Consider the following 57671-nt stretch of genomic DNA (forward strand, 5'->3'; position numbering starts at 1 on the left):
CAGTGTGCCGACGTTGGAGGACTTCCCGAGGATGCCGGTGGTGGTGTACGGCATGGTGCCGTGGTTCCAGGCGTCGCCGACGGTCACCCCTCCCATGTTGATCGAGCCTGGAACCTGAAGCACCTCATCGGGATTAGTGAGGCCCAGTTCGATGGCGGTGGACATGGTGATGATCTTGTTGACCGAGCCCGGTTCGAACGGGGACGACACCGCGAGGTTGCCCATCTGCCGGTCGCCCTGGCGCCCGAGGTCCTGGGACGGGTCGAAGGTTCCGTCGTTGGCCATGGCCAGCACCTCGCCGGTGTGCGAATCGAGCACCACCGCCGAGACGGTCTTGGCACCCGAGAGATCCTTGGCCTGCTGAACCTGCTGTTGCACGTAGTACTGAATGTCGTTGTCCAGCGTCAATTGTACGGTCGAACCGTTCACCGCGCTGTGCTTGTTGCGGTAGCTGCCGGGGATCACCACACCGTCGGAGCCGCGGTCGTAGGTGATGGAACCGTCGGTGCCGGCCAGCACCGAGTCCATCGAATCCTCCAGGCCCAGCAGGCCGTGGCCGTCCCAGTCGATGCCGCCGACAATGTTGGCGGCCAGTGCGCCGCCGGGATACTGGCGCAGGTCCTGGCGTTCGGTTCCGACCTCCGGGAAATCCTTGACGATGGCGGTGGCGACGGCCGGGTCGACGGCCCGGGCCAGATAGACGAACGTCTCATCGCTGCGCAACTTCTTCAGCAGGGTCGCGGCGTCCGGGGTGTTGTCGAGCTTGGCCGCAACACCTTTGGCGATCTCGTTGAGCCGCTGGTCGACCTCGGGTGCGGCCGGCGATTTGGCGCGGGCCTGCTCGAGTTGCTTGCGGATCCGGGGCGGCTGGAAGGTCAGCGCCCGGGCCTCGACGGTGAAGGCGAGTTTGGCGTTGTTGCGGTCGACGATACTGCCGCGCACGGCCTGCTCGACGTCGGTGACCTTGAGCTGGCTGGCGGCCTGGGCCCGCAGCTTCGGTGCGCCGGGGACCTGCAGGTAGAACAGCTGGCCGCCGGCGACCAGCAGCGCCCCCACCATCACGATGTTGCCGACCCGGCTACGGAAGGCGAAACCCGCTGTCCGACCCATGGTTTCGGTGACCGCCCGGGTACGACGGGCCGCGGCCGGGCGCTCCTGGCTCATCGACCCACTCCCGGCGCCGTCGGGACACCCGGTTGCGGGATGACCGGCGCGGCGGGCACGGCCACCGGTGCCGGTGCGATAACCGGCGCGACGGCCTCGGCCGCCGGTCCGGGGGCGGCGCCGGTGGCCGCGTGTTCCTGGGGCACCGCAGCCGTCGGCGCAGCGGGTGCGACCGGCACCGGCACCTCGGCGGCCGAGGCGGCCGGGGCGGCGGCTTCCGGAGCTCCGGCCACCGCGGCGGCCGGAGCCGGCGTCGGTACCGGTGTGGGAGCGGGCGCGGTCGTCGGCGCGATGACGACGGGGACCGGGCGCTCCGGCGAGGCGACTGGACCGGGAGCCGGGGCGCGCACCGGTGCCGGATTCTCGTCGGGCAGTTTCACGTTCAGCGGCGGCGGAGCGGCACCGTCGGCCGGCTTCGGGGTGCCGACGACGACCCAGTTGCCGTTGTCGTCCTGCACCAGGTGGGCGGTGTTGTTCGACGGCACCATGCCCAGCCCGCGGGCGGCCTCGGCCAGCGCCGGAGCGGCTTGGGCCTCCAACACATCACGCTCCAGCGCGTCCTTCTGCTGCTGCAGCGCCTGATTGACCTGCCGCGCATTGCCCAGCTGGTAGGCCCGCTCGGCGGCGTCGGTGGACAGCCACAGGGTCACCGCCAGCCCGACACCGAGCGCGCCGATGACCAGCACCACGAACGGGACCTTGGCGGCCAGGGCATGCGGACGTAGATCGATCTCGGATAGCCGGTTGGCCAGCCGGACCCGCAGTGGAATGCGAACCAGCTTGGGCGCCTTGGCCTTCCGCGCCTTTGCGCGAGCCTTGGCCTGCCCGGAGCTCTTGGCCCGGGTCGGCGCCGGGTTCGGCGTGGTCCGCGGCCGTCCCGGCTTCCCGCGGTTGTCCCGCGCGGCGTCGGCGCGAGAAGCCTTGGCCCGCACCGGCTTGACCCGCGCGGGTGCCTCGCCACGCCGCCGGGCAGCAGCCGCGCCGGCACCCTCGGCACGCCGCGGGCGTTGCGGTGCAGCGCCTCTGGCTCCGGAACGCCGCGGTGCCCGCTCGCCGGCGACGTCGGCCTCGGCCCGGGGCCCGCGCCTGGTGCTCATGATCGTTCCTCGTCTGTCAGTCTGGCCACCGCTCGCAACCGCACCGGCGCACTGCGCGGGTTGCGTTCGATCTCGGCGGCGTCGGCGCGCTCGGCGCCGCGGGTGAGCGTGGTGAATTCCGGTCCGTATCCGGGCAGTTCCATCGGCAGGCCCTCCGGCGTGCGGTTGGCGGTCGCCGCCGCGAAGGCGTTCTTGACGATCCGGTCCTCCAGCGACTGGTAGGCCATCACCACCACCCGGCCGCCGGGCCTGGTGGCCGCCAGCGCCGCGGGCAGTGCGGCGCGTAGCGAGTCCAGTTCACCGTTCACCGCCACCCGCAGGGCCTGGAAGGTGCGTTTGGCCGGATGGCCCCCGGTGCGCCGGGCCGGCGCCGGGATCGCTTGGTAGAGCAGTTCGACAAGTTCGCCGGTGGTGCGAAACGGTACGGTCCGGCGACGGCGGACCACTGCCGCGGCGATCCGGCCGGCGAACTTCTCTTCGCCGAATTCACGCAGGATCGCGGCGATTTCGCCTTGCTCATAGCTATTCAAGATATCCGCTGCGGTCAGCGAAAGCCGGTAATCCATGCGCATGTCGAGCGGCGCGTCGACCGAATAGGCGAATCCGCGCTCGGTGCGATCCAGTTGCATCGAGGAGACGCCGAGGTCGAACAGTATCCCGTCCACTGAATTCGTTGCCGGATAACCGGATTCGGCCAGTGCGCGGGCGATTTCGTCGTACCGGGCGTAGACCGCCGTGAAGCGGTCGCCGAACGGCGCCAACCGGTCCGAGGCGATCTCCAGGGCGCTGGGGTCGCGGTCGAGGCCGATCACGCGCACCCCGGAAAACCGTTGCAGGATCGCCTCGGAATGGCCCCCGGCGCCCAGGGTGGCGTCGATGACCACCGCGCCGGTGCCGTCGTCGGACACCGCGAGCACCGCCGGCGCCAGCAGATCGATGCACCGGTCCAGCAGCACCGGGATATGACCGAAGCGTCCCGGGTCGTTCGTCACCGTGACTCCTCCGCATCTGATCCGTCGCCGCGCCCGTGCACCGAGGTCCCTGCCCGAATGCGTGGACCTGACGTTGGGGAAGTACGCCAGGGCCGGTTCGGGCAGAGACCGCGACGCGCGGGTCGCGGTGGTCCCTGCCACCGGTGCTTCGACCGGGTCCACCTCCGTCTCGTGTTCGGTGATGCCGCCGCCGATGGCGTCGGCGACATCGTGGGCGATGCGGTCAAATGATGTCGCGGAGTGCTTCATCGCTGGCCGCGGAGTAGTTCTCTTCGTGGGTCTGCTGGTAGTCCGCCCAGGCCTCGGCGTCCCAGATCTCCAGGTAGTCGACCGAGCCGGTGACCACGCATTCCTTCGACAGTCCGGCGTAGCGGCGGTGGTCGGCGGACAGGTTGATCCGGCCCTGGGCGTCGGGCAGCTGCTCGTCGGTGCCGGCGGCCAGGTTGCGCAGGAAGGCGCGGGCCTCGGGGTTGGAGCGCGACGCGGTCGCGGCGCGACGGGCGAGATCGGTGAACGCCTCCCGCGGATACACGGCGAGGCTGTGGTCTTGACCCTTGGTGACCATTACCCCTCCTGCCAGTGTCTCGCGGTACTTCGCGGGCAAGGTCAACCGCCCCTTGTCGTCGAGCTTGGGCGTGTAGGTACCGAGGAACACTCGACACCTCCCCGCTCGTCCTCGGGAGCGCCGGGCCGGGTCCCGTTGGTCCGATCGCTCCGTTGAGCACCACGATACCCCACATTCCCCCACTCCGCTCCATTTGCATCCACCGTTTTGGTGTCACGCCCCACTTTTTGCCCCACGGTCCACCCCCTTCCCCACTGGGGAGCCATCACGCCGGGTGCAGGCATGAAAAAAGCCCAGGTCACAGACCTGGGCTTGATCGAGCTGGAAGGTGGGGGGAGGTGGGAGGCTCAGTCCTCGAACCGCCGGCGGAACCGGTCCTCCATGCGGTTGGAGAACGATCCGCCGTGGCCCTTGCCCCGACGCGCGGAGCCGACCGGGCTGGCTGCCGGCTTGTCGGCCAGCCGCGGACCGGTGATGGCGAACACCACGCCGCCGAACATGACCACGAATCCCAGCACGCTCAGAACCAGAAACGCGGGATTCACGCTCGAGTAGAACGCGACGCCGGAGACCAGCATCGCTATCCCGATCACGAACAGCCCGGCACCCTGCAGCCGGCGTCGCGCCGACGGAGCGCGCAACGTGCGTCCACGGACACTCGATGCGAACTTGGGGTCTTCGGCATAGAGAGCGCTCTCGATCTGATCGAGCATGCGCTGCTCATGCTCGGAGAGTGGCATCTTTCCCCTCCTTGCCGGTGCGGTCGGTCTGGTCAATGATACGAGCAGAATCCGGCCCGTACCACCAACTTCATCGCCCAGTCTAGCCCCCACCGCCAGGTGTGCGGAGCGCGAGTCGGCAGCCGTCGGCGATAATGGTCGGCGATGACTTTCGGCAAGGGTGTTTCGAACGCGACTCGGCTGTACCTGGTCGATCTGACATCCGAGGAACTGCAGGCCCGACTGATCGAGGCCCTCAACGTCTACGTGGAGGCGATGGGGTATCCGCGCGGCACCGAGGAGTTGCGGGCCTGGATGTGGCTGGACCACGCGCGCCGACCCGGCTGGCAGGCCGTCGGCGCCGTCGAACTCGACCCGGCCGGCGCCGATGCGACGCCGTCCCCGGCGCAGATCGCCGCGGGCCGGCTGGTGGGCATCGGCTACGGCTACCGCGGTGCTCCCGATCAGTGGTGGCAGCAGCAGGTGGCCGCCGGTCTGCGCCGCAGCCAGGTGCCCGAGGAGACCGTCGCGGCCCTGCTGAACAGCTATTTCGAGCTCACCGAACTGCACATCAGACCCGGCGCGCAGGGCCGCGGCCTCGGCGAGGCGCTGGCCCGGCGGCTACTGGGCCGGCGGCCGGAGTCCAACGTGCTGCTGTCCACCCCGGAGATCGACGCCGAGGACAACCGGGCCTGGCGGCTGTACCGGCGGCTCGGCTTCACCGACGTCATCCGCGGCTACCGGTTTCCCGGCGATCCGCGCCCGTTCGCCGTCCTCGGCCGGTCCCTGCCGCTTTGACCGCGCTGATCTGGCACCATGACCGGGTGCGCACCCCGAGACGGTTCCGACTGCTGGCGCTGGCGGTGCTGCTGCTGGTGGCCGGGCCGCTGCTGTCGGGGTGCGTCCGGGTGCGGGCCTCCCTCACGGTGGCCGCCGACGACACCGTTTCCGGCTACATCATGGCCGCGGCCAAGCCGCGCGACGGCAACGACCCCGGACCCCAGTTCCAGCGGAACCTGCCGTTCAGCCAGAAGGTGGCTATCAATAAGTACGACCGGGACGGCTACGTCGGCTCCGAGGCCGTCTTCTCACACCTGACCTTCGCCGAGGTCCCGCAACTGGCCAACATGAACAGCGAGGCGGCCGGCGTCGACCTGTCCTTCCGCCGCGCCGGGGACCTGGTGATCCTGGAGGGCCGGGTCGACCTGACCGCACTGTCCGGCGACGACAACGAGGTCAAGCTCAGCGTGGCCTTCCCCGGTGAGATCACCAACAGCAACGGCACCCGGGTCAGCGGAAGCACCGTGGAGTGGCAGCTCAAGCCGGGCATCGTCAACACCATGAGCGCCCAGGCCCGCTACACCGACCCCAGCACCCGCTCGTTCAACACGGCCGCCACCTGGATGGGCCTGTCCGCGCTGGTCGCCGCGGCGGCGGTCGGTGGGCTGGCCTGGTCGCTGCGCGATCGCTCCGCCCGCCCGGGCCGCCCCGAGCCCGTCACCGACTGAGGGCACCGCCCGATAGTCTTCAACCACGGCCCGATCCGGATCCGAGCAGAAGGGGGCGGTGCCCTGAGCGTGCACGCAGCGGTACCGAGCGTCGCCGAGCTGGCCGACGCTGTCACCGACGAGCTACGGAGCTACCTGGCGACCCGGCGCGGCGACGCCGCCCACATGGGCACCGACTACGCCGGGCTGATCGGCGCACTCGAAGAGTTCGTGCTGCGCGGCGGCAAACGCGTGCGCCCGGCATTCGCCTACTGGGGCTGGCGGGCCGTGGTCCCCGAGCGCCCCGACGGCACCGCTCCCCCGTCCGACGACGTCATGCCGCTGTTCGCGGCGCTCGAGCTGCTGCACGGCTGCGCCCTCATCCACGACGACGTCATCGACGCCTCCGACACCCGCCGCGGCATGCCGACCGTGCACGTGCGCTTCGCCGAGCTGCACCGCGCCAACGGCTGGCGGGGATCGCCCGCACAATTCGGGCTGTCGGCCGCGATCCTGCTCGGCGACCTGTCACTGGTCTGGGCCGACGACCTGGTGTCCAACCGGGACTTCGACGCCGACACCCGCCGGCGCATCCAGAGGATCTGGGCCGCCATCCGCACCGAGGTGCTCGGCGGCCAGTACCTCGACATCGTCGCCGAATCGACCCCGGAGCACTGCATCGACGCCGCGATGACGGTCAACACCTACAAGACGGCGTCCTACACCGTGACCCGGCCGCTGCAGCTGGGCGCCGCCGCGGCGGCCGACCGCCCCGATGTGCAGCAGTTGTTCGGCCAGGTCGGCAATGATCTCGGGGTGGTGTTCCAGCTGCGCGACGACGTCCTGGGTGTCTTCGGCGACCCGGCGGTCACCGGCAAGCCGTCGGGCGACGATCTGCGTTCGGGCAAACGCACCGTGCTGCTGGCCGAGGCGATCGACCGGGCCGCGGCCACCGATCCGGCCGCCCAGCGGCTGCTGCAGGACTCCATCGGCACCGATCTCACCGACGGCGACGTCCGGGAACTGTGCGCGGTGATCGAATCCGTCGGCGCGCTGGCGGCCGTCGAGGACCGCATCGACATGCTCACCAACCGCGCCGTGGACCGGCTGGCCGGCGCACCCATCAACCCGGTGGCCGTCGCCGGCCTGACCACGCTGGCCCGGATGGCCGCCAACCGCACCGCCTGATCAGCCATGACACCCCCGGAAACCGGAACCCAGCCCGCCGCACTGCGCACCGCGTGGCGGCGGCTGACCGAATTCGCCCGCTCCGACGACGGCCGGCCCGCCGTGCTCGGCCTGTTCGGCGCGCTGGCGATCACCGCGGGCGGCCTGGGGGCCGGTAGCACCCGCATCCACGATCCCCTGCTGGAACACCTGCACCTGTCCTGGGTGCGCTTCGGCCACGGACTGGTGCTGTCGTCGGTGTTGCTGTGGGGCGGTGTCGCAGTGATGCTCGCCGCCTGGCTGTGGCTGGGCCGGCGCGCCCTGACCGGGACGACCACCGTCACCACCATGATCGCCACCACCGGCTTCTGGCTGGCGCCGATGCTCGCATCGGTTCCGCTGTTCAGCCGGGACACCTACTCCTACCTGGCCCAAGGCGCGTTGCTGCGCGACGGTTTCGATCCCTACGCCGTCGGCCCGATCCACAACACCAACGTGCTGCTGGACAACGTCAGCCCGATCTGGACGACGACGACGGCCCCCTACGGCCCGGCGTTCATCCTGGTGGCCAAGTTCATCACCCAGATCACCGGCGACAACGTGGTGGCCGGGGCGATGCTCCTGCGGCTGTGCATGCTGCCCGGGCTGGCGCTGCTGATCTGGGCCACCATCCGGATCTCCCGGCATCTCAACGCCAACGCCGCGACCGCGCTGTGGGTCTGCGTGCTCAACCCCCTGGTGCTGATCCACCTGATGGGCGGGGTGCACAACGAGATGCTGATGGTCGGCCTGATGACGGCCGGCATCGCGCTGATGTTCGGTGACCGGCCGGTCTCCGGCATGGCGCTGGTAGCGCTGGCCACCGCCGTCAAGGCCACCGCCGGGGTGGCCGCGCCGTTCCTGGTGTGGGTGTGGATGCGCCGGCTGCACCGCAACCGCGGATACGCCGACCCGGTAGCGTTCGTCGTCGCCGGGGTGAGCTCCGTGCTGGTCTTCATCGGTGTATTCGCGGCGGCGTCGCTGGCGGCCGGGGTCGGGCTGGGCTGGCTGACCGCGCTGGCCGGTTCGGTCAAGATCATCAACTGGCTGACCGTCCCGACCGCGGTGGCCAACCTGGCCAATGCGATCGGCGGCCTGTTCACCACGGTGCAGTTCTACGCCGTCCTCGACGTGGCCCGGATCGTCGGCGTGGCGATCATCGCGATGGCGCTACCCCTGCTGTGGTGGCGCTTTCGGCGCACCGATCGGCAGGTGCTGACCGGGATGAGCTGGGCGATGGTGGTGGTGGTGCTGTTCGTCCCCGCGGCGCTGCCCTGGTACTACTCCTGGCCGCTGGCCGTCGCCGCGCCGCTGCTGGCGTCGCGGCCCGCGCTGGCCGCGGTGGCCGGTTTCTCCACCTGGGTGATGGTGATCTTCAAGCCCGACGGCAGCCACGGCATGTATTCCTGGCTGCACGTGGCATTGGCGACGGCCTGCGCGTTGGGTGCCTGGTACTACCTGTCGCGCAGCGACGAGGAACTCGCCGGGCTGCGCGCCTCGGTCCTCGGCGGGACTAGAAGGCGCTCGCCTGCGCCCGGCGCATAACCTCGCGCGCCTGATGTGACCGCAGGGCGTCGACCGGGCGCGAATTGGCCACCTTCTCCGAGAAACCGTCGACGGTGACCGTCAACGACTCGTCCGGGGTGAACAGCCAGCGCAGGATCTCGGTGTCGCTGTAGCCGCCGTCGTAGAGCACGGCCAACAAACCGTTGAGATGCTTGACGACCTGGCCGCCCGGGGAGAAGAACGCCGTCGGGATCACCGGAATTTTGTTGCGCCGCACCGCCACCAGATGGTGTTCCCGCAGCTGCTGATGCACCTTGGTGATCGGGATGCCCAGCAAGTCGGCGACTTCCGGCAGGGTGTACACGGGTTCGTCGGGGTCCAGAACGTCCTCACCGGCGGGAATGCTGCTCACCGGGCCCAGTGTAGGGCGGCGTTGCCGCGTTCGGCGGCTGGTGGGCCCCTACGATGAGCCGGTGGCACCGGACGAGTTGGTAGGCGCGGCCTTCGACGGCCGCTACCGCGTGCACGACGTCATCGCGTCCGGCGGGATGTCGACGGTCTACCGCGGGGTGGACCTGCGGCTGGACCGGCCGGTGGCGATCAAGGTCATGGACTCCCGCTATGCCGGCGACCAGCAGTTCCTCACCCGGTTCCGGCTGGAGGCCACCGCGGTGGCCCGACTGGCCCATCCCGCGCTGGTGGCGGTCTACGACCAGGGCGTGGATCTGCACCGCCCCTTCCTGGTGATGGAGCTGGTCCGCGGCGGAACGCTGCGGGAACTGCTGCGCGAGCGCGGGCCGATGCCACCGCACGCCGTCGCGGCGGTGCTGCGGCCGGTGCTGGCCGGGCTGGCCGTCGCCCACCGGGCCGGGTTGATCCACCGCGACATCAAGCCGGAGAACGTGCTGATCTCCACCGACGGCGAGGTGAAACTGGCTGATTTCGGGCTGGTGCGGGCGCTGGCCCAGGCCGGAATCACCTCCACCAGCGTCATTCTGGGCACTGCGGCCTACCTGTCGCCGGAACAGGTGCAGACCGGCGACGCCGATCCGCGCAGCGATGTCTACGCCCTGGGCGTGCTGACCTTCGAGCTGTTGACCGGCCAGACCCCGTTCGCCGGTGACTCGCCGCTGACGGTGGCCTACCGGCGCGTCGACGACGACGTCCCCCCGCCCAGTTCGGCGATCGACGGGGTCCCGGTGCAGTTCGACGAGTTCGTCGCCCGGGCCACCCGGCGCAACCGCGACGAGCGCTACCGCGACGCCGACGAGATCGGTGCCGACCTGGACCGCATCGCCGACGAGCTGGGACTGCCGGCGTTCCGGGTACCGGCTCCCCGGCGCGGCACCGACGGTGACCACGATCCGGTGGCCACCGAGACCGCCCGGCCACCCGAGCGGCCCCGCGCGGCCACCCGGCAGTTCGTCCGCGACCCGGCGCCGGAGCCGATGACCGACCGGCATTCGCGTCCCCGGCCGCCCGAACCCCGTCTCGACGACGAGAACTGGGACGACGAGGATTGGGACGACGACGAACCCGACGACGATGACGACGATCCGTCGGGCCGGTTCGCCGGCATCGCCGTCGCCGATTTCGTCTGGGAACGCCAACGCGGCCGGCGCAACCTGCTGATCGCCGTGCTGGTGGTGCTGGTGCTGACCGCGCTCACCGCCGCCGGCGGTTGGTCCCTGGGGGCCAACGTCAGCACACTGTTTTAGCCGCGCAGCATCTCGGCGGTGTCCGAACGCCGAGGCTGCTGCGCTGTCGCTTCGCTTAGCCGCGCAGCATCTCGGCGGTGTCCGAACGCCGAGGCTGCTGCGCTGTCGCTTCGCTTAGCCGCGCAGCATCTCGGCGGTGTCCGAACGCCGAGGCTGCTGCGCTGTCGCTTCGCTTAGCCGCGCAGCATCTCGGCGACCAAAAACGCCAGCTCCAGGCTCTGCTGGGTGTTCAGCCGGGGATCGCAGGCGGTCTCGTAGCGGCCGGCCAGGTCGTCGTCGGAGATGTCCTGCGCGCCGCCGAGGCATTCGGTGACGTTCTCGCCGGTGATCTCGACGTGGATACCGCCCGGGTGGGTGCCCAACGCGTTGTGCACCTCGAAGAAGCCCTGCACCTCGTCGACGATCCGGTCGAAGTGTCGTGTCTTGTAGCCGGTGGAGGCCTCGTGGGTGTTGCCGTGCATCGGGTCGCACTGCCAGATCACCTGGTGGCCGGAGGCCTGCACCTTTTCGATGATGCCCGGCAGCACGTCGCGCACCTTGCCGTTGCCCATCCGGGACACGAAGGTCAGCCGGCCCGGGACGTTCTTGGGGTTGAGCCGCTCGGCGTACTCGACGGCCAGTTCCGGACTGGTCGTCGGTCCGATCTTCACACCGATCGGGTTGGCGATCACCTCGGCGAACGCGATGTGGGCACCGTCGAGCTGGCGGGTGCGCTCACCGATCCACAGGTAGTGCGCCGACAGGTCGTAGAGCTTGAAGTTCGCGCCGGCCTCGTCGGAATCGTCGGCCAGCCGCAGCATGGCGCGCTCGTAGTCGAGCACCAGCGCCTCATGGCTGGCGTAGAGGTCCGCGGCCTCCAGGTTGCGGTCGTTGACGCCGCAGGCGTTCATGAAGCGCAGCGCCCGGTCGATCTCCCCGGCCAGCGCCTCGTAGCGGGCCCCGGCCGGCGACGTGCGGACGAACTCGCGGTTCCAGTCGTGCACCAGGTGCAGCGACGCCAGTCCGTTGGCGGTCAGCGCCCGGACCAGGTTCATCGCGGCGCTGGCGTTGGCGTAGGCGCGGACCAGCCGGGACGGATCGTGCTCGCGCACCGCGGCGTCGGCGGCGAAGCCGTTGACCATGTCACCGCGGTAGGACTTCAGGCCCAGCGCATCGATGTCGGACGAGCGCGGCTTGGCGTACTGGCCGGCGACCCGGGCGACCTTGACCACCGGCATGCTGGCGCCGTAGGTCAACACCACGGCCATCTGCAGCAGGGTGCGGATGTTGGCGCGGATGTGCGGCTCGGTGTTGTCGGCGAACGTCTCGGCGCAGTCGCCGCCCTGCAGCAGGAACGCCTCGCCGCGGCAGACCTGGGCCAGCGCCGCGTTGAGCCGCTCGACCTCGGTCGGCACGGTGATCGGCGGCACACTCTCCAGCACGGTGCGCATGGCCTTGGCCTGATCGGGGTCCCAGCTGGGCTGCTGAAGCGCCGGAAGGGACAGCGCAGCATCGAGCCGGTCCCGCAGATCGTCGGGCAACGGGGGCAACGACGGCAGCTGTTCGATCGGTACGTCGACGGTCCAGTTCACCCACCCATGGTAGCCGCACGCCAACAGCCATTTTTCCCGGCGGCGACCGGCAAAGCGCCACCATCGTGGGATCGCCGGGAGAAAACCGGCCCGCGTGCGCGACTATAGAGAACATGGACTGCGACGTCGCGCGGGAAGCGATCTCGGCGCGCATCGACGGCGAACGCGAACCGGTGCCCTCGGCCCGGGTCGACGAGCACCTCGCCGGGTGTCCGGACTGCGCCGACTGGCAGGCCCGCGCGACCGCCCAGGCCCAGTTGCTCCGGGCCCTCGGTGGCAGGGAGTCGACCGGGCCGGCCGTCGTCGCCGATCCGGACCCCGCACCGGCGGCCACCCGCCGGGCGTGGCCGGTGGCCCGGATCGGTCTGGGCGCCGTCGGCGTCGTGCAGGTGGCGCTGGCACTGGCGCAGGCCGCGACCGGCGACCTGGGTGTCGGCCACGGCGGGGGGCATCTGCTCAACGAGTCCACGGCCTGGTCGGTAGCCCTGGGCGTGATGATGATCGGTGCGGCGCTGGGGCCCGCCGCCGCGGCTGGCCTGGCCGGGGTGCTGGCGGTGTTCAGCGTGGCGTTGACCGGCTATGTGGTCGCCGACGCCGTCGGCGGCGCGGTGTCCGGCATGCGGATGCTGTCGCACCTGCCGGTGCTGGCCGGGACCGTCCTGGCGGTGCTGGTGTGGCGCGGAGCCCGCCGGCCCTCCGGTCCCCCGGCCGCCGCGACGCCGGTACTGGCCGACGTGGTGCCGCCCGAGGATTCCACCCCGGCGCGCCGCCGCGGGCACCTGCGCCCAGCGGGGTGAATCGATCGACGCACGCCGCACTCCCGGCGGCCCCCGGGTCTACGACCGACGGTCGTAATATGGCGGGAATGAGGCGTAACTGGTGGTTGGCCGCGGGTTGGGCCGCCGCCGGTACGGCACTGGCGGTTCTGACGCTGGCCACCGGCGCGCGGCGCTTCGCCGACGCCCGGCTGCCCTACCCGGGTGCGACCACCGACCTCGTCGGGACCCTCGGCTTCTTCACCGCGACGCTCGCCGGGGCCGTCACCCTCGGCGCGCTGGTCTACGTGGTGATCACCGCGACACCCGACGGCCGCGGGGTCATCGACGCGGCCGCGTTCCGGGTGCACCGGCTCGGTGAGATCGCCGCCCTGGTCTGGCTGCTCACCGCGGTGCCGATGATCGCGGTGCAGGCCGCCAACAACGCCGGCGCATCGCTGACCGAACTGCTGGGCGGCGGCGGCCTGTTCGACGCCGTCGCGGTGTCCGAGCTGGCCCGGGCCTGGATCGTGGTGGCGATCGGCGCGGCGGTCGTCGTGGTGACGCTGCGGCTGACCCTGCGCTGGGTGCCGCACGTGGTGCTGGCGATTCCGGCCGCGATCGCGCTGGTGGCGCTGCCGGTCTCCGGCAACGCCGGTCAGGGCCCCGGCCACGACTACGCGACCAGCTCTGCCATCGTCTTCGCCGTGATGCTGGCCGTCTCCGCCGGACTGCGGATCGCCGCAGCCGTCGGCGATCCCGCGCCCGAGCTGCACCGGCGCATCGCCGCGGTGCAGACCGCGGCCGGAGCGATCGCCCTGCTCTACGGTCTGCTGCTGGCCGTCGTCCTGCTCGACGGGCCCGCCGACCTGATCCACACCGACTACGGCCGGCTGCTGCTGGCCGCGGCGCTGGCGCTGGTCGCGGTGACCGGCACCGACGTTCTCGGCTGGCGACGCGGGCGACCCGCCGTCGCGTCCAGGACCACCGCGCTGGCGATGCTCGGCGTGCTGGCCGCCGTCTCCGCGATGGCCGTCCAGGCCGCGCCGCGGCTGCTGAACCACCGGTTCACCGTCTGGGATATCTTCCTGGGCTATTCGCTGCCCGGCCCCCCGACGCTGGTGCGCATCCTGACGACGTGGCGGTTCGACACCTTCCTGGGCGCGGCCGGGGTGGTGGCCGCGGCGGCGTACCTGGCCGGATACCTGCTGCTGCGCCGCCGGGGTGACACCTGGTCCACCGGCCGGCTGGTGTCCTGGCTGTCCGGCTGCGCGCTGCTGGTGTTCGACACCAGTTCCGGACTGCGGGCCTACGGCTCGGCGATGTTCAGCGTGCACATGGCCGAGCACATGCTGCTCAACATGTTCGTGCCGGTGCTACTGGTGCTGGGTGGGCCGGTGACCCTGGCGCTGCGGACCCTGCACCCGGCCGGCCACGGCCACCCGCCGGGCCCGCGGGAGTGGCTGCTGACCCTGGTGCACTCGCGGGTGACGACGTTCCTGTCCCACCCGGTGACGGCCTTCGTCCTGTTCGTGGCGTCGCTGTACATCGTGTACTTCACCAGCCTGTTCGACCACCTGGTCCGCTACCACTGGGGCCACGAGCTGATGAGCACGCACTTCCTGATCACCGGCTATCTGTTCTTCTGGGCGATCATCGGCATCGACCCCGGCCCGAAGCGGCTGCCGTTCCTGGGCCGGCTGGCGCTGCTGTTCGCAGTGATGCCGTTCCACGCGTTCTTCGGCATCGCGCTGATGACCATGGAGAACGTCATCGGCGGCACCTTCTACCGGTACCTGGCCCTGCCGTGGGTGGACAGCCTGGTCGACGACCAGCACCTGGGCGGTTCGATCGCCTGGGGATCGAGCGAGCTACCGGTGATCATCGTGGTGATCGCACTGGTCGCCCAGTGGGCGGGGTCGGACCGCCGAGCAGCGCGCCGCTCGGACCGGCACGCCGACGCCGACTACGGCGACGACGACCTCGACGCCTACAACGCCATGCTCGCCGAGCTGTCCAAGCACCGGCAGTAGCCCGGGGCGCCAGGCCGTTCAGACGAGGGTGTAGGCGCCTTCCTCGGCCAGCGCGGCCTGCACCTGCTCGCTCGACAGCTCACCGGCGGCCTCCACCCGGACCTGCGACGCGCCGTTCGGGTCGAGGTCCACCTGCACCGCCGACACGCCGGGCAGCGCCTCCAGCGCCTCGGTCACCGTCGCCACGCAACTCTTGCAATGCAGGCCGGTCACACCGAAAATCTGCTGGGCCATGGGGCTAGTCCTCCGATCCGAAATTACGCAGCCGCAGGCTGTTTGACACCACAAAGAACGACGAGAATGCCATCGCCCCGCCGGCGATCAGCGGGTTGAGCAGGCCGGCCGCCGCGATCGGGATGGCCGCCACGTTGTAGCCGAACGCCCACGCCAGGTTGACCCGGATGGTCCGCATGGTGGCCCGGGCCAGGTCCAGGGCCTGCGGCACGACGTCGAGGTTGTCGCGCACCAGGATGACGTCGGCCGCACCGATCGCCACGTCGGTGCCGCGCCCGATCGCCAGGCCCAGATCCGCCGACGCCAGCGCCGGGCCGTCGTTGATCCCGTCGCCGACCATCGCCACTACCCGGCCGCCGGCGCGCAGTTGCTCGATGACGTCGACCTTGCCCTCGGGCAGCACATCGGCGATCGCCTCGTCGATGCCGACCTGCTCGGCGACGGCGGCGGCGGTCGCGGCGTTGTCGCCGGTCAGCAGCACAGTGCGCAGCCCACGCTCATGCAGCGCCGCGATGGCCCCGACGGCGGAGTCCTTGACGGTGTCGGCGACGGCGATCGCGGCGCAGGCCACGTCGTCGACGGCGACGTAGACGACCGTCTCGCCGCGGTGCTCCGCGCAGCGCCGGGCGTCAGCCAGTTCGGCGGGGATCCGCGCCGAGCGGGCCACCCAGGACGGCCGGCCCACCGCCACCCGGTGCCCGTCGACCAGGCCGGTGACCCCGTTGCCGGCGATCGCGGCGAAGTCGGTGACCGACCCGGGCACCTCGGCGGCCGCGGTGGTGATGGCCACCGCCAGTGCGTGCTCGCTGGCGGTCTCCACGGCGGCGGCCAGCGCCAGCACCTCGGCGTCGTCGCAGCCGGGCGCGGCGGTCACCTCGGTGACCACCGGATGCCCGACGGTCAGCGTGCCGGTCTTGTCGAAGACCACGGTGTCGACGGCCTTGATCGCCTCCAGCGCGCGGTAGCCCTTGAGGAAGATGCCGAGCTGGGCGCCACGGCCCGAGGCCACCATCATCGCCGTCGGGGTGGCCAGGCCCAGCGCGCACGGGCAGGCGATGACCAGCACCGCCAGCGCGGCGCCCAGCGCCTTGTCGACGTCGGCGCCGGCCAGCAGCCAGCCGGCCAGCGTGCACGCGGCGATCACCAGCACCACCGGGACGAACACCGCCGAGATCCGGTCGGCCAGCCGCTGGGCGTCGGCCTTCTGCGCCTGGGCCTCCTCGACGAGGCGGACCATGCCGGCGAACTGGGTGTCGGCGCCGACGGCGGCGGCCTCCACCACCAGGCGGCCGTCGAGCACCACGGTGCCGCCGATGACCTTGGCGCCCGGGTTGGCGCGCACCGGGGTGGCCTCGCCGGTCATCGCGCTCATGTCGACGGCGGCGCCGCCGTCGACCACCAGGCCGTCGGCGGAGATGGTCTGACCCGGCCGGACCACGAACTTCTGGCCTTCCTTGAGCTCGTCGGCGGGGATCACCAGCTCGCTGCCGTCGGGCATCAGCACCGCGGCGTTCTTGGCGCTCAGCGCGGCCAGGGCGCGCAGCGCGCCGCCGGCCTTGGCCCGGGCGCGGGCCTCGAAGTACCGGCCGGCCAGCACGAACACCGTGACCCCGGCGGCGACCTCGAGGTAGATCGCGTCGCTGCCGGTCAGCGCCGCCCAGATACCGGCCGGCTGGTCGTGGTGCCGCGAGGCGGGACCGAACATGGTGTAGAGCGACCAGCAGGTGGCGGCGGTCACCCCGACCGAGATCAGCGTCTCCATCGACGAGGTGCCGTGCCGGGCGTTGCGCAGCGCCACCTTGTGGAACGGCCAGGCCGCCCAGGTGACGATCGGGGCGGCCAGCCCCAGCAGCACCCACTGCCAGTGGTCGAAGCGGCTGCTGGGCACCACCGCGAACATCACCGACAGGTCGGCCAGCGGCACGAACAGCACCGCGGCCACCAGCAGTCGGCGCAGCAGGTCGCGGGCGTGGTCGTCGTCGGTGTCGGGTCCGGATTTGGCGCCGTCGACGTGCGGGGCCGCCTCGTAGCCGGCCTTGGTGACCACCGCGCACAGGGCGGCGTCGTCGACGGTGTCCGGCACGTCGATGGTGGCGACGCCGGTCGCGAAGTTCACCGAGGCGTGCACCCCGGGTGTCCGGTTGAGTTTGGTCTCGACCCGGGCAGCGCACGCCGCGCAGGTCATGCCGCCGACGTCCAGGCGCACCCGGCGCGGCTGCGCGTGCGGCGGCGCTACCTCGACGGTCACGGGTACTCCTTGACGGTGCGCGGCGCGGTGCCGCTGGGTGGTGCCGGCCGGAATCGGCCTCAGTTACCTATTGTCGCGCGGGGTTGCCGAAAAGTTCCCGACGGGTCGCATCGGCTACCATCACGGCGTGGATTCCCCCGGCGACGACCAGGTTACCTGGCTGGCACTGGCGGCCGGGCGTGGCGATCCGTCGGCATTGGAGCAGTTCATCAAGGCCACCCAGCGCGATGTGTGGCGGTCGGTGGCCTATCTCGGCGATCCCGGCACCGCCGACGATCTGACCCAGGAGACCTTCCTGCGGGCGATCGGTTCGCTGCCCCGGTTCACCGGGCGGTCCTCGGCCAAGACTTGGCTGCTGTCCATCGCCCGCCGCGTCGTGGTCGACCAGATTCGGCACAACCAGGCCCGCCCGCGGGCGGCCTACACCGTGGACCTGGACCGGGTGCTGGAGAGCCGGCGCACCAGCGGCCGGTTCGAGGAGGTCATCGAGGTCCAGATGCTGCTCGACGGCCTGGACACCGACCGCCGGCACGCCCTGTTGCTGACCCAGGTGCTGGGGCTGTCGTATGCGGAGGCCGCCGAGGTGTGCGGCTGCCCGGTGGGCACCATCCGCTCGCGGGTCGCCCGGGCCCGTGAGGACCTGCTGGCCGCGGTGCGCGGCGACGAAGCCGCCGGCTAACCGCGCGGGTTGTCTGCGCGGGTTGTCTGCGCCAGAATCGCCTGGAACTTGGCCCGGTTGTGCCGAGCGTCGACCAGCGCGTCGTGGTTGTCGTCGGGCAGCGCCGGCAGCGCCGGGCGGCCCCGGTCCTCCCACAGTTGCTTCATCTCCCGGGTGAACCGGGGGATCTCGCGCGGCAGTCCGGTCATCGGGCCCCACAGCTGGGCCAGCACGACGTGGTCGTAGGCGCCGACCCAGGCCCACAGCTCGATGGGTTCGGCGAGCAGTGTAGTTCTGCGAGCACGAGGCCCAGCGACGTCCGATTCGACCGGTTCGGGCCCGTCGATGCCGAAGAACTCCTCCAGGTCCTCCCGTATCCGGCGCCGCGACCGCCACACCTGCGACGACGGCGACGGCAGCTTGGGCAGCACGTGGGTGCGCACCCAGGGCCCGGCGTCGTCGGGGTTGAACTCGGTGGACACCGCGTAGTACTCACGGCCGTCCTCGGCCACCACTCCGATGGAGATCAGCTCGATGGTGCGCCCGTCGTCGATGAACTCGGTGTCATAGAAGTACCGCACCACGGCACCCTATCCGGCTTTCGCAGGTGGGACGGGTCGGCCGCTACCCTGGAGGGAACATGATGACGCGGCAGCCCGACACGGGTACAGAAGCGACCCTGCGGGGGCTGGCCGGCAGGCCGGCGTTCCGGGTGGTCGCGGCGATCGCTTTCCTGGCGGCGGGCTGGTGGCTGTATGCCCACGTGCCCTACCGCATCGATATCGACGTCTACCGGATGGGCGGGCGTGCGTGGCTGAACGACCAGCCGCTGTATGCGGCGACCTCGTTGTTCCACACCCGGCCGGGCATCAATCTGCCCTTCACCTATCCCCCGCTGGCGGCGATCTTCTTCGCGCCGTTCGCCTGGTTGCCGTTGCCGGCGGCCAGCGCCGCCATCACGGTGCTGACCCTGGTGCTGGTGGTGGTGTCGACGGGGCTGGTGCTGACCCGGCTCGACGTGTGCCCGGGCCGCCCGGCCGACCGCTGGTGGTTGGCGGTCGGGATCAGCGCCGTCGCGTCGGTGGCGCTGGAACCGCTGCACGCAACGTTCGACTTCGGCCAGATCAATGTGGTGCTGATGGCGCTGGTGATCGCCGACTGCGCGCCCCGGCGCACCCCCTGGCCGCGCGGCCTGCTGCTCGGCGTGGCCATCGCGCTGAAGCTCACGCCCGCGGTGTTCATCCTCTACTTCCTGCTGCGCCGCGACGTGCGGGCCGCCGTCACCTCGGGCATCACCTTCCTGGTGGCGACGGCGCTGGGGTTCGCGCTGGCCTGGAGCGATTCGGTGCGGTACTGGACGACGACGATCCACGACACCGACCGGATCGGGACGCCCACGCTGAACACCAACCAGAACATCTCCGCCGCGCTGGCCCGGTTGGGCCTGGCCGCCGAGCCGCGGATGCTGATCTGGGCCGCGTGCACGCTGCTGGTGCTGGCGGCGACGGTGTGGGCCGGCCGCGGGGCCATGCGGGCGGGCCAGCCGATGCTGGCGCTGATCGCGGTGGCGCTGTTCGGCCTGGTGGTGTCGCCGGTGTCCTGGTCGCACCACTGGGTGTGGATCCTGCCGTCGCTGCTCACCACGGGCGTGTTGGCGGCCCGGTGGCGCAGTGTCGCGCTGTGGGTGATCACCGGCGCCGGGCTGGTGCTGGCCACCAGCTACCCGATGCTGCTCATGCCCGAGCACCACGAGTCCGAGGCCGCGCTGTGGCGTCAGCTGGTCGGTACGTCGTATCTGTGGTGGGCGTTGGCGGCGATCGTGGCCATCGGGGCGGTCTGCCGCCGCCGCCCGGTCAGCCCGCCGCGGACTCCGGCAGTCGAGACGACGTCGGACTCGGCAGCTCCGGCGCTGCAGTCTCCTTGAGGCTGGCGGCGTAGACGTCGACGTACTCCTGGCCGGACAGCTCCATCAGGGCGTACATCACCTCGTCGATGACGGCGCGCTCGATGAACCGGTTGCCGGCCATGCCGTCGAAGCGGGAGAAGTCCATCGGCTTGCCGAACCGGACCTCGACCTTCCCGGACCGCAGGAAGCGGGCGCCGGGTGGGTTGACCACGTTGGTGCCGACCATCGCCACCGGGATGACGGGCACACCGGTCTCCAGCGCGAGCCGGGCCAGCCCGGTCTTGCCCTTGTAGAGGCGGCCGTCGGGGCTGCGGGTGCCCTCGGGGTACATGCCGAGCAGCTTGCCCTGGTCCAGGATCCGCTTGGCGGTGTCCAGGGCGGCCTGCGCGGAGTCGGCGTCGGTGCGGTCGATCGGCACCTGGCCGACGACGGTGTAGAACCAGGCCAGGAACCGGCCCTTGACCCCGGTGCCGGTGAAGTACTCCTGCTTGGCCAGGAAGGTGATCCGGCGGCGCACCATCAGCGGCAGGAAGAAGCTGTCCATCACCGCCAGGTGGTTACTGGCCAGGATCGCCGACCCGTTGGACGGAAGATGCTCCAAGCCTTGGGTTTTCGGCCGCCCGATGACATAGAGCAGCGGACCCAGAAAGACGTACTTGAACAACCAGTACCACATGTACCCTCCCGGATCTGCGCACCCGGAGGGCCCGCTGTGCCGTTGCACTCGACGTGCGCAACTCTACCCACCGCGCCTGCGGCGCGCTCATTCTCAGTCGTCAGTGGTTTCTTGGAGAATCACCGTGATCGGCTGGTACCGGCCGTTGGTGGCCCGGGCCGCGTCCTCGGCACCGGCCGGCTCGGCCGCCGGCGCCTCCGGCGGCCCGGTCGGCCGGTCCGGCGGCGGCGGGCTCGGCGCAGCCGCCGGGGCCCCCGGGTCGTCGACCTTGAGCATCGCCCGGACGATCGCCAGCAGCGCCACACTGTGCTCGCCGAGCGTGTCCAGCAGCGGGTGCTGCTCCCCGTTGATCAGCGCGACCAGGGCGCAGACCGGGCACCACACCTGCTGGCAGGGACCCTCGCCCGACCCGGCGGCCAGCGCCGCGGCGGCACGCACCGCCGGATCGAGTCGGTCCAGAATCAGCTGCGCCAGTTGGCGCAGCTCGGGACCGATATCACCGTGCGAACCAGTCACGCCGGCCACACCTCCGGATTCGGTCGAAAACGCACGGTCAGTTCGGTGCCGCGAAGTGCGGCGTCGACGACGGTACAGCGGCGCAGCACCGACGCCAGCCGCACCCGTCGGCGTAGGCCACCGGTTCCGATGACCAGGTCATCGTCGACCCGGCCCAGCGTCAGGGAACCCGAGTCGACCTGTGGCAACTCTAGCCGCATCCGGTAGATGCTCCCCAGCCCCGACCCCGATTCCAGGTCGACGACCGGTCGCAGCGGGCCCGGCGGTGCCGCGCCGTTGCGGTAGACGACGGCGTCGAGCAGTTCCCCGAGCGACGCCGGGCCGATCGGTTCGCCCGGGAAGTGCGGCGCCAGCGCCAGCTCCACATCGCCGATGGTCACCGACAGCTCGGCCAGCACCCGCTGCTGTTCGTTGATCCGCGCGGCGTACCAGTCGAACGCCGGATGCTCCGGCAGGTTGCTGTACTCGTAGGAATCGTCCTGCAGCAGAACCTGGTTGACGATCAGCCGGTCGACCCGCACGCCCATCAGCGACAGTGCACCCAGGGTGCGGACGGCCTCGGCGGCCACCACCTTCTCCGGGGTCAGCACCAGGTGCGCGCCGACCCGGTCCCCCCGGCCGAGCAGCGCGCTCAGCCCGTCCATCCCGGCGGCCATCCGCTCCAGCAGCGTGACGACGGCGGCGCCGGACCGGTCGGTGACCGAGGACAGCCGGCGGTGCTGCGGCCAGGCCCGCTCCAGGTACAGCCCGAACGCGCCGGGCAGCGTCAGCATCCGCAGCGCGTCGGCGGTGGACGCGCAATCCACCACCACCAGGTCCCAGCGGCCACCGTCGGCCAGTTCGGCGACGGTGTGCAGACCCAGAACCTCCTGGATCCCGGGCAGCGCGGACAGCTCCTCGGGAGCCAGGTCGCCGATCTCGGAGTCCGGGTAGCGCTGGGCGACCACCTCGGCGGCGCTACGCCAGCCCTGCTCCAGCAGCGCCAGGGTGTCCAGCGCGAGCGCGTCGAGGGGGCCGTCGAACTCGCCGTCGAGCACCCGCACCGCCGCGTCCGGGCCACCGGGCGGCACGTCGACGCCGAGGACGTCGCCCAGGGAATGCGCCTGGTCGGTGGAGACGATCAGCACCCGCTCGCCGTCGCGGGCGGCCCGCACCGCCGTCGCGCAGGCCAGGGTGGACTTGCCCACCCCGCCCTTGCCGACGAACAGGGCGATTCTCGCGGCGCCGGGACTCGGGGTCAGCCCTCGGCCCGCTTCTTCAGGTCCTTGAGCGCGGAATCGGTGAGCCGTCGCTCGGCCTTGCGCTTGAGCAGGCCGATCATCGGGATCATCAGGTCGACCGACAGTTCATAGGTGACCTCGGTGCCGGTGCCCGCCGGCGCCAGCCGGTAGGCGCCGTCGAGGGCCCGCAGCAGCGAGCTGGACACCAGCCACCAGCGCACCCAGCTGCGGTCCGCGGCCCACTCGTACTCCAGCACCATGGTGTCGGAGAGCACCGTGGCGTCCAACACCAGCCGCGCCGTTTTGGGGTTGCCGTCGGCGAAGGTCTCCAGGACCTCGGTCTCCTTGTACTCCTTGACCCACTCCGGGTAGGAGCCGATGTCGGCGATGACGTCCATCACCGTCGCCGGGTCCGCCTCGATGTAGATGGTCTGTGCCGTCTTGTCCGCCACGTCTGCGCTGCCTGTCTGGTTGTCCGGCGCCGGTCACTGCTGCGCCGCTGAAGCCGGAAGGTTTGGGGAAAACGGTACCCGCCCGGCGCGGCGGCGGGTCGGTCAGGACGCCGGCGGCATGCCGACGCCGCGGCCCCGCTCCAGCTCCGCCTTGACCTCGAAAGACATTTTCTTGCCGGCCACCCGGCGCCGGTGGTTCAGCTCGGCAAGGTCGGCGGGCCGTGTAGTTCTGCGAGCACGAGCCTTACCGGTGGCACCGGCGAGATCGAGGGTGGCGGTATCGGCGACGCCCGTGGGTTCGGCGTGCAGGAAGTAGTGCAGGATCACCCCGTCGAGCTCGGGCTCCAGCCAGATCTCCATGGTCCCGGTCAGCGGCCCGGCGACCTGCCAGCGAACGCCGGCCGGTCCGCGCTCCTCGATGACCGTCAACCGCAGATCGGGCCACCACCGCCGCCAGCGGGCGGGGTCGCCGACGACCGCACCGACGAGGGCGGGATCGGCGGCCACGAACGTCTCGTCGGCGATCTGGTAGCTGTTCATCGGGCTAGCTTCACATACCGGTCCAAGGTGAGCACAGTCACACTCGGTCGAGGCGGGTGTCTAAGCTATCCGACAGCAACCACACCGGAAGAGGTTTTGCCCGTGCGCGAATTCAATGCCCCCGCGTCCTTTGTCGTCGGCGAACAGGACAACGTGGTATCGGCGGTCTACGAGAACGCGGCGACGCATCCGGACTACCCGATCTATCAACGATTGATCGACGGCGTCTGGACCAACGTCAGCTGCGCGCAGGCCGCCGACCAGATCCGCAGTGTGGCCCGCGGCCTGATCGCCCGCGGCGTGGTCCCCGGCGACCGGGTGGCGCTGCTGTCGGCGACCCGCTACGAGTGGGCCATCCTGGACCTGGCGATCCTGTCCGTCGGCGCGCTGACCGTGCCGATCTACGAGACCTCGTCCTCGGACCAGATCCAGTGGGTGCTGGAGGATTCCGGCGCGGTGCTGCTGTTGGCGGAGACCGACGAGCACCGCGAGATGGCCGAGAAGCTGGCCCCGGGGCTGCCCGCCCTGCGCGCCATCCTGCAGATCGAGGGATCCGGCCCGTCGGCCATCGAGACGCTGACCGTCGACGGCGCCGACGTCGAACCGGCTGAGGTGCAGCGCCGGGTGTCCGGGCTGCGCGCCTCGGATCCGGCCACCATGATCTACACCTCGGGCACCACCGGCCGGCCCAAGGGCTGCCAGCTGACGCACTCCAACCTGATCTACGAGATCCGGGGCGCCAAGGACGCGGTGCCGGACCTGCTCAAGCAGTCGCAGCGTTTGCTGGTGTTCCTGCCGCTGGCGCACGTGCTGGCCCGGGCGATCGCCATGGCGGCCATGCACAACCGGGTGACGGTCGGCTTCACCAGCGACATTAAGAACCTGATCCCGATGTTCGCGGTGTTCAAGCCGACCATCGTGGTGTCGGTGCCGCGGGTGTTCGAGAAGGTCTACAACACCGCCGAGCAGAACGCCTTCAACGCCGGCAAGGGCAAGATCTTCCACATCGCCGCCGACACCGCCATCGCCTGGAGCGAGGCGCTGGACACCCCCGGCGGCCCGGGCCTGCTGCTGCGCGCCAAGCACGCGCTGTTCGACAAGCTGGTCTATCACAAGCTCAAGGCCGCCCTCGGTGGCGACTGCGTGGCCTCGATCTCCGGCGGCGCGCCGCTGGGCGCCCGGTTGTGCCACTTCTACCGCGGCGTCGGGCTGACCATCTACGAGGGCTACGGACTGACCGAGACGTGTGCGGCCATCACGGTGAACCGGATGGACGACATGCGGGTCGGCACCGTCGGCAAGCTGCTGGGCGGCAACAGCATGCGCATCGCCGACGACGGCGAGGTGCTGGTCCGCGGCGGCGTGGTGTTCCACGGTTACTGGCAGAACGAGAAGGCCACCGCCGACGCCGTGCACGACGGCTGGTTCTACACCGGTGACATCGGCACCGTCGACGACGACGGGTTCCTGAAGATCACCGGCCGCAAGAAGGAGATCATCGTCACCGCCGGCGGCAAGAACGTCGCGCCGGCCGTGCTGGAGGACCAGCTGCGGGCGCACCCGCTGATCTCCCAGGCGATGGCCGTCGGTGATGCGCAGCCGTTCATCGCCGCGCTGATCACCATCGACCCGGAGGCCTGGCCGGCGTGGAAGGAACACCACGGCAAGGCCGCCGACGCAACCGTCGGTGAGCTGGCGACCGACCCGGATCTGACCGCCGAGATCGACCGCGCGATCGAGAACGCCAACGCGGCGGTGTCCCATGCCGAGTCGATCCGCAAGTTCGTCATCCTGCCGGTGGACTTCACCGTCGAGACCGGCGAGCTCACCCCCACGCTGAAGCTCAAGCGCAACGTGGTGGCCGAGAAGTTCGCCGACGCGATCGAGGGCCTGTACGCCAAGCACTGACCCGGTGCAGGCTCAGCCCGTCAGCAGCTCCGACATCCGAGTGGCCAGCCGGGGCCACTGCCAGCGCGCACACACCCAGTCCCGGCCGGCCGCGCCGACGGCGGCGGACCGGGCCGGGTCGGCCAGCAGGTCGCCGATGGCATCGATGATCTGGTCCAGGTCGCGGCCGTCGACGACGGTGCCGGTGCGGCCGTCGACCACGGTTTCCGGTGCGCCCCCGGAGTTTCCGGCCACCACCGGGACGCCGGTCGCCGAGGCCTCCAGGAACACGATGCCCAGGCCCTCGACGTCCAGGCCGGCGCCGCGGGTACGGCACGGCATGGCGAACACGTCGCCCAGGGCGTAGTGCGCGGGCAGTTCGTCGGTGGGCACGCTGCCGGTGAACACCACGTGGTCGGCGACGCCGTGTTCGGCGGCCAGAGCCTGCAGATGCTCCCGGTACGGTCCCCCGCCGACGATCACCAACACCGCGCCATCGACCCGGCGGCGCAGCTGCGACAGCGCGCGGATCAGCATGTCCTGGCCCTTGCGGGGCACCAGCCGGGAGACGCACACCACCGTCGGTGCGTCGCCGAGTCGGTAGCGCTCCCGCAGCACCGCGCGGGCGGCCGGGTCGGGCCGGAAGTGGTCGGTGTCCACCCCGGGCGGCAGGTGCTCGAGACCGGCGTGCGGGCCGAACGCCGCGGCGAACCGGCGTCGCGTGTAGTGCGAGACGAAGGTGATCACGTCGGTGCTGTCCCCGATCCGGCGCAGCGCGGAGGCGGCCACCGGCAGCATGGACCAGCCGACCTCGTGGCCGTGGGTGCTGGCTACCACCCGCCGGGCCCCGGCGCCGCGGGCGCGGTCGGCCAGCAGCGCCAGCGGAGCGGCCGCGCCGAACCACACGGTCTCGATGCCGCGCTCGGCGATCAGCGCCCGCATCCGGGCGTCGACCATGGGCTCGGGCAGCATCAGTGTGCTCCGGTGGCGGACGATGGTGATCCCGCGGGCGGCGACGCGTTCGTCGTACTCGGCGCTGCCCTTCCACCGCGGTGCGTACACGGTCAGCTCGTGCTCACCGGCCATCCGGGTGACCAGTTGTTCCAGGTAGGACTGGATGCCACCCGGGCGGGGTGGGTAGTCATTGCTGACCAGGAGGATGCGCGTCATCGCCGATCAGGTTAGCGCTCGGCCGCCGCGCGCCAACCGGCGAGCAGTTCGCGCCCGGTCGCGCCGAACACCTGCGTCAACGCGACACCGGCGTCGGGGTGTCCCGCGCCGGCGGCCCGGGCGTAGAACTCCCGCAGCCGGTCCGGGCCGCCGCGGGCGGCCAGGTAGCGGGCGAAACCCCAGGCCCGGTCGTAGGCAGCGGACAGCTGCGCGGGGTCGGTGGCGGTGAAGTCGGCATCGGCGGGCAGCCGGTCCGGGACCGGTGCGGTGCCCGGCGCCGGGGCCGGGCGGGCCACATAGTCGGCGACGCCCTCCTGCACCCAGCGGGCCGCGTCGGTGTCGGTGACGGCGCGGGTGGCGTAGTGGAAGAGCTCATGGGTCAACACGATTCGGAAGTCCTGCTCGGAGATCTGAAGTACGCCGGGGGCCAGGACGATCCGCGCGCCGGTGGCCGTGCGGGTGGCGGCGTCGATGTGGTCGGCGACGGCCGCAGCGGCGATGTCGGCGCCGGCCAGTCCGGTCCGGTGGGCGAATTCGGTTCCGGTGTCGGTGATCTCGACGACGATCTCACGCGGCCAGTCGGGACCCCAGAATGCGTCGACGGCGCCGGCGGCCGCGCCGATGTCGGCGGTGACCCGGATGGCGACGGCCGCGCCAGGGCCGCCGGGGGCGGCCGGGACTCCGATGAATCGCAGCGTGCGCCCGTCGGGCAGGGTCGGGGCGATGCTCACCGGGCCGGTGTACGCCGGCGGGGGGCTCGGCCGTGGCGCAGCGGAATCGGGGTGGGTGTGACCGGCCGTCAGCGGTGCCGCGATACCGATGCAGGCGAGGAAGACGCCGGCCAACAGCGACCGCAGCCGGTCGGCCACCTGGCCGCGGCGGGTTGGTAGCGGCGGGCTAGTAGCGACGGGCGTTGTAGAACGGTCCGGCGCCGTCGAGCGGCACCACCCGGACCGGCTGGCCGTAGGTGGAGGCGTGCACCACCAGGCCGTCACCGACGTAGATGCCGGTGTGCGAGGCGTCACCGTAGTAATTCACCACGTCGCCGGGCTGCAGATCGCTCCGGGAGACCGGCATGCCGCCGCGGGCCAGCGCCTGGCTGGAGTGCGGCAGTGAGACGCCGGCCTGCTGGAAGGCCCACATCACCAGGCCGGAGCAGTCGAACGCGCCGGGTCCGGCGGCGCCCCAGGAGTACGGAGATCCGACGCGGGTCAGCGCGGCCTGCACGACGGTGGAACCGAGCGGGCTGGCGGTCACCCCCTCGGGGGCCCCGACGTCGCCGGGCGGCACTGCGTCGGCAGGCGACTCGGGGGCGGCCTCGGGCGCGGGCGCATCGGGAGCAGCCTCGGGCAGTCCCGGCGCCGGAGCGGCCAGGATCGCGGGCGGCTGGACGGCCGGGGTCGGGTTGGCCCACTGGTTGCGCTGCTGGGGGGTCAGCACGTTGTACCGGGACTTCACCACGGCGATCTTGAGCGCCAGCGCGTTCTGCTTGTTCACCAGGTCGTTGCGGACGGCGACGGCGGCTTCGGTGGCGGTCTTGGCCTCGGCGGCGGACTTGGCCGAGGCGGCCTCGGCACGGTCGGCGTTGTCGCGGGCGGTCCGGAAGCTGGACATGGTGGTCTGCATCTGGGTATTGACCATGTCCTGGACGGCGAGCTGGTCGATCAGGCCCTGCGGGGTGGTGGCAACCAGCAGGGCGTTGAACTCGTCGGTGCGGCCTCCCATGTAGGTGGCGACGGCAAACTTGTCAACATCGGTCTGGTAGTTGCCCAGCGTGGTCTTCGCCGACTCCGCGGTGGCCAGGTCCTGGGTGTGCTGGTTCTCCGCGGCGGTCTGCGCGGCGACCTTGCTGTTGAGATCGATCTGGGCGGCGTTGACGGCTTCGCTGGTCTGCTCGGCCTGACGGGTCAGGTCCCGGAGCTCGGCGAGCGGATCCTGGGCGGGGTCGGCGTGACCCACCGACATCAGTGTCCCGGACAACACTCCCACCGTCGCGATGACGGTGAGCACACGGGGTCTGAGCACGCGTTTAGCCAGGTCAATCCGTACAAAGCTCAAGATTTGTGTCCTTAAACTGCCTTCGGCGCGGAGTTGCCACGCCGCCGCCGAACCGCCTTAGGTCTCATTTAGGTTACGAAACGTCACCGGCGATGTCCAACGGGGCCGACTCAGACCCTCAAAGTTAACGGATATCGGGTTGCGGCGCCAATGCGTCGGCGGCGGCCCCGGGGCTCCTCAGGCCACCCCCGGCCGCCGGTCCCGGTGTACCGGGACCAGTCGCAGCCGCGGTGCCATACCGGCCTCGGCGAGCACCTCCAGCGCCGCCCGCTCGTCGGCCAGCAACGTCTCGGGCACCCCGAGCAGCACGCTGACCACGCAGTCGCGGCAGCCCGGACCGCGGACCGCACAGTCATCGCAGTCGATCACCATCGGCCCGTCGTCCGGGAAGTCCTGCCCGGTGGTCCTACCGTCTCGCATCACGTGTCCTTTCGTCGTCGGTCGGGACGCTAGCGGGCAGCACCGACAACTCAATGTCAGTGCTGTCCGGTCCCGCCAAGCTCTTCGCGGCTCCGCGTGGGTAACCGTCACGCTCTTCGCGGCTCGTTCCTCGCCGCTCGACGTGCCGGGCCTCGCCGCTCGACTTGTCGGGGGCCCCCGCTACCGTCCCGGGCATGACCGCTCAGCTGAGCTTCGCCGATCTCGACACCGGCGTGGACCTGGCGGCGACGATGTTCGTGGTGGTCGACCTGGAGACCACCGGCGGCAGCGCCGGCAACGACGCCATCACCGAGATCGGTGCGGTCAAGGTGCGCGGCGGGCAAGTGCTGGGGGAATTCGCCACCCTGGTCGACCCGGGCCGGGCGATCGCGCCCCGGGTGGTCGAGCTGACCGGCATCACCAGCGCCATGGTCCGCGACGCCCCGCGCATCGACGCGGTATTGCCGATGTTCCTGGAGTTCGCCGCCGGCGCGGTGCTGGTCGCCCACAACGCGGGCTTCGACATCGGGTTCCTCAAGGCCGCCGCCGCCGACTGCGGCATCGACTGGCCCCGGCCGCAGGTGCTGTGCACGGTGCGGCTGGCCCGACGGGTGCTCTCCCGCGACGAGGCGCCCAGCGTGCGGCTGGCGACGCTGGCCGGGCTGTTCGGCACCACGTGTCAACCCACCCACCGGGCGCTGGACGACGCCCGGACCACCGTCGAGGTGCTGCACGCGCTGCTCGAGCGGGTCGGCAACCAGGGCATCCACAGCCTGCCCGAGCTGCGCGACTACCAGCAGAACGTCACCGGGGCGCAGCGCCGCAAGAAGTCGCTGGCCCGCGACCTGCCGCACCGGCCCGGCGTGTACCTGTTCCGCGGCCCAGGCGACGAGGTGCTCTACGTCGGCACCGCGGTGGATCTGCGCCGACGGGTGGGCCAGTACTTCACCGGCGCCGATCCGCGCAATCGGATGCGGGAGATGGTGAACCTCGCCGAGGCCGTCGACCACGTCGAATGCGCGCACGGGCTGGAAGCCGGGGTGCGCGAGCTGCGGCTGCTGGCCGCGCACGCCCCGCCGTACAACCGGCGGTCGAAGTTCCCACAGCGCTGGTGGTGGCTGGCGCTGTCCGACGAGCCGTTCCCCCGGCTGCGCCCGGTGCGTCGGCCCGGACACGACCGGGTGCTCGGGCCGTTCTCCGCGCGCGCCGACGCCGCCGACACCGCCGCCCTGCTGACCCGGTTCACCGGTCTGCGCAGTTGCACGCACCGGCTGGGCCGCGGCGCCCGGCATGCCTGCGGCGAGCGTGAGGTGGCACCGTGCCCGGCCGCCCAGCACGCGACGGCCACCGAGTACGCGGCGGCGGTGGCCCGGGTGGCGGTGCTGATCGACGGCGACGACGCGGCGCCGCTGGCCGCCGCGGTGGCCCGCGTCGACGAGGTGGCCGCCGACGGGCGCTTCGAGACCGCCGCCCGGCTGCGCGATCACACCGCGACGGCCGTCGACGCGCTGTGGCGCGGCCAGCGGTTGCGCGCCCTGGTCGCGGTGGCGGAGCTGGTGGCGGCCGCACCGGATGGCATCGGCGGCTGGGAGCTGGCGGTCATCCGGCACGGCCGGCTGGCCGCAGCCGGGATCGCCGCCCGCGGGGTGCCACCGCTGCCGGTCGTCGACGCGTTGTGCGCGGGCGCCCAGACCGTGCTGATGACCCCGGAGCCGTTCGGCGGCGCGCTCGTCGAGGAGACCGCCCTGCTGGCACGCTGGCTAGCCGGCCCGGGCGTGCGGATCGTGCGCGCCGACGACGGCTGGGCCACCCCGTCCGGGGCGGTGGGCCGCTGGGCCCAGTGGTCGCAGCGCGCCCGGTCGGCGCGCCGGGCCGCCGAGGCGGCGCTCAGCCCCGTCGGGTGAATTTCGCCCAGCGGGCCAGCAGCCTTCCAGCGTCACCGGAGTCGATGGCGTTGGCGGCGCGGCTGAGCCCGGATTCCCAGGCCGACAGCCATTCCGCGCCGGCCGTCAGCCCGGCGTGGGCCACCAGTGCACCGGCGGCGTTGAGGATCACCGCGTCACGCACCGGTCCGGTCGCCCCGGAGAACACCGACCGGGCCTCGGCGGCATTGCTTTCCGCATCACCGCCGAGCAGATCAGAGAGCTGCGCGCGGGCGAAGCCGAACCCGGCCGGGTCGAACGTCAGCCGGTCGACGGTCCCGGCCTGCACCCGCCAGATGGTCGACGTCGTGGTGGTGGTCAGCTCGTCGAGGCCGTCGTCGCCGTGCACCACCAGCACGCTGGAGCGGCGCGCCGCGAACACCCCGGCCATCACCTCCGCCAGGTCGCCGAACGCGCAGCCGATCAGGCCGGCGCGCGGTCCGGCCGGGTTGGTCAGCGGCCCGAGCAGGTTGAACACCGTCGGAACGCCGATCTCCCGTCGTGCACTGACGGCGTGCCGGTAGGACGGGTGGAACAGCGGCGCGAAGGCGAACCCGATGCCGATCTCGGAGACGCAGCGGGCCACCTCATCGGGCTCCAAGTCGATGCGCACCCCGAGCGCCTCCAGGGTGTCGGCGCCGCCGGACAGTGACGACGCAGCCCGGTTGCCGTGTTTGACCACCGGAACGCCGGTCGCGGCCACCACGATGGAGGCCATCGTCGACAGGTTGACCGTGTTGGCGCCGTCTCCCCCGGTGCCGACGATGTCGACGGTGTCGGTGCCGATCTTCTGGGTCGGCAGCCGCCGGGAATTGCTCAGCATGGTGTCGGCGAGCTCGCCCACTTCGGCCGCGGTGGGCCGCTTCATCTTCATCGACACGCCGAAGGCGGCGATCTGTGCGGGCGTGGCGACGCCCTTCATGATCTGGTCCATGGCCCACGTCGCCTGCCCGGGAAGGAGGTCCTTGCGCTCGGTCAAACGGCCCAAGACCTGCGGCCATGTCGGTTGGGCATCGGGTTGCTCAGGGGTCACACTCACCCCGAAATCGTCGCATGGCCGCGGGAACCAACGGGCCTCGGCATCCGACTGAAAAACCCAAATGCCTCCCCGGGTGGAGTTCAGCAACTACAAAGCGTCATACTTGCTCCTGTGACGAGCGCTGTAGGTACTTCGGGAACCGCAATCACGTCGCGCGTGCATTCGCTGAACAGGCCAAACATGGTCAGTGTCGGCACCATCGTGTGGCTTTCCAGCGAGCTGATGTTCTTCGCCGGATTGTTCGCGATCTACTTCACCGCGCGCGCCCAGGCAGGCCCCACCGGGTGGCCGCCGGAACCGACCGAGTTGAACCTGTACCTCGCGGTTCCGGTGACCCTGGTGCTGATCGCCTCGTCGTTCACCTGCCAGATGGGCGTGTTCGCCGCCGAGCGCGGCGACGTGTTCGGTCTGCGCCGCTGGTACCTGCTGACCTTCGCCATGGGTGCGTTCTTCGTCGCCGGCCAGGGCTATGAGTACATCCACCTGGTCCAGCACGGCACCACCATCCCGGGCAGCGCCTACGGCACGGTGTTCTATCTGGCCACCGGATTCCACGGCCTGCACGTCATCGGCGGTCTGATCGCGTTCGTGCTGCTGCTCATCCGCACCACGCTCAGCAAGTTCACTCCCGCCCAGGCGACGGCGGCGATCGTGGTGTCCTACTACTGGCACTTCGTCGACATCGTCTGGATCGCCCTGTTCGCCGTTATCTACTTCGTGCGGTGAGTCCGCGGTGACACCCCTGCCCGAATCGACAAATCAGCCCAAGCCGACGAACAGGAGTGCTCGGTTGAATATCTCGCGGTTGTTCCCAGCGACCGGCGGTGACCGGTCCCGGCGCCGATGGCGCCGCCGGCTGGCCTCGGGTGTGATGCTGCTGGTGGCGCTGGCCATCGCCGGCACCGCGGCCGCGGTCTTCACCCCGCGCGCGCAGGTCGCCCAGGCCGACGAGTCCAACGCCGCCCTGAAGTTGGGCAAGCAGCTGTTCGACACCTCGTGCGTGTCGTGCCACGGCGCCAACCTGCAGGGCGTGCCCGAGCGCGGGCCGAGCCTGATCGGCGTCGGCGAGGCGGCGGTGTACTTCCAGGTCTCCACCGGCCGGATGCCGGCCATGAGCCTGAACTCGCAGGCCCCGTCGAAGGCGCCGGCGTTCACCGAGAACCAGATCGACGCGCTGGGTGCCTACGTGCAGGCCAACGGTGGCGGCCCGGAGCGCCCGGTCAACCCGGACGGCAGCCTCAAGTCCAATGAGCAGTTGCGCGACGGCAGCATCGCCCGCGGTGGCGACCTGTTCCGGCTGAACTGCGCCTCCTGCCACAACTTCACCGGCAAGGGCGGCGCGCTGTCCTCGGGTAAGTACGCCCCGGATCTGGGTGACATCAACGAGCAGGGCATCTACACCGCCATGCTGACCGGTCCGCAGAACATGCCGAAGTTCTCCGACCGGCAGCTGTCCCCGCAGCAGAAGCAGGACATCATCGCCTACATCCACGACGCGACCACCACCCCGAGCCAGGGCGGCTACGGCCTGGGCGGGTTCGGCCCGACGTCGGAGGCCACCGCGATGTGGTTCATCGGCATGACCGTGATGATCGGTCTGGCCATGTGGATCGGAGCACGTTCATGAGCAACGACATTCCCCAGCCCAGCGACGAGCAACTCGCCGCGATGAGCCGAGAGGAACTCGTCGAGCTCGGCGGCCGCATCGACGGCGTGCAGACCGTCTTCAAGGAGCCGCGCTGGCCCGTCGAGGGCACCCGCGCCGAGAAGCGCGCCGAGCGCCTGGTGGCCCTGTGGCTGCTGATCGGCGGCGTCGCCGGCCTGGCACTGCTGCTGATCTTCCTGTTCTGGCCGTGGCACTACAAGGCCGCCGACGACCCGGGCAACTTCCTCTACAACCTGGCCACCCCGCTCTACGGCCTGACGTTCGGGCTCTCGGTGCTTGCCATCGGCGTCGGCGCGGTGCTGTTCCAGAAGAAGTTCATCCCCGAGGAGATCTCCATCCAGGAGCGCCACGACGGGGCGTCCTCGGAGCTGGACCGCAAGACGATCGCGGCGAACCTGACCGACGCGCTGGAAGGCTCGACCATCAAGCGCCGCAAGATGATCGGCGCGACGTTCGGTCTGGCGATGGGCACCTTCGGTCTGGGCACCGTGGTGGCCGGCCTCGGCGGGCTGATCAAGAACCCGTGGGACACCAAGGTCGACACCGCCAACGGGCCGGTCTCCGTGCTGTGGACCTCCGGTTGGACGCCGCGCTACCACGGCGAGACCATCTACCTGGCCCGCGCCCTGGGCGCCGGCAGCAACAGCCACGCCCCGTTCGTCAAGATGCGGCCCGAGGACATCGGGGCCGGCGGCATGGAGACGGTCTTCCCGTGGCGGGAGTCCGACGGCGAAGGCGAGGATGTCCACTCGCACGAGAAGCTCGGGCAGATCATGATGGGCGTGCGCAACCCGGTGATGCTGATCCGCATCAAGCCCGAGGACATGCACCGGGTGGTGTACCGCAAGGGGCAGGAGACCTTCAACTTCGGTGAGCTGTTCGCCTACACGAAGGTCTGCTCGCACCTGGGCTGCCCGTCGTCGCTGTACGAGCAGCAGACCTACCGGATCCTGTGCCCGTGCCACCAGTCGCAGTTCGACGCGTTGCACTTCGCCAAGCCGATCTTCGGCCCGGCGGCCCGCGCGCTGGCCCAGCTGCCCATCACCATCGACAAGGATGGCTATCTGGTCGCCAACGGCGACTTCATCGAACCCGTCGGACCGGCCTTCTGGGAGCGCAAGTCATGAGTTCGAAAATCGGAGAGCGGCTCGCCGAACAGGGTGACGCGATCGATTCGCGGTACCACCCCTCGGCCGCGGTCCGCCGCCAGCTGAACAAGGTGTTCCCCACTCACTGGTCCTTCCTGCTGGGTGAGATCGCGATGTACAGCTTCATCGTGCTGCTGATCACCGGCGTGTACCTGACCCTGTTCTTCGACCCGTCGATGGCCGAGGTGACCTACAACGGCGTCTACGGCCCGCTCAAGGGCATCGAGATGTCGAAGGCGTACGCCTCCACGCTGGATATCAGCTTCGAGGTGAAGGGCGGGCTGTTCGTCCGGCAGGTGCACCACTGGGCGGCGCTGATGTTCGCGGCGTCGATCATGGTCCACCTGGCGCGCATCTTCTTCACCGGTGCGTTCCGTCGGCCACGCGAGGCCAACTGGGTGATCGGCTCGCTGCTGCTGATCCTGGCGATGTTCGAGGGCTACTTCGGCTACTCGCTGCCTGATGACCTGCTGTCCGGCATCGGCCTGCGCGCCGCGCTGAGCTCCATCACCCTGGGCATGCCGATCATCGGCACCTGGTTGCACTGGGCGCTGTTCGGCGGTGACTTCCCCTGCGGCGGCGTCGGTTACGACTGCGCGGCGTCCGGGGCGGGCATCATCATCCCGCGCATGTACGGGCTGCACATCCTGCTGATCCCGGGCATCATCCTGGCGCTGATCGGTATGCACCTGGCGATGGTCTGGTTCCAGAAGCACACCCAGTTCCCCGGCCCGGGCCGCACCGAGACCAACGTCGTCGGCGTGCGCGTCATGCCGGTGTTCGCGGTGAAGTCCGGCGCGTTCTTCGCCATCACCGTCGGCATCCTGGGCCTGATGGGTGGTCTGCTGACCATCAACCCGATCTGGACACTGGGCCCCTACAAGCCGTCGCAGATCTCGGCGGGCAGCCAGCCCGACTTCTACATGATGTGGACGGAAGGCCTGGCGCGTATCTGGCCGGCCTGGGAGTTCTACCCGTTCGGCCACACCATCCCGGCCGTCGTCTGGGTCGCGGTGATCATGGGCCTGGTGTTCGTGCTGCTGATCCTGTGGCCGTTCCTGGAGAAGCGGTTCACCGGAGACGACGCGCACCACAACCTGCTGCAGCGTCCGCGTGACGCTCCGGTGCGCACCGCGATCGGCGCCATGGCGATCGGTTTCTACATGATCCTGACGCTGTCGGCCATGAACGACGTCATCGCGCTGAAGTTCCACATCTCGCTGAACGCGACGACGTGGATCGGCCGCATCGGCATGATCGTGGTGCCGGTGGTCGTGTACTTCGTTACCTACCGGTGGGCGATCGCGCTGCAGCGCAGTGACCGCGACGTGCTGGCGCACGGCATCGAGACGGGCATTATCAAGCGGACCCCGCAGGGTGCCTACATCGAGCTGCACCAGCCGCTGGGGCCGGTCGACGATCACGGCCACCCGATCCCGCTGCCCTACGAGGGTGCTGCACTGCCCAAGCGGATGAACAAGCTGGGATCGGCCGGTGCCCCGGGCTCGGGCAGCTTCCTGACGCCGGATCCGGCGGCCGAGGACGCTGCGCTGACCGCGGCCGCACATGCCGCCGAGCACCGGGCGCTCACCGCGCTCAAGGAATACCAGGATGAGGAGATCGTCGGCGCCGACCAGCACTGACCTCTCCACCTGAACACCTCCGGCCCGGGACCAACTGGTCCCGGGCCGGAGGTGTCTTTGCGCACCCCATCGCGTTGAGTGCGGGAAACGTCGAGCGTGGGACCTACGCACCCCCACCGCGTTGAGTCAGACTCCACGCTGCGCGAAACGGCGTCCGGCTCGGCGTGGAGTCTGACTCAACGCCTACTGGGTGCTGGTAATCGCATACTGGGATACCGGCAAGCGCGTGCCGGGTACTGGGGATGGCAATCGCGTACTGGGCGCCGGGAAGGCCGGGCGTGCGGCCACTCCCCTACCCCACTCGTGTCACCAGTAACCACAGGGCGGAATCCGGCTCGGAAATCGCCATCCAGTTACTGGCGGCGAAGCCGTCTCGCGGGAAATCGGGCCCTCAGGCGGCGTGGACGGCGTCGGACTCGGCCAGCCGGTCCTTGAGTTCCTTCAGGAAGACCTCGGGGATGGCGATCATGCCCAGGCTGACCAGCGCGGCCACCCCGAAGCTGATGTACGCCCCGGTGTCATTGCCCTCGGCGATCAGGTAGGTGGCCAGCGCGACGGCGCCCATGGCCACCCCGGTCGCGGTCAGCACACCGAGCCCGCCGCGCAGCCACAGACGGTCCAGCGCGGCCGCCGGGATGCGGTTCTGCGGCACCGAGGTGGAGAACTCCGGCGGATAGCGGTCGACGGCGCGGCGCACCGCCGGCTTGCTGACGGCGCGACGCGACGGCGCGGACTGCGCGGCCTGGCGGGCTCGCACCAGCAGCGGCATGGCGCCGGCGATGATCGCCGCCGAGACGCCGATGATCAGCCACAGCCACCAGGTGGAGCCACTGGAGGCCTCACCGCCGGAATGCACCTGCGGGCCGGACCCCAGCCGGACCAGCGAGATGATCGCCAGCACGGCCAGTGCCAGGGCGATCAGCCAGACCGTCGAGGCCGCGGCCACGAACACCCGGTCGGTGTTCTCCGGCGATTTCGTGAACCGATCGAGTGGGCTCGGGTCTGCCATTTTCTTCCCTCGTTCCATCAGCAGGCCGTCTGTGCGGAGTTGCTCTGGTTGGACGACAGTGTTTCGCCGTCACTGGTTGTGATCGAGCAGTTCAACCTGCTGACCAGGAACAGGCTCGATGCCTGAACCGATCCGATGTCGGATTGCGAGATCGGTGTCACCGTGAAGGACCACGGGATGTAGACGTTGCGCAGCGTCTTGCTGCGGCCGTTGGCGTCGGTGTAGGTCACCGTGATGACGTCACCGGGCGACTTGGTGCCGGTCACCGTGTAGGTGATCTGCCGGGGTCCGGCCGGCCGGGTCGTGGTGGTCGTCGTCGGCGTCGGCGAGTGGGTGGTCGTCGGCGGAGGTGGCTCCTCCGTCGTCGGCGGCGGGACGACCGGCGGCGGTTCCGTCGTCGGCGGAGGCGGCGGGGGCTCGGTCGTCGGCGGAGGTGGTGGCGGCGGTTCCTCGGTGGTCTCCACCGGCGGCGGAGGTGGCGGCGGGGGCGTCGTCGTGATGATCTCGTCCTGCACCGGGGGCGCCGAGATGGTGCTGGTGCCCTCGTTGGCGGTGTTCGACGTGTTGTTGCCGCGGGTCACCAGCACCGACACCGACACCACCAGTGCGATGGCGGCCAGGATCGCGGTGACGCCGACGATCCACGGCCACCGCGGCGGCTTGACGTCCTCGTACTCGGTGACGCCGTCGTAGTCGTCGTATTCGTACAGCGCGATCTCGGCCGGTACGTACGGCGCGCTGGTGATGTGTTCGGATTCCGGGGCGGAGTAGGCCTGGTAGGTCTGCGGATCGGGCTCGGCGTGCGGATCCCCCTCGGGGTCCCACTCGGACACCGGGGCTTCGGCGTCGTCGAGCTCGGTCGGCGCGTCGAGATCGGGGTGATCGTCGAGGCCGTCCAGATCGGCGGGCTCGTCGGCGGAGTCGGAGTCGGGTCCCCGATGACGGCCACCGGCCTCATCGCCCGGATCCGGTGGGGTGACCCCGCTCATCTCTGCGCCTGTCCTTTTCGGCATCGTCCGCCCGCCACGGCAGATGTTCCTGTCGGTTTACCTTACCCAACGGGGTACACCCGACCCGGGATTGGCACGGCGGGGAAACCGGGTCGGCCGCAGGTGACGGCGCTGCCCGGAGGACGGCGTCGGGCTAGTGCTTCTCGGGGCCGACGTAGTACTCGAAGACCAGCCCGGAGACCGAGCCCAGGACGAACACCACACCGGTGATCAGCAGCCAGGGCAGCCACAGCGCGCCACCGACGGCGGTGACCGAGGCGGACAGCGCGATCAGGATCGGCCACCAGCTGTGCGGGCTGTAAAAGCCCAGTTCACCGGCGCCGTCGGCGATCTCGGCGTCGTCGTAGTCCTCGGGGCGGGTGTCGAGACGACGGGCCACGAACCGGAAGAAGGTACCGATGATCAGCGACAGACCGGCCGACAGCGCCAGCGCGGTGGTTCCGGCCCATTCGATGCCGTCCGCGAACTTCGCGGTCAGCACGCCGTAGACGACGGTGGCGATGGCGAAGAACGCGGTCAGCAGCTCCAGCAACCTGGCTTCAATATGCATTGCGGTCCCTTAAGTCCTAGATCCTGCCGAGGCTACTTCTTGGTCTCGGGGTCGACGACCTGCTCGCCGCGCCGGGTGTCGAACGGGTGGGTGACGGTGGCCACCGGCGACCCGCCGATCGCCACCAGCGCCTCGGCGTTGGACTTACCGGACTGACGCGCCACGATGTAGCGGGCGAACTTGTCCGGCGAGACCACCCGCACCTCGAAGTTCATCATCGAGTGGTAGGTGCCGCACATCTCGGCGCAGCGCCCCACGTAGGACCCCTCGGTCAGGTTGGTGACCTGGAACCTCGACTGCGAGTGGTTGGCCTCCGGGTAGGGCATCACGTCACGCTTGAACAGGAACGTCGGAACCCAGAACGAGTGCACGACGTCGGCCGCGGCCAGGTCGAACTCGACGCGCTTGCCCGAGGGCACCACCAGCACCGGGATCTCGTCGCTGGTGCCCAGGGTGCGGATCTTGTCGACCTTCAGGTAGCTGCGGTCCTCCGGGTTGTGGCCGCGGATCGCACCGACGACCTCTTTGCCGTGGTGGTCGGTGCCCTCCGGCTTGGACTCCAGCATCTTGCGGTATTCCTCTTCGTACCCGGGAGGGTTGAGGTTGTTACCGTCGATCTCGCGGTAGCCGAACTGCCAGTTCCACTGGAAGGCGGTGACATCGACGACCACGTCGGCCTTCTTCAGCTCGGTCATCTTGTTCTGCACGATCACCGTGTAGTAGAAGAGGCCCGCGATGATCAGGAACGGGATGACCGTCAGCACCAGCTCCAGCGGCATGTTGTAGCCGAACTGCCGCGGCAGCTCGGTGTCGGTGTCCCGCTTGCGGTGGAAGATCATCGTCCAGAACAGCAGGCAGAACACGATGGCACCGACGACGGCGGCGGCCAGCACCGCGGCGATCCAGAAGTTGTAGTTCTCCCGCGCCTGGTCGCTGATGCCTTCCGGCCAGCCCAGAGCCGCGCCCTTGCGCCAGTCGCAGCCGCTCAGGGCGAGGGCCAGAACGCCCAGCATTCCGGCCACAGCAAAGGTCCGGAGCCGGCTGTTACGGCTCCGGGAAATGCCTCGGCTGCTGGTTCTCACGGTGGCGCCTCCTGTGTGCAATTCCAGTCGCATGGGCTGCGTCGCGAATCGAATACTACGCAGCGTAGACCACCGGGGTTCGCCGGGCGTGACACACCTGCCCAATCGGGCATACTTGCCTTAATGTGCGGACTGCTTGCCCTGGTGTGTGCCCCGGAAACCCCCGTAACCGACGATCTCGTTGATGCCGTGGCCGGCGCGTCGCACCTGATGCGCCACCGCGGTCCCGACGAGCCCGGAACCTGGGCCGACGGGCACGTCGTCCTCGGCTTCAACCGGCTGTCCATCATCGACATCGCACACTCCCACCAGCCGCTGCGCTGGGGGCCGGCCGAGTCTCCGGACCGCTACGCCATGGTGTTCAACGGCGAGATCTACAACTATCTGGAACTGCGCGAGCAGCTGGCAACCGCGCACGGTGCCCAATTTCACACCGAGGGCGACGGTGAGGCGATCGTCGCCGGCTTCCACTACTGGGGTGCTGACGTGCTGCCCCGGCTGCGCGGCATGTTCGCGTTCGTCATCTGGGACACCGAGACCGACGAGGCGTTCTGCGCCCGCGACCCGTTCGGTATCAAGCCGCTGTTCATGGCGACCGGCGCCGGTGGCACGGTGCTGGGCAGCGAGAAGAAGTGCCTGATGGACCTGGCGCCGCGGCTGGGCATCGACACCCGCATCGACGAGCGCGCCGTGCAGCACTACACCGTGCTGCAGTACGTGCCGGAGCCCGAGACCCTCAACGTCGGGGTGCGCCGGCTGGAGTCGGGCAGCTACGCCCGGATCCGGCCCGGGCAGGGTCCCGTCGTCACCCGGTATTTCACCCCCCGCTTCACCCCGGTGCCGTTCGTGGCCGGGTCCGAACAATCCCGGTACGACGAGATCACCGCCGTGCTGGAGGATTCGGTCGCCAAGCACATGCGCGCCGATGTGACGGTCGGCGCGTTCCTGTCCGGCGGCATCGACTCGACGGCGATCGCCGCGCTGGCCATCCGGCACAACCCGAACCTGATCACCTTCACCACGGGCTTCGAACGCGAGGGCTTCTCCGAGGTCGACGTCGCGGTCGCCTCGGCGGAGGCGATCGGCGCCCGGCACGTCACCAAGGTGGTCTCGCCGAGCGAATTCGTTGAGGCGCTGCCGGAGATCGTCTGGTACCTCGACGAGCCGGTGGCCGATCCGGCGCTGGTGCCGCTGTACTTCGTGGCCCGCGAGGCCCGCAAGCACGTCAAGGTGGTGCTCTCCGGCGAGGGTGCCGACGAACTGTTCGGCGGCTACACCATCTACCGCGAGCCGCTGTCACTGCGGCCGTTCGACTATCTGCCGGCCCGGGTGCGCAAATCGGTGGGCCGACTCTCCAAGCCGCTGCCCGAAGGCATGCGCGGCAAGAGCCTGCTGCACCGCGGCTCGCTGACCCTGGAGGAGCGCTACTACGGCAACGCCCGCAGCTTCTCCGACGAGCAGTTGCGCGCCGTGCTGCCCGATTTCCGGCCGGACTGGACGCACACCGACGTCACCAGGGCGATCTATGCCGCTTCGGCGGGCTGGGACCCGGTGGCTCGGATGCAGCACCTGGACCTGTTCACCTGGCTGCGCGGCGACATCCTGGTCAAGGCCGACAAGATGACCATGGCCAACTCCCTGGAGCTCCGCGTGCCGTTCCTGGACTCCGAGGTGTTCGCGGTGGCCGCCAAGCTGCCGTATGACCAGAAGATCACCCGCACCACCACCAAGTACGCGCTGCGCCGGGCGCTGGAGCCTATCGTCCCGGCGCACGTGCTGCACCGCGCCAAGCTCGGTTTCCCGGTGCCGATCCGGCACTGGCTGCGCGCCGGTGAGCTGCTGGATTGGGCCAATCAGCTGATCGCGACGTCCGGGGCCGGGGAGTACGTCGACATCCCGGCGGTGCGGCAGATGCTGGAGGAGCATCGCACCGGCGAGATCGACCACAGCCGGCGGCTCTGGACCGTGCTGATCTTCATGCTCTGGTACGCCATCTTCGTCGACGGCACGGTAGTGCCGGCCATCGAAGACCACAGCTACCCGGTGCAGCTGTAGCGCGTTCTACAGCAGCGCGGCCTGGATGTCGCTGGCGGCCTCGGGGCCGTAGGCGCCGCGGATGCGCTCGATGCCGGCGCAATACGGCCCTCGACGTTTACTTCGAGCTGTCGTAAATTGGTACCGCCTATTGTCGAACTGGCAATCCAGGAAGCCCGGCAATTGTGCAGGTGTCCAAAGGGGTGGGCAATGACGCAAGTGCCGAGCATCGCTCAGAGTCCTGCGGAATCCATACCCTGCCTCAACGTCAAGCTACTCGGCGACCCCGAATTCCGATGCAGCACGGGTCCGCTAACTCTCAGCACAAGCTGCCGCGCAATCCTGGCAAACCTCGTTCTGCAGGACGGTCATCGGTCCAAACGCAGCCGACTGATGTTGGATATCGCCCCCGACGCCGCTCCAGGATCGGCCCGGCGTCGACTCAACACCGCAGTGTGGCGACTCAAGCGCGCGGTCGATCCGGCAGCACACGCACTGCCGCTGGTCCTCAGCGACGCGCATTCAGTTTCCATAAATCCGCACTATCACGTGGTCAGCGATGTCTCCGACTTCGAAGCCGCGTGCGACCGTTCACACAGTTCCGTCCAACAATGGGGAGAAGAGGAACTCGGAGCGGCCAATACGGCACTTGACCTCTACCGGGGCGAATTGTTGTCCGGAATTGCCGACGAATGGGTGCTGGGCCGCCGTGACCAATTGTCGGAACTGCAGACTCAAGTCGCATTGCAGCTGTCCCAATGGCATCGCATGCGCCACCAATGGCAACAAGCACTCCATTACGCCGAGCACGCCCTTGCCACCCATCCGCTCTCCGAGACCCTGCACAGATTGGTCATCGGAATCCACCTCGAGTCCGGCCAGCCTTGGCACGCTCTCCACCACTTCGAAACCTGCCGAAACGTGCTCGCCACGGAGCTGGGAACCGCGCCCGAGCTTGCCACCAACCGGCTTGCCGAGCGGGTTCGCTCGACACTGCAGACCAGTACCCCGGCAGCAGCCTCGGAATCGACGCGACTGCTCGATTCGACCATCGAATCGGTGATGTCCGAACTCGCCGACGCCCGGGCATCCCTCGAACGGTGTCGGATCGCCGTCGACGCCGCGACCACGCGGCTGCGTGCCCTCCGGGCCGCGGACCGAATTCCGCCGACGCCGCAGTCGCCGGTCGCCTCGCCAGCGCGGTAACCAACCGGTGATCGACCGGCCCGGCGCGGAGATCACCCGGTGATCACCCGCCGGTAGAAACTCCCCATATCGGCGCGTACCGGAGGAGTTTCAAATGGTCATGCTAGACAAGGGACCCGGCGTCTACGTCGAGGAACTGTCCTCGGGTGTACGCACAATCAGCGGTGTCGCGACCTCCATCACGGCATTCCTCGGCCGGGCCCAACGCGGACCGGTCGGTGAACCCGTCATGGTCAACAGCTTCACCGAATTCGAGCGGACCTTCGGCGGCCTGTGGTTGGAGAGCCACCTCGGGTATTCGGTGCGTGACTTCTTCGCGATGGGCGGCGGCAAGGCGATCATCGTGCGTATCCACCATCCCAAGTCCACCAACGATGACGGCCGCGCCAAGCTGACCTTCGGGTCCGACAAGGAGCAGCTGGTGCTGTCCGCCGCCAGTGCCGGTTTGTGGGGCTCAAAGCTGGTCGCCACCCGGGATCGCAAAGTCCCGAAACCATCGGATAACCCGACCCGGTTCAACCTCACGGTCACCGGCGCCGGCAGGACCGAGACGTTCCTGAACGTGTCCCGCGCCCCCAATGAACCCCGCTGCGTCAAGCAGGTGCTGGAAAATGAAAGCAAGCTCGTGCGCGTGTCGGGTGCACTGCCGACCAATGCCTCGGGTCTCAACGATGTGGAGAAGGCAACGGTCACGGGCGGCAACGACGGGGAGAAGATCACCAACGACGATGTGACCGCCGGCCTGTCCACGCTCGACCGGGTCGACCTCTTCAACATGCTGGTCATCCCGCCGTACCTGGGCGACGGCGACGTGGGGCTCCGTGAGGTCGATGGAACCGTGCTGACGACGGCCATCAAGCTGGCCACCAAACGCCGAGCCGTCGTCATCATGGACAGTCCACAAGGCTGGACGGACACGGACACCGTGACCGCCAAGCTGACAACCGATACCCCGTTCGTGGACCGCAGCGACAACGCCGTGACCTATTTCCCGCGGATTTGTCAACCCGACCCGCTACGCGACGGCGCCATCGGCACGTTCGCGCCGTCGGGTGCGATCGCCGGAATCATCGCCGCCACCGACGCCCAGCGCGGCGTGTGGAAATCGCCCGCCGGAGTCGACGCGAAGCTGGCCGGGGTGTCCGGGCTCAGCGTCACGTTAACCGACGACAACATCGGCACCCTGAACTCCTCCGGGGTCAACTGCCTGCGCCGGTCGCCCGGCACCGGGGGCCACGTGGTGTGGGGAGCCCGCACCATCAACGGTGCCGACGCCATCGGATCGGAATGGAAGTACCTCGCCGTCCGGCGCACTTCGCTGTTCCTGCAGGAAAGCCTGCGCCGCGGTCTGCAATGGGTGGTATTCGAGCCGAATGACGAACCGCTGTGGTCCCAAATCCGTTTGAACGTCGGTTCTTTCATGAACACCTTGTTCCGGCAGGGCGCCTTCAAAGGTTCCAGCCCGCGCGAGGCCTATCAGGTGAAGTGCGATAGCGACACCACCACGCAGGACGATATCGACCGGGGCGTGGTCAACATCCTGGTGCGGTTCGCGCCGCTCAAGCCGGCGGAATTCGTCGTTCTTCAACTGCAACAGCTGGCCGGTCAAACCAGCGTTTAAGTCCCGACCGACACCGAGAGCGAGACATCATGGCAACGTTCACCGTCAACGCAAGCCGGTTCGACCCCTACAAGAACTTCAAGTTCCGGGTGAAATGGGATGGGCGATTCGTTGCCGCGGTGAGCAAGATAAGCGCTCTCAAACGCACCACCGAAGTCGTCGAGCACCGCGACGGCGCGGACCCCTCGACGGCGCACAAGTCGCCCGGCCGCACCAAGTACGAGGCGATCACACTGAGCCGCGGAGTCACCCACGATGTGGAATTCGAGCAGTGGGCCAACAAGGTCTGGAACCTCGGTTCCGGGCTGGGATCGGAAGTGTCACTGCTGGACTTCCGCAAGGACCTCATCATCGAGGTGTACAACGAGGCCGGTCAGCTGGCGCTCGCCTACAAGGTTTTCCGGGCCTGGGTATCGGAATACCAGCCACTTCCCGATCTGGATGCCAACGCTAACGCGGTTGCCATTCAGACCCTCAAACTCGAACATGAGGGCTGGGAACGCGACTACGACGTAGCCGAACCCGCCGAACCGTCCTACGTCGAACCGTAGTCCCATGCGCAACGACCAGCTTCTCGCCATCCACGAACTCGCAGGAAAAACAGCCGGAGCACCGCGGGGACTGCTGCTCGCCGTACTCCTGGACGAGGCGGAAGTCCAGCCGACCGAACCGGTCGGACGCACCCACGCCCGGCTGCTACGACTGCACGGTCAGCTCGCCAGCGGTCCACTCACCGCCACCGCGGTGTGCACCGACTGCGAGGCAGTCGTCGAGTTCGCGGTCGATATCGCCGACCTGTGCATGCTGGAGGCCGGCATCGTCGACCACCCCGCGCCGCTGCAGCATGACGGCGAGTTGATCCGGTGGCGCCCAGCGTCACTGTCGGACCTCGGTGCCATCGACATCGAATCCAGCCACGCCGCAAGTGACCTCGTGGCGCGTTGTCTTGCCGAGGAACACCGACCATTGGCCGGCGAGCTGCGTGCTCAGGTCGCCCAGGCCATGACCGAGGCCGATCCGCTCGCGGAGATCATCGTGACCGTGGCCTGTCCGGAATGCGGCAGCGGCATCGACACGCTGTTGGATCCCGTCGACTTCGTGTGGTCTCACGTCGATGCGCGGGCCCGAGAGCTGCTGAGCCAGGTCGACCTGCTGGCCCGTGGCTACGGCTGGAGTGAACGGGACATCCTCGACCTGCCGGCTGCCCGACGAAACCACTACGTGGACCTGTTGATCGGTGATGACCTGTGACCGACCTCGTGGGCCGTCTGGTGGACAGTGCGCGGGGCCGTGCCCGGCATGCACGACTACGCCCCACTCCCCCGATCGTGTGGCAGACCCGCCCCGGCGATGGGCCGGGCGCCGGGCTCCCGTTCGCCGATTCCGCCGCCCTCCCGGCAACAAGCAGCCCGGTGCAGTTACACCCGGCCACGGTGGGCATGCGCAAACTGGTTGAGCTCAAAGAGCATTGCGTTGCCCCCAGGTCGGCCGATCCGGCACCGCCGAGCCGAAAGGAACCACCGCAGGCCGTGCCGGTTTCTTCGCCCGTGCGCCCGAGCGTGTCACCGGCGACGGTAGTCCTGCCGGCGGCGGCGCAGGCTCCGGTATCCCGTCCGGCGCTCTCGACAAAGCTGTCGACCACGGATCGAACACCCAACGATCACGCCCCCCGACGAGGGCTACCGCTGCCGGTTCCACCGCCGATCCCGACACCCGAATCGGCCCCGCGGCCGACCGAATCCGATCCGGCACAGGCGGTACGCCCCGAACCGGTTCGGGCCGAGCCTCACAACCTCGATGGACCACCAGCACGCCAACGCGCACTTCCTGTCTCCGACCCCAGCCCGGTGCTGGCCCCGCGACCCACCTTCTCCAGCGTCGCGAAACCGTCGGCTGCCATTCACGTCCACATCGACCGCATCGAAATCCAGGGCGCGCCGCCTGCACCGGTCGGCGCGGCCGCACCGGCACCGGCACCGGTGCCGCCCGGCCCGCCCGGCGCCGCGGCGCCAGCCGTGCTCTCGCTCGCGGACTACCTGCGCGGGAGCCGCGCTACCGGACCGGGGCAGACATGACGTACACGCGGCGCGGTACTGCGCAACCCGGAATCGTCGTGCTCAATGTCGGGCACCTGGTGGTGTCGGGCGTCCCGCACGCGGCGGCGCAGCAGACCATCGCGGCATTCCAGCAGCGGTTGGCCACGGTGCTGCCATACGTAACCAACGGCGTCGGACAGACGCCGGTGAGCACCGAACATCCGGGTGGCCCGGCGTTTCTCGGGTTGGTCGCCGCCGACCGCATCGCAGCGGCAGTCAGATTCGAGATCACCTGATGTTCGCACGCACCCTGAAAGCCGGCCTGGTGACCGTCGACCCGACCTCCGGCACCGTGGGGCGAGTCATCGCCATGCAGTACAACCCGGAGACCGTGACCCGCACGCTGGCCCTGCAATCGGCCGGCAGTGACCCCGGCCAACCGCTGCGGCTCAAGGGGGTCGCCGTCGAGACCATCCGGGTCGAGGCACACCTCGACGCCACCGACGAGCTGGCCGATGCGACCAAGTATCCAGACACCGTGCAGTTCGGCATCCACCCGCAGCTCGCGGCGCTGGCATCGCTGGTCAACCCGACCGTCGCGGCGATCAACGCCAATCAGCAGCTCGCCGCCGCCGGGTCGTTCGACGCACTGGCCGAGGAATCCCCGTTGACGCTCATGGTGTGGTCCCGGGAACGCGTGGTACCGGTGCGGCTCACCGAGCTCGGCATCACCGAGGAACTCTTCGACACCCGGTTGAACCCCATCCGCGCCAAGGTCAGCCTTGCGCTGCGGGTGCTCTCCGTCGATGACCTCGGTGTGGCGCATCACGGTGGCGGCGTGCATCTCGCCTATCTCGGAAACCTGGAGAAGCTCGCCGCACGGGCTAAGTCGTCCGCACTGGAAACATTGGGAGTGACGGTGCTGTGATGGACGAGGCGATGGATCAGCTCCTGGGCGGCACCCCGGCCGGTTCACCCACCGACCCGACGAGTCGCTACCACGATGTGGGTACGTCGATTTTCGGAGATGGCCTGGATGCCGTCACCTACTACCGGCGTCGGCTGATACCCGAACCACGCGCACACACCCTGCTGTATCAGACCCGCATCGCCGACGGAGACCGCCGGGACAATCTGGCGCAGCGTCACCTCAATAGCCCTTATCTGTGGTGGATCCTCGCCGACGCCAACGCCATTCGAGATGCATCGGAACTGGAGGGACCAGCCGGTCAGGCGCTTCGGATCACCACCCCGGCCACGCCGGAGGCCACCGACAGCGATGACGAGCATGCGTGACCTGCCCCCCGGTCCCGTTCGGGTCCAACTCTTCCTCGGGCCCGGTGTTCCGATACCGGTGAACGCCGACATCTTGAACGCCCTGACAGCAGTGAAGGTGGAAAGCTCCGCCGGTGAGGCACAGAGCGGTTTCGAGCTGACCTTCACCATTCCGCGCGACTCACCGATCCAGGCGCTGGCTCCGATCGATGTGCCCTTGTTGCGCTGTGTCATCGCGGTCAGCCTGCGCGGAACGACGACGGTCCTGATGGACGGGGTTGTCACGCACCACGACGTCGCGACCAACGGTCCGCAACTGACCCTGCATGTCAAGGGCAAGGATCTGTCCGCGGCGATGGACGTCATCGCGTTCGACGGAGTGCCCTACCCGGCGATGTCGCCCTCGATGATCGCGCTCACATGTCTGGCCAAATACGCTGCGCTGGGTTGTGTTCCACTGGTGATTCCCGGACCCGCCGAAGATATCCCGTTGCCGACGGAACGCATCCCAACACAGCAGGGCACGGACTACAAGTTTCTCAAGGGTTTGGCCGAAACCGTCGGACACGTGTTCTACCTCGATCCCGGGCCCACGGTGGGTGTCAGCCGCGCCTACTGGGGCCCGGAAGTGCGCACCGGCGTGCCGCAGCCGGCGCTGACCGTCGGGCAGGGCGCGCATATCGACAACGTGACCTCACTGTCGTTCAGCTTCGACAAGGAGCGCAAACAACTGCCGGTGGTGATGATCCACGAGAAGACCAGCCACGCCTCAATCCCCGTCCCCATCCCCGACGTGACGCCGCTGAACCCTCCGTTGGGACTGGTCAGCCCCATTCCGCCGAAGCAGCATCGACTAGCCGAGACCGCGAACCTGAGTCCGATCGCCGCCCTCGCCAAGGGCATCGGGTACGCAGCGGCACACCAGGATTGCGCATTCGGCTCGGGCGCACTGGAGGTGGCCAGGTACGGACACGTCCTGCAGGCCCGCGCCCTGGTGGGGGTCCGCGGCGCCGGGCTCGCCTACGACGGCCTCTACTTCGTCACCAAGGTAACCCACGACATCCGCCGCGGCGGCTACACCCAGCAATTCAGCCTGGCCCGCAACGGGTTGATCTCCACCGTCCCGGCGGTGCCGGCATGACCGATCTGCAGGACACCACCCGGCCACGCTACCTGGGTAAACACCGGGGCACCGTGGTCAACAATGTCGACCCACAGCACCTGGGCCGGATCCAGGTAACGGTTCCCGATGTATCACCGGGCATTTCGAGTTGGGCCATGCCGTGCGTGCCGATGGGCGGTCAGGGGCACGGCATCTACACCGTGCCGTCGATGGGGTCGGCGGTGTGGGTCGAGTACGAACACGGCGACGCCGACTACCCCGTCTGGGTGGGGTGCTTCTGGGGCAGTCCGGCAGAAGTGCCCGCGATCACCGCGACGGTTCCGCCCGGGGTGAACGGAGTGTCCATTCAGACACAGGGTGGACACGTCCTGACGATCAGCGACACACCGGGACCGACAGGCGGGATTCTGCTGAGAACAACTGGGGGATCCATGATCTCGGTGAGCGAAGTCGGCATCACGATCACCAACGGCAAGGGTGCCGCCATCACGCTCACCGGACCCACCACCGATATCAACACGGGCGCATTGACGGTGATCTGAGATGCCCGCGCCCGTCCTGACCGCCTCCGCCACCGTGTTGTGCTCGCACGCGGGCACCGCCACCCCGGTCACGCCCACCCCGCGGGTCCTGCTCGACGGGGCTCCCGCGGTCACGATCAGCTCCCCGTACGCCATCGCCGGATGTACACTCAGCGCCACCCCGACGCCGCCGTGTGTCACCGGGCAATGGCTCTCCGGCGCGATCCGCGTCAGCTCGGCGGGACAACCACTGGCCGTGCAGGCCGCGTCCTCGACAAGCATCCCGACTGGCACCCCGATGCTGGCGGTGGCAACCCAGGCCAGGGTGGTGGCAACATGACAACCCCGGATATCGGCAACCGTCGGGTCGATGCCCGTCGCATCGCCTTCCCCTACCGGATCGACCAACGCGGCCGCACGGCGCAGTGTCCGGAGTCCGACCACATCCGGGATCTCATCGAGCAAGTGCTGCTCACCACCCCGGGCGAGCGAGTGATGCGCCCGGAGTTCGGGGCGGCGCTGCTGCAGCGGGTATTCGAGCCCGCCGGTCCCGAATTGGTGGCTACCACCCAGTATTTGGTGCAAACTGCCCTGGTCCGTGAACTCGCCGAGCGCATCCGGGTGGACAACATGGAGCTGACCGCCACCGACAACACTCTGGTCATCACGGTGGCGTGGACTCAGCTGAGCACCGGCGCGACCAACACCACCGCGGTCACGGTGCCGACGGACTCGATATGACCGCCACACGCAACACCGACCGCCTCCGGGTCCTCATCGACGCCGGCGCTTCGGCGACGGTCAACGCGATCGAGTACGCCGAGGTTCGCGACCGCGACGAAACCGTCGCGGCATTGCGGCAGCGCACGCTGTACATTCGTACCACCCGTCCCGTCCCGCACAACAGCCTGACCCCGGCGCAGATCAGCATCACCGGCGGGGATCGCATTCCAGAAGTTCCGGTGTCTTGGCTGGCGCGGGCCGACGCCGGTCCCGCCGACATCCCAGGCGGGCTGCCCACCGGCTGGGCAGCATTGGTCGACGGATGCGACGAACCCAACCATGTCCTAGTGATTCGCACAGCGCGGCGGGGCGATTTCTCCACCTACCGACTGGCAGTCAAGATGCCCGGAACGGGCCTGCCGCCCTCCGATTGGGATCCGCAGCTGAGCTCGGTAGAACTCAGGTTCAAGGTGGAATGCCCCACCGATCTGGACTGTGCCACGCCGGCCGCACACCGCGCCGCAGACCACGTTCCGGAGCCCCGAATCGATTACCTAGCCAAGGACTTCAACGGCTTTCGACGAATCATGTTGGAACGACTGGCCGCCTTGTCACCGGCCTGGACAGAACGAAGCTCCGCCGACCTCGGCGTCACCCTGGTAGAGCTGTTGGCCTACGCCGCCGACGAACTGTCCTGGCGTCAGGACGCCGTCGCGACGGAAGCGTTCCTGGGCACCGCGCGCAGTCGCATCTCGCTACGTAGGCATGCGCGACTGGTGGACTACCGCATCCACGAAGGGTGCGCGGCCCGGGTCTGGGTGCGGGCCAGGACCGATGCGACCAGCACCACACTTCCCTCCGGAAGGCAGTTTCTGACCAGGCTCAACGGCATCGAGGCGGCCGTCGTGTCGAACGACGACGCCAGAGCCAGTTCGGCCGCGTCCGCCAGTTCCCTCCCGCCGGAGGTGTTCGAGACCGTCGTCGACCACCAACTGCATCGCAGCCTGAATACCCTGCGGTTCTACCAATGGGGGCGGCTGGGCGCAGTCCTGGAACGGGGTGCCACCTCAGCGACGCTGGCCGGCCACCACCCAGATCTGGCCCCCGGAACCGTGCTGATACTCGCCGAACAACGGTCCCCGGTCGACGCCGGCCCTGCCGACCACCGGAATCGGTACCCGGTGAGGCTGACCACGGTGACGCCGAGCCAGGATCCCGTCGGAGGCCTGTTCACCGGCACACCCACCAGCACACCGGTCAACGTCACCGAAATCACTTGGGGCAGCGCCGATGCCCTACCCCGGGCGCTGCCCCTGAGCCATCCCACCCGGGGCTTCTCCTGCGCCATCGCATGGGGCAACATCGTACTGGCCGAACATGGCTCGACGGTCGTCGAGACGCTCGACCCTGAACACCCGGTGTTGCAGCAAGGCCCGTTGACCTACTCTGCCGCTGCGGCCCCCTCGTCGGCGCCCGAGACCCCGGCAGCCACCGCGACGGTTGGCGATACTGATCCCCACCGGGCGATCGCCGCGATCACCATCATCGAAACCCAACCCGGGACACAGCCGGAAGCACAGTTCCGCTGGTCCGTACAAGCGGACCTGCTGGCGAGTCGGCCCGAGGATCGACACTTCGTCGTGGAAACGGAGACGTCGACCGGCGCGGACTCGACAACCCTCAACGGCGGCACCGGGACGGCAACCGTCCGATTCGGCGATGACGTCAACGGACGACGCCCACCCCCGGATTCCACGTTCACCGTCACCTATCGGGTGGGCAACGGGAGCGCGGGAAACATCGGCGCTGAGTCGATCCGACATCTCGTGGCTCCCGGATCTGCGGTCACACACGTCACCAATCCGCTACCGGCTGCCGGTGGTGTCGATCCGGAGACGGTCGACGAGGTTCGCCGGGATGCCCCCGTACGGTTCCGCACGCCTGAACGCGCCGTGACCATGGCCGACTACGCCTCACGCGCCTCGGCTCTGGCCGGAACCCAGCGTGCGACGGCCTCGATGCGCTGGACCGGATCCTGGCACACCGTGTTCCTCACGGCTGATCGCCTCGACGGCGTTCCCGTCGACACCGACTTCGAACGGGAATTGCTGCAGTGGGTGGAGCCCTACCGGATGGCAGGGTACGACCTCGAGGTCGACGAACCCGTCTTCGTTCCGCTGGAACTCGAGGTCGCGGTCTGCGCCGGACGTGAGCACCTGCGTTCCGACATCACCCGGGCGCTGGCCCAAGCACTGAGTGCGCAGGACAATCCGGACGGGTCCCGCGGGTTCTTTCACCCCGATCTGTGGACCTTCGGGCAACCGGTCTACCTGTCCTCGATCTACCGGCTCTGCCAGGACATCAGTGGTATCGACTCGGTGGACGTGCGAGCCTTCCAGCGCCTAGGGCAGGACCGCACCGCCGGATTGCAGTCCGGAGCGCTCCGGATGGCCAGGCTCGAAATCGCTCGTCTGGACAATGATCCCAACTACCCCGAGCGGGGCCAGCTGCGCATCCGGGTAGGGGGCGGACGATGAGTGATCTGCCCTGCGCCGGATCCGGTCCCGCGCCGCGGAACCGGCCCGGATTGCCGCACATCCGCTACCGCGACCGCAGCTGGGCCGACTATCGGCAGGCCATGCTCGACGGGTTGCCGCGCGACCGGGAGCCGCTTGCCGGTCTCAAAACCGATGATGCCGAGGATATTACGATCGCCCTGCTGGATTCCTGGGCGACGGCCTGCGACGTACTGTCCTTCTACACCGAGAGGCTGGCGCAGGAGAGCTATCTGGGGACCGCAGCCGAGCGCACGTCACTGGCCGAACTCGGGAAGCTGATCGCCTACCGGATGGATCCGGGTGTGGCCGCCACCACCCTGCTCGCGTTCACCCTGGAACGCCCACCCGCCGTTGCCGTGCCGTCCACCGATCCCGGCATGGCCGTCCCGCCGCTGCCGGGAGTCCTCACCCTGCCTGCCGGCCTGCGCGTGCAAAGCGTGCCCGGTCCGGGGCAACTCCCGCAGACGTTCGAGACAATCGAACCGATCGTAGGGCGCCCGGAATGGAATTCGCTGCCCGTCGTCGCAACGGCGGTCGCCCCGCTGACACGCGGTACCAAATCGGTGTTCGTCGGCGCCGCGGATACCCGGCTTGCTGCCGGTGACGCGGTGCTCCTCGCCGGTGTCACCCCTGCCACCACCAACCTGACCGGAGATCGATGGGACCTGCGCACCGTCGTCGAGATCGAGCAGGTGCGCGTCGACTGCCTCCGGCTCGAGCTGGACCGCGCCCTGGGCTCGACCCATCCGCGCAACCCTCCGGCCGATGACGCCGCCGCATTCGCCATGCGTAAGCGGTTGAAGGTGTTCGGCCACAATGCTCCGCAGTGGGCGGCGATGAGCGGAAAGTTCCACGCCGACTATCCCGGTGGCGCCGGCCAGTGCGACTGGCCCGGCTTCCTCGGGGTTACGCCCAACGACAACACCGGGATCCGGGTCGACATCGACGGCACCCACCCAGATATCGTGGTCGGCAGCTGGGTGGTGGTCTCGCGGGAAGTCGATCAGTTCTACCGCGAACTCTACGAAGTCATCGCCGTTGCGCAGCAGTCCCGAGCGGAATTTGCTGTATCCGGGCCCGTCACCGTACTGACGCTGCGCGGCGAAATCCACCAGGAGTTCGGCACGCCGCGCGATCTCACGGTCTATGCGGTGTCCGAACAACTGCGCATCGCCGAGGAACCCGACATCCGACCGCTGGACGAGAATGTGCTCATCGTCGACGGGGACTGCACCGACCTGCCTCCGGGCCGCACACTGGTGGTCGCCCACCTTGGCAACGGTACCGCTGGCCACACCGAGCCAGCGGTGCTGCTCGAAACCGTCCAGTTGAGGGCACAGGACGGGGCGGCCCGCACGAAACTCACGCTGACCAAATCGCTGCAGTCTTCATTTCCGCGGGCCGACACCGTCGTCTACGCCAATGTTGCGGCAGCCACGCACGGCGAGACGGTGCGCGAGGTGCTCGGCAGCGGTGATGCCCGGCGGCGATTCCAGCGGTTCACCCTGCAGCAGGGGCCGCTGACCCACGTCCCGGCCGCGACCGTCGATGGCAGCGCGTCGACACTGCGGGTGAGCGTGGACGGGGTCACCTGGACCGAGGTGGATTCCTTGTGCGGCGCTGCGGCCACCGCACGCGGCTACTCCCGCGACGTATCGGCCCGCAACAATCCGACGACCGGCCAGCCCGCCGACGTCGTCGTATTCGGCGACGGGCACTCCGGTAGCCGGCTCACCACGGGCACGTTCAACGTGCGCGCCGTGTACCGCAAGGGAATCGGCGCGGCGGGCAACCTGGCGACCGGACAACTGAGCCAGGCGACCGACCGCCCGCTGGGCCTGCGGGCGGTCACCAACCCAATCCCGGCCGCGGGCGGGGTCGATCCGGAGCCCGGTGACGCTGCCCGACAGATGATCCCCATATCGACCCGAACGCTGGGCCGCGCGGTGTCGGCCGCCGACTACGCCGACTTCGCCGCCGGCTTCACCGGAGTCGCGCTGGCCGTGGCCACCGTGGTTCCGTTGAACACCGGACCCACCATCGTGGTGACGGTCAGCGGCCCTGACGGCAACACGGTGCCCGAGCACACCCTGAACCTGCTGGCCGCCGCACTGTACGAACTCGGGGATCCGCTTGCCCGGCTTCGCGTGCTCGCTACGACACACTCCACCTTCCGCCTCGCCGCACGTCTGGCGACCGACCCGGACCGCGACCGCGACACCGTTACCGGTGCGATGAAGGCCAACCTGGCAACCGAATTCGGTGCCGGCTCCCGCTCGTTGGCACAGCCGGTGCACGCCTCGGAGGTGATCGCGGCGATGGCCGCGACGCCGGGTGTCGTCGCCGTCGACTTGGATCGGCTGTACTTGTCACCGCCCGACGGCCAGCTGCCACGGCCCGGACTGACCCGCCGGTTGCTCGCACTTCCGGCCCGGCTCACCGGCCCCGCCACGGCCGCCCCGGCCGAGTTGCTCACCGTCGCCTCCGAGCCCTTCGACTGGCTGACGGAGCTGACATGACCGCGCCGACCACCGCCGAACGCCTCTATCGCTTGTTGCCTGTCGCGGTCCGCCGCCGCGACGCGGAACTGGCCGTCTCCCCCCAATCCCACGGTCCCCTGCGAGAGCTCCTCGAGGTGCTTTCCATCCAATTCGATTCGCTGAGTGATGATCTCGACCAGTTCTACGACGACCTGTTCATCGAGACCTGCGCCGACTGGACCGTCCCCTACATCGGAGAGCTGGTCGGATATCGAGTCATCGGTGCGCAATCACCGGGCATCAGCTCACTACGCGCAGATGTCGCGGCCACCATTTCCTACCGCCGGCGCAAGGGCACCGGACCGATGCTCGAACAGCTGGCCATGACGGTCACCGGCTGGCCGGGGGCGCACGTCGTGGAGTACTTCACCCGGATTGCCGCCACCCAGTACGTCAACCACGTGCGGCCGGCCGCAATCGCCGTCGCCGACCTGCGCAATCGAGCCGGTTTGACGTTGGCCACCGCGCATCGGGGCGCCTTCGACGAGAACGCGCACACCGTCGACGTCCGGCAGATCGACGCGACCGCTCCGCGCAACCGAGGCCGGTACAACGTCAACAACATCGGAGTCTTCCTGTGGCGAACCGAACCGATGCGCATGGAACGCAGCCCGCTGCGCCCGCACGGCACGGACCGCCGGCGGTACCGGTTCGAACCCGAGGGCCACGATCGGCCGCTGTTCGGGCTGCCGCGGTCCCGGTCCATCGTCACTGAGTTCGGCGCCCCCGCCGACGTCCCGCTGGCACTGGACGTGCGCTGGGTCGCCGAGCGGACTGCCGACTACTACGGTCCGGGTCGGTCAATCCTGCTCGAAATCGGCGCGCCCGCGAACCAATCCGCCGACATCGAACCGGTGCCGGACTCGGCGGTGCGGATCTGCAATCTGGGCGAAGTCCCGGACGGCAGTGGGAATTGGGCGAACGAACCGCCAGCGGGTGTTGTCGCCATCGATCCCGAACGCGGCCGCGTGTACTTCGGCACTCCGCTCGACGCCACGCGGACGCCGCTGGGCACCTTCTGCCGCGGCCAGGCGGTTCCTGCCGGAGCGCGCGCGGCGCTGCGCGCCGACCCCGGCACGCGCCCGCCGGCGCTCGGCATTGCCTCGCCACTTCCCGAGCCGGCAGGGGTACTGCGATCCGGCGGGGCGCTGCACGACGAACTGAACGCCATCCTCGCCGGCGGCACCCTGCAACTCGACGCCAACCAGCGCTGGTCGCTGAATTCGGCGATCACCGTCGGCGATGCCGGGTCGGCGGAGCCAACCACAGTCGCGGTAACCGCAGGCAGACACAGCCGCCCGGTGATCGACATCGACGGTGTCACCGCGCTCAACCTCCTCCCGCAGGCCACCCTGCTGTTAGACGGTCTGGTCATTGAGGGCGGAGCGCTGGTGCTCAACGAGGTCGGCGACCGCCGCCCCCGCACGATCGTCCTCAGGGACTGCACGCTGGTACCCGGGTGGAGTCGACAGGCCGACGGGACCGCCACCGCACCGGAGCGCGCCAGCCTGATCATCCTGGACCCGTTCACCCGAGTGGTGCTCGACGGGTGCGTGACGGGCCCGGTGATCACCGTGGCGGAAAGCAACACCGTGCTGCACAACTGCATCGTCGACGCCGGCGCGGCGACGGCGGTCGCCATTGCCGGCCGGCCTGCTGCGGCCGCGCCGCGCTCCGCCGGCACCGCCGCCGACTGCGTTGTCGGTCCGGGCACCGACGAAGCCGGTTCCGTGCAATTGCGCAACTGCACGGTGCTCGGCGGGCTGCACGTCACTGAACTCAGCTGCACCAACACGCTGCTGCACAGTGCACTAGCCGTCGGCGACCCGCGACCGGCCGCGGTCCTCGCTGTCCGCCGACAAAGCGGATGTGTGCGCTACTCCTGGCTACCCCTGGACAGCCGCACCGGTCAACGACACCGCTGCCAACCCACCCCCGATCAGAAGAATCCGGACGCCCTACGGCCGATCTTCACGTCCCTCAAATACCACGAGCCCGGCTACGGCCAGCTGTCCCGGGCCACCCCCGACGAGATTCGCCGCGGCGCGGACGACGAGAGCGAAATGGGCGCAGCTCACGATCAGTTCGCGCCGCAGCGGGAACAAGATCTCGCCACCCGGCTGGACGAGTACGTCCGGTTCGGATTGGTGACCGGAATTTTCTATGC

General features: G+C 69.4%; 54 protein-coding genes (2 of these 54 running past the window's edge). 30 read left to right on the forward strand and 24 right to left on the reverse strand.

Annotated elements, in window-relative coordinates; genetic code table 11:
* The 5 genes from G6N16_RS15400 to G6N16_RS15420 all read right to left on the reverse strand — a co-directional run.
* Positions 1-1164 carry the 5' portion of a peptidoglycan D,D-transpeptidase FtsI family protein gene (locus tag G6N16_RS15400; RefSeq protein ID WP_083029763.1) on the reverse strand. Its footprint begins 699 nt before the window's first position, so only the first 1164 of its 1863 coding nucleotides appear in the window; it begins with the start codon at positions 1162-1164; its stop codon lies beyond the left edge, outside the window.
* Complete coding sequence (locus G6N16_RS21615; protein WP_083029764.1) at positions 1161-2261, reverse strand: cell division protein FtsL; 1101 nt, start codon at positions 2259-2261, stop codon at positions 1161-1163. Before G6N16_RS21615 ends, G6N16_RS15400 begins: the two co-directional genes overlap by 4 nt.
* Entirely contained in the window at positions 2258-3394 is a 1137-nt protein-coding gene (rsmH, locus tag G6N16_RS15410) for a 16S rRNA (cytosine(1402)-N(4))-methyltransferase RsmH (RefSeq protein WP_234805758.1), read from the reverse strand. The genes G6N16_RS21615 and rsmH overlap by 4 nt, the downstream gene beginning before the upstream one ends.
* 82 nt (positions 3395-3476) lie before the next feature.
* Positions 3477-3908, reverse strand: a complete 432-nt coding sequence (gene mraZ / locus G6N16_RS15415) for a division/cell wall cluster transcriptional repressor MraZ (protein WP_083029766.1) — start codon at positions 3906-3908, stop codon at positions 3477-3479.
* A gap of 257 nt (positions 3909-4165) precedes the next feature.
* Positions 4166-4558 (reverse strand): SCO2097 family morphological protein, encoded by a 393-nt coding sequence (locus tag G6N16_RS15420; RefSeq protein ID WP_083029767.1) that lies wholly within the window; start codon positions 4556-4558, stop codon positions 4166-4168.
* A 144-nt stretch (positions 4559-4702) separates the two neighbouring features.
* On the opposite strand from G6N16_RS15420, the gene G6N16_RS15425 reads away from it, so the two are divergent.
* From G6N16_RS15425 to G6N16_RS15440, 4 genes are all read left to right on the forward strand, one after another.
* Positions 4703-5335 carry a GNAT family N-acetyltransferase gene (locus G6N16_RS15425; protein WP_083029768.1) on the forward strand — a complete coding sequence of 211 codons (633 nt, stop codon included), beginning with the start codon at positions 4703-4705 and terminating at the stop codon, positions 5333-5335.
* Between the two features lie 26 nt (positions 5336-5361).
* Entirely contained in the window at positions 5362-6045 is a 684-nt protein-coding gene (locus G6N16_RS15430; protein ID WP_165756821.1) for a DUF3153 domain-containing protein, read from the forward strand.
* A gap of 69 nt (positions 6046-6114) precedes the next feature.
* A complete protein-coding gene (idsA2, locus tag G6N16_RS15435; protein WP_083029770.1) occupies positions 6115-7212 on the forward strand; it encodes a bifunctional (2E,6E)-farnesyl/geranyl diphosphate synthase in 1098 nt (365 codons plus the stop codon).
* A 6-nt stretch (positions 7213-7218) separates the two neighbouring features.
* Complete coding sequence (locus G6N16_RS15440; RefSeq protein WP_083029771.1) at positions 7219-8775, forward strand: alpha-(1->6)-mannopyranosyltransferase A; 1557 nt, start codon at positions 7219-7221, stop codon at positions 8773-8775.
* Here the strand turns inward: G6N16_RS15440 and G6N16_RS15445 are convergent.
* The gene (locus G6N16_RS15445; RefSeq protein WP_083029772.1) at positions 8744-9148 is read right to left on the reverse strand and encodes an Rv2175c family DNA-binding protein; all 405 of its coding nucleotides are present in this window, start codon (positions 9146-9148) and stop codon (positions 8744-8746) included. The two genes, G6N16_RS15440 and G6N16_RS15445, sit on opposite strands and share 32 nt — an antisense overlap.
* Before the next feature lie 76 nt (positions 9149-9224).
* Between G6N16_RS15445 and G6N16_RS15450 the strand changes: the two genes are divergently transcribed.
* The gene (locus G6N16_RS15450; RefSeq protein WP_407663697.1) at positions 9225-10454 is read left to right on the forward strand and encodes a protein kinase domain-containing protein; all 1230 of its coding nucleotides are present in this window, start codon (positions 9225-9227) and stop codon (positions 10452-10454) included.
* A 173-nt stretch (positions 10455-10627) separates the two neighbouring features.
* Here G6N16_RS15450 and G6N16_RS15455 read toward each other — a convergent pair whose 3' ends face one another.
* Positions 10628-12025: a class II 3-deoxy-7-phosphoheptulonate synthase gene (locus tag G6N16_RS15455; protein WP_083029774.1), complete on the reverse strand. Its 1398-nt coding sequence runs from the start codon at positions 12023-12025 to the stop codon at positions 10628-10630.
* Positions 12026-12138: 113 nt separating this feature from the next.
* Between G6N16_RS15455 and G6N16_RS15460 the strand changes: the two genes are divergently transcribed.
* Positions 12139-12822 (forward strand): zf-HC2 domain-containing protein, encoded by a 684-nt coding sequence (locus G6N16_RS15460; protein ID WP_083029775.1) that lies wholly within the window; start codon positions 12139-12141, stop codon positions 12820-12822.
* Positions 12823-12890: 68 nt separating this feature from the next.
* Positions 12891-14813, forward strand: coding sequence for a cytochrome c oxidase assembly protein (locus G6N16_RS15465; protein ID WP_234805757.1), 1923 nt, complete (start codon positions 12891-12893; stop codon positions 14811-14813).
* An 18-nt stretch (positions 14814-14831) separates the two neighbouring features.
* On the opposite strand, the gene G6N16_RS15470 is transcribed toward G6N16_RS15465, so the two are convergent.
* A complete protein-coding gene (locus G6N16_RS15470; RefSeq protein ID WP_083029777.1) occupies positions 14832-15047 on the reverse strand; it encodes a heavy-metal-associated domain-containing protein in 216 nt (71 codons plus the stop codon).
* Between the two features lie 4 nt (positions 15048-15051).
* Positions 15052-17295 carry a heavy metal translocating P-type ATPase gene (locus G6N16_RS15475; protein ID WP_268948405.1) on the reverse strand — a complete coding sequence of 748 codons (2244 nt, stop codon included), beginning with the start codon at positions 17293-17295 and terminating at the stop codon, positions 15052-15054.
* A gap of 127 nt (positions 17296-17422) precedes the next feature.
* On the opposite strand from G6N16_RS15475, the gene sigC reads away from it, so the two are divergent.
* Entirely contained in the window at positions 17423-17974 is a 552-nt protein-coding gene (gene sigC / locus G6N16_RS15480) for an RNA polymerase sigma factor SigC (RefSeq protein ID WP_083029803.1), read from the forward strand.
* Here the strand turns inward: sigC and G6N16_RS15485 are convergent.
* Positions 17971-18534, reverse strand: a complete 564-nt coding sequence (locus G6N16_RS15485; protein ID WP_083029804.1) for a polyadenylate-specific 3'-exoribonuclease AS — start codon at positions 18532-18534, stop codon at positions 17971-17973. The genes sigC and G6N16_RS15485 overlap by 4 nt on opposite strands.
* Positions 18535-18593: 59 nt before the next feature.
* Between G6N16_RS15485 and G6N16_RS15490 the strand changes: the two genes are divergently transcribed.
* Positions 18594-19877: a glycosyltransferase 87 family protein gene (locus tag G6N16_RS15490; RefSeq protein ID WP_407663660.1), complete on the forward strand. Its 1284-nt coding sequence runs from the start codon at positions 18594-18596 to the stop codon at positions 19875-19877.
* On the opposite strand, the gene G6N16_RS15495 is transcribed toward G6N16_RS15490, so the two are convergent.
* The 5 genes from G6N16_RS15495 to G6N16_RS15515 form a co-directional block, all read right to left on the reverse strand.
* Positions 19807-20535, reverse strand: coding sequence for a lysophospholipid acyltransferase family protein (locus G6N16_RS15495; protein WP_083029778.1), 729 nt, complete (start codon positions 20533-20535; stop codon positions 19807-19809). The genes G6N16_RS15490 and G6N16_RS15495 overlap by 71 nt on opposite strands.
* Before the next feature lie 93 nt (positions 20536-20628).
* Positions 20629-21051 (reverse strand): hypothetical protein, encoded by a 423-nt coding sequence (locus G6N16_RS15500; RefSeq protein ID WP_083029806.1) that lies wholly within the window; start codon positions 21049-21051, stop codon positions 20629-20631.
* Positions 21048-22292, reverse strand: coding sequence for an ArsA family ATPase (locus G6N16_RS15505; RefSeq protein WP_083029779.1), 1245 nt, complete (start codon positions 22290-22292; stop codon positions 21048-21050). Before G6N16_RS15505 ends, G6N16_RS15500 begins: the two co-directional genes overlap by 4 nt.
* Positions 22289-22723, reverse strand: coding sequence for an SRPBCC family protein (locus G6N16_RS15510; protein WP_083029780.1), 435 nt, complete (start codon positions 22721-22723; stop codon positions 22289-22291). The genes G6N16_RS15505 and G6N16_RS15510 overlap by 4 nt, the downstream gene beginning before the upstream one ends.
* A 102-nt stretch (positions 22724-22825) precedes the next feature.
* Positions 22826-23263, reverse strand: a complete 438-nt coding sequence (locus G6N16_RS15515) for a polyketide cyclase / dehydrase and lipid transport (protein ID WP_083029781.1) — start codon at positions 23261-23263, stop codon at positions 22826-22828.
* Between the two features lie 102 nt (positions 23264-23365).
* Here G6N16_RS15515 and G6N16_RS15520 point away from each other — a divergent pair, with 102 nt between their 5' ends.
* Positions 23366-25171 carry an AMP-dependent synthetase/ligase gene (locus G6N16_RS15520; protein ID WP_083029782.1) on the forward strand — a complete coding sequence of 602 codons (1806 nt, stop codon included), beginning with the start codon at positions 23366-23368 and terminating at the stop codon, positions 25169-25171.
* A 12-nt stretch (positions 25172-25183) separates the two neighbouring features.
* Here G6N16_RS15520 and G6N16_RS15525 read toward each other — a convergent pair whose 3' ends face one another.
* The 4 genes from G6N16_RS15525 to G6N16_RS15540 all read right to left on the reverse strand — a co-directional run bounded on the left by G6N16_RS15525 (position 25184) and on the right by G6N16_RS15540 (position 28750).
* A complete protein-coding gene (locus tag G6N16_RS15525; RefSeq protein ID WP_083029783.1) occupies positions 25184-26320 on the reverse strand; it encodes a glycosyltransferase family 4 protein in 1137 nt (378 codons plus the stop codon).
* Between the two features lie 11 nt (positions 26321-26331).
* On the reverse strand, positions 26332-27189 hold the full coding sequence (locus G6N16_RS15530; RefSeq protein WP_110810759.1) for a peptidase: 858 nt from the start codon (positions 27187-27189) through the stop codon (positions 26332-26334).
* A gap of 28 nt (positions 27190-27217) precedes the next feature.
* Positions 27218-28345: a peptidoglycan hydrolase RipC gene (ripC, locus tag G6N16_RS15535; RefSeq protein ID WP_268948409.1), complete on the reverse strand. Its 1128-nt coding sequence runs from the start codon at positions 28343-28345 to the stop codon at positions 27218-27220.
* 210 nt (positions 28346-28555) lie between these two features.
* Entirely contained in the window at positions 28556-28750 is a 195-nt protein-coding gene (locus G6N16_RS15540; protein WP_110810763.1) for a hypothetical protein, read from the reverse strand.
* A gap of 242 nt (positions 28751-28992) precedes the next feature.
* On the opposite strand from G6N16_RS15540, the gene G6N16_RS15545 reads away from it, so the two are divergent.
* Positions 28993-30702 (forward strand): DEDD exonuclease domain-containing protein, encoded by a 1710-nt coding sequence (locus G6N16_RS15545; RefSeq protein WP_083029785.1) that lies wholly within the window; start codon positions 28993-28995, stop codon positions 30700-30702.
* Here the strand turns inward: G6N16_RS15545 and trpD are convergent.
* Entirely contained in the window at positions 30686-31759 is a 1074-nt protein-coding gene (trpD, locus tag G6N16_RS15550; RefSeq protein ID WP_083029786.1) for an anthranilate phosphoribosyltransferase, read from the reverse strand. The two genes, G6N16_RS15545 and trpD, sit on opposite strands and share 17 nt — an antisense overlap.
* Before the next feature lie 111 nt (positions 31760-31870).
* On the opposite strand from trpD, the gene ctaE reads away from it, so the two are divergent.
* From ctaE to qcrB, 4 genes are all read left to right on the forward strand, one after another.
* A complete protein-coding gene (gene ctaE / locus G6N16_RS15555) occupies positions 31871-32485 on the forward strand; it encodes an aa3-type cytochrome oxidase subunit III (protein WP_083029787.1) in 615 nt (204 codons plus the stop codon).
* A 70-nt stretch (positions 32486-32555) separates the two neighbouring features.
* Positions 32556-33386, forward strand: a complete 831-nt coding sequence (qcrC, locus tag G6N16_RS15560) for a cytochrome bc1 complex diheme cytochrome c subunit (RefSeq protein WP_234805761.1) — start codon at positions 32556-32558, stop codon at positions 33384-33386.
* Positions 33383-34552 carry a cytochrome bc1 complex Rieske iron-sulfur subunit gene (gene qcrA, locus G6N16_RS15565; protein ID WP_083029789.1) on the forward strand — a complete coding sequence of 390 codons (1170 nt, stop codon included), beginning with the start codon at positions 33383-33385 and terminating at the stop codon, positions 34550-34552. The genes qcrC and qcrA overlap by 4 nt, the downstream gene beginning before the upstream one ends.
* A complete protein-coding gene (qcrB, locus tag G6N16_RS15570; protein ID WP_083029790.1) occupies positions 34549-36216 on the forward strand; it encodes a cytochrome bc1 complex cytochrome b subunit in 1668 nt (555 codons plus the stop codon). The genes qcrA and qcrB overlap by 4 nt, the downstream gene beginning before the upstream one ends.
* A 391-nt stretch (positions 36217-36607) precedes the next feature.
* Here the strand turns inward: qcrB and G6N16_RS15575 are convergent, their stop codons facing one another.
* The 4 genes from G6N16_RS15575 to ctaC all read right to left on the reverse strand — a co-directional run bounded on the left by G6N16_RS15575 (position 36608) and on the right by ctaC (position 39798).
* Complete coding sequence (locus G6N16_RS15575; RefSeq protein WP_083032230.1) at positions 36608-37225, reverse strand: DUF2561 family protein; 618 nt, start codon at positions 37223-37225, stop codon at positions 36608-36610.
* A 17-nt stretch (positions 37226-37242) separates the two neighbouring features.
* Positions 37243-38214 carry an MmpS family transport accessory protein gene (locus G6N16_RS15580; RefSeq protein ID WP_083032231.1) on the reverse strand — a complete coding sequence of 324 codons (972 nt, stop codon included), beginning with the start codon at positions 38212-38214 and terminating at the stop codon, positions 37243-37245.
* Positions 38215-38368: 154 nt separating this feature from the next.
* Positions 38369-38785 (reverse strand): cytochrome c oxidase subunit 4, encoded by a 417-nt coding sequence (locus G6N16_RS15585; protein WP_083032233.1) that lies wholly within the window; start codon positions 38783-38785, stop codon positions 38369-38371.
* Positions 38786-38817: 32 nt separating this feature from the next.
* Complete coding sequence (gene ctaC, locus G6N16_RS15590) at positions 38818-39798, reverse strand: aa3-type cytochrome oxidase subunit II (protein WP_234805938.1); 981 nt, start codon at positions 39796-39798, stop codon at positions 38818-38820.
* Between the two features lie 192 nt (positions 39799-39990).
* Here ctaC and asnB point away from each other — a divergent pair, with 192 nt between their 5' ends.
* From asnB to G6N16_RS15665, 15 genes are all read left to right on the forward strand, one after another.
* Positions 39991-41922, forward strand: a complete 1932-nt coding sequence (asnB, locus tag G6N16_RS15595) for an asparagine synthase (glutamine-hydrolyzing) (protein WP_083032236.1) — start codon at positions 39991-39993, stop codon at positions 41920-41922.
* Between the two features lie 372 nt (positions 41923-42294).
* Positions 42295-43107 (forward strand): AfsR/SARP family transcriptional regulator, encoded by an 813-nt coding sequence (locus G6N16_RS15600; RefSeq protein WP_163787900.1) that lies wholly within the window; start codon positions 42295-42297, stop codon positions 43105-43107.
* Between the two features lie 229 nt (positions 43108-43336).
* Positions 43337-44728, forward strand: coding sequence for a phage tail sheath family protein (locus G6N16_RS15605; protein ID WP_197913109.1), 1392 nt, complete (start codon positions 43337-43339; stop codon positions 44726-44728).
* A 29-nt stretch (positions 44729-44757) separates the two neighbouring features.
* On the forward strand, positions 44758-45279 hold the full coding sequence (locus G6N16_RS15610; protein ID WP_083032240.1) for a phage tail protein: 522 nt from the start codon (positions 44758-44760) through the stop codon (positions 45277-45279).
* A 4-nt stretch (positions 45280-45283) separates the two neighbouring features.
* Positions 45284-45979, forward strand: a complete 696-nt coding sequence (locus G6N16_RS15615; RefSeq protein ID WP_083032242.1) for a hypothetical protein — start codon at positions 45284-45286, stop codon at positions 45977-45979.
* Positions 45980-46799: 820 nt separating this feature from the next.
* Positions 46800-47060: a hypothetical protein gene (locus G6N16_RS15620; RefSeq protein WP_083032245.1), complete on the forward strand. Its 261-nt coding sequence runs from the start codon at positions 46800-46802 to the stop codon at positions 47058-47060.
* A complete protein-coding gene (locus tag G6N16_RS15625; RefSeq protein WP_083032246.1) occupies positions 47060-47692 on the forward strand; it encodes a hypothetical protein in 633 nt (210 codons plus the stop codon). The genes G6N16_RS15620 and G6N16_RS15625 overlap by 1 nt, the downstream gene beginning before the upstream one ends.
* Positions 47692-48060, forward strand: coding sequence for a hypothetical protein (locus G6N16_RS15630; RefSeq protein WP_083032248.1), 369 nt, complete (start codon positions 47692-47694; stop codon positions 48058-48060). The genes G6N16_RS15625 and G6N16_RS15630 overlap by 1 nt, the downstream gene beginning before the upstream one ends.
* 97 nt (positions 48061-48157) lie before the next feature.
* Positions 48158-49180, forward strand: a complete 1023-nt coding sequence (locus G6N16_RS15635; protein ID WP_197913110.1) for a contractile injection system protein, VgrG/Pvc8 family — start codon at positions 48158-48160, stop codon at positions 49178-49180.
* On the forward strand, positions 49177-49704 hold the full coding sequence (locus G6N16_RS15640; protein WP_083032251.1) for a phage baseplate assembly protein V: 528 nt from the start codon (positions 49177-49179) through the stop codon (positions 49702-49704). Before G6N16_RS15635 ends, G6N16_RS15640 begins: the two co-directional genes overlap by 4 nt.
* Position 49705: 1 nt before the next feature.
* Complete coding sequence (locus G6N16_RS15645; RefSeq protein ID WP_083032252.1) at positions 49706-50023, forward strand: hypothetical protein; 318 nt, start codon at positions 49706-49708, stop codon at positions 50021-50023.
* On the forward strand, positions 50020-50424 hold the full coding sequence (locus G6N16_RS15650; protein WP_083032254.1) for a GPW/gp25 family protein: 405 nt from the start codon (positions 50020-50022) through the stop codon (positions 50422-50424). Before G6N16_RS15645 ends, G6N16_RS15650 begins: the two co-directional genes overlap by 4 nt.
* Positions 50421-52943, forward strand: coding sequence for a putative baseplate assembly protein (locus G6N16_RS15655; RefSeq protein WP_083032255.1), 2523 nt, complete (start codon positions 50421-50423; stop codon positions 52941-52943). Before G6N16_RS15650 ends, G6N16_RS15655 begins: the two co-directional genes overlap by 4 nt.
* Entirely contained in the window at positions 52940-55483 is a 2544-nt protein-coding gene (locus G6N16_RS15660) for a baseplate J/gp47 family protein (RefSeq protein ID WP_083032257.1), read from the forward strand. Before G6N16_RS15655 ends, G6N16_RS15660 begins: the two co-directional genes overlap by 4 nt.
* On the forward strand, positions 55480-57671 hold the 5' portion of the coding sequence (locus tag G6N16_RS15665; RefSeq protein ID WP_083032258.1) for a hypothetical protein. It continues 7 nt past the right edge of the window; 2192 of the gene's 2199 nt are visible here — the first part of the coding sequence; its start codon is at positions 55480-55482; its stop codon lies beyond the right edge, outside the window. Before G6N16_RS15660 ends, G6N16_RS15665 begins: the two co-directional genes overlap by 4 nt.

The organism is Mycolicibacterium insubricum (assembly GCF_010731615.1).
GTDB lineage: Bacteria > Actinomycetota > Actinomycetes > Mycobacteriales > Mycobacteriaceae > Mycobacterium > Mycobacterium insubricum.

Excerpts from the sequence above, each read along its gene's own strand:
- G6N16_RS21615 (WP_083029764.1), bottom strand. The coding sequence starts at position 2,261 with ATGAGCACCAGGCGCGGGCCCCGGGCCGAGGCCGACGTCGCCGGCGAG.
- G6N16_RS15420 (WP_083029767.1), bottom strand. The coding sequence starts at position 4,558 with ATGCCACTCTCCGAGCATGAGCAGCGCATGCTCGATCAGATCGAGAGC.
- G6N16_RS15425 (WP_083029768.1), top strand. The coding sequence starts at position 4,703 with ATGACTTTCGGCAAGGGTGTTTCGAACGCGACTCGGCTGTACCTGGTC.
- G6N16_RS15440 (WP_083029771.1), top strand. The coding sequence starts at position 7,219 with ATGACACCCCCGGAAACCGGAACCCAGCCCGCCGCACTGCGCACCGCG.
- G6N16_RS15460 (WP_083029775.1), top strand. The coding sequence starts at position 12,139 with ATGGACTGCGACGTCGCGCGGGAAGCGATCTCGGCGCGCATCGACGGC.
- G6N16_RS15465 (WP_234805757.1), top strand. The coding sequence starts at position 12,891 with ATGAGGCGTAACTGGTGGTTGGCCGCGGGTTGGGCCGCCGCCGGTACG.
- G6N16_RS15470 (WP_083029777.1), bottom strand. The coding sequence starts at position 15,047 with ATGGCCCAGCAGATTTTCGGTGTGACCGGCCTGCATTGCAAGAGTTGC.
- G6N16_RS15490 (WP_407663660.1), top strand. The coding sequence starts at position 18,594 with ATGATGACGCGGCAGCCCGACACGGGTACAGAAGCGACCCTGCGGGGG.
- G6N16_RS15495 (WP_083029778.1), bottom strand. The coding sequence starts at position 20,535 with ATGTGGTACTGGTTGTTCAAGTACGTCTTTCTGGGTCCGCTGCTCTAT.
- G6N16_RS15515 (WP_083029781.1), bottom strand. The coding sequence starts at position 23,263 with ATGAACAGCTACCAGATCGCCGACGAGACGTTCGTGGCCGCCGATCCC.
- G6N16_RS15525 (WP_083029783.1), bottom strand. The coding sequence starts at position 26,320 with ATGACGCGCATCCTCCTGGTCAGCAATGACTACCCACCCCGCCCGGGT.
- G6N16_RS15540 (WP_110810763.1), bottom strand. The coding sequence starts at position 28,750 with ATGGTGATCGACTGCGATGACTGTGCGGTCCGCGGTCCGGGCTGCCGC.
- G6N16_RS15545 (WP_083029785.1), top strand. The coding sequence starts at position 28,993 with ATGACCGCTCAGCTGAGCTTCGCCGATCTCGACACCGGCGTGGACCTG.
- qcrA (WP_083029789.1), top strand. The coding sequence starts at position 33,383 with ATGAGCAACGACATTCCCCAGCCCAGCGACGAGCAACTCGCCGCGATG.
- qcrB (WP_083029790.1), top strand. The coding sequence starts at position 34,549 with ATGAGTTCGAAAATCGGAGAGCGGCTCGCCGAACAGGGTGACGCGATC.
- G6N16_RS15575 (WP_083032230.1), bottom strand. The coding sequence starts at position 37,225 with ATGGCAGACCCGAGCCCACTCGATCGGTTCACGAAATCGCCGGAGAAC.
- G6N16_RS15580 (WP_083032231.1), bottom strand. The coding sequence starts at position 38,214 with ATGAGCGGGGTCACCCCACCGGATCCGGGCGATGAGGCCGGTGGCCGT.
- G6N16_RS15585 (WP_083032233.1), bottom strand. The coding sequence starts at position 38,785 with ATGCATATTGAAGCCAGGTTGCTGGAGCTGCTGACCGCGTTCTTCGCC.
- ctaC (WP_234805938.1), bottom strand. The coding sequence starts at position 39,798 with ATGCTGGGCGTTCTGGCCCTCGCCCTGAGCGGCTGCGACTGGCGCAAG.
- asnB (WP_083032236.1), top strand. The coding sequence starts at position 39,991 with ATGTGCGGACTGCTTGCCCTGGTGTGTGCCCCGGAAACCCCCGTAACC.
- G6N16_RS15600 (WP_163787900.1), top strand. The coding sequence starts at position 42,295 with ATGTTGGATATCGCCCCCGACGCCGCTCCAGGATCGGCCCGGCGTCGA.
- G6N16_RS15605 (WP_197913109.1), top strand. The coding sequence starts at position 43,337 with ATGGTCAACAGCTTCACCGAATTCGAGCGGACCTTCGGCGGCCTGTGG.
- G6N16_RS15610 (WP_083032240.1), top strand. The coding sequence starts at position 44,758 with ATGGCAACGTTCACCGTCAACGCAAGCCGGTTCGACCCCTACAAGAAC.
- G6N16_RS15615 (WP_083032242.1), top strand. The coding sequence starts at position 45,284 with ATGCGCAACGACCAGCTTCTCGCCATCCACGAACTCGCAGGAAAAACA.
- G6N16_RS15620 (WP_083032245.1), top strand. The coding sequence starts at position 46,800 with ATGACGTACACGCGGCGCGGTACTGCGCAACCCGGAATCGTCGTGCTC.
- G6N16_RS15625 (WP_083032246.1), top strand. The coding sequence starts at position 47,060 with ATGTTCGCACGCACCCTGAAAGCCGGCCTGGTGACCGTCGACCCGACC.
- G6N16_RS15630 (WP_083032248.1), top strand. The coding sequence starts at position 47,692 with ATGGACGAGGCGATGGATCAGCTCCTGGGCGGCACCCCGGCCGGTTCA.
- G6N16_RS15640 (WP_083032251.1), top strand. The coding sequence starts at position 49,177 with ATGACCGATCTGCAGGACACCACCCGGCCACGCTACCTGGGTAAACAC.
- G6N16_RS15645 (WP_083032252.1), top strand. The coding sequence starts at position 49,706 with ATGCCCGCGCCCGTCCTGACCGCCTCCGCCACCGTGTTGTGCTCGCAC.
- G6N16_RS15650 (WP_083032254.1), top strand. The coding sequence starts at position 50,020 with ATGACAACCCCGGATATCGGCAACCGTCGGGTCGATGCCCGTCGCATC.
- G6N16_RS15655 (WP_083032255.1), top strand. The coding sequence starts at position 50,421 with ATGACCGCCACACGCAACACCGACCGCCTCCGGGTCCTCATCGACGCC.
- G6N16_RS15660 (WP_083032257.1), top strand. The coding sequence starts at position 52,940 with ATGAGTGATCTGCCCTGCGCCGGATCCGGTCCCGCGCCGCGGAACCGG.